The following is a 57671-nucleotide window of genomic DNA, read 5'->3' on the forward strand; positions in this document are numbered from 1 at the left end:
ACGTCTACGTCTAGCGAAGGTGTTATCAGAAGCATATCGAGCTTGATAAACGTCATTGATGCTATTTCTTTTAAGCTCACGATAGATCGTACTAGGATGTCTTTTAATGAGTTCAGCAAATTTTCTGGCTGAAAAGCCTTCTTTTCTTGACTCAAGCATTAATGCAGTACGATCTTCAAAGTTAAGATGATGGTATGACAATTTTATATACTCCATAAACCCTTTAAATTAATTAGGTGGTTTATGTCGCACTTCAAGTTTTACTCTGCCCAGCATTAAAAAAGAACTCAACTCAGACTCATGGAGCATTAGGTAATAGACAAGGTTGTGTCATAATAATTAAACCTATTTGAATATTAGAATAGAAAAAGATAATAGGAGCCCGTAAGGGTTCCTATTTCTCCTGAAATAATAAAATATTGGAGAAAAATTTTGGATAAAAATACTATACTTAAAATATGCCCATCATTTCAAGTTAGGTTTATTGGATCTGAGAAGTATTTATACAGAGCAAAAGACCGTTTGGCTTGGGAACCTGATATTATTAAAAATGAAATGTTTTGGGAGGTATGGGAATTTTTCTTGAAACCAAGAAGTGTTTTAGAAGCATTAGAGAGTATTAATCATGAAAATGATTATGTTATTAATGCAATAAAAGGATTGATAGATTGTGGAATACTAGAAGTAAATAATATAAAAGATGGATATGGGTATAATAAGTTTATTCTTTCAAAAAAACTAATTAATAATATGGAAAGTGTTTTCTTTCATATTAGTACCTCACGAATGAATTGGGTAAATTACTCTAAAAGTAAAGAAATTCAAGAGTTAGATCATAATGAAATGGATATCAAGGTAAGAGAAGAGCAACCGCCATCTAATTTTAAAAAGTATAGGAATTCGATACCAAAATATGATTTGGCTGAATTAATACCTTTAAAATTTTTTAAGAGTAAAATAAATAATAGTATTTTCTCAAAAGAAATTGAGGGGTTAAATAATAAAATATCATTAGATTTAATTAATCTTTTATTAAATTACTCCATAGCCAAAGTTGGTACAGTAGAGATGTATGCTACAGGAAAGCATATACTTAAACCTGTTCCTTCTGGAGGTGCTAGGCATACAACAGAGGCATATATAATTGTTAATGATGGAGTAGATGGTATAGATTTTGGAGCATATCATTTTAATGTAAATAATCATAGATTAGATAAAATAAATATTAGCTCATTTGATGTTAATAAACTAATAATAGCAAGTAATGTACTAGTGAGAGGAAAAGGAAAAAAACCGAAGGTGATAATTTTACATAGCTGTATATTTGAACGAAGTATGTTTCGATATAGAGAAGCAAGAAGTTACCGAGTAATGCATTTTGATTTGGGACATATTCATGCAAACGAAATAATAGTAGGTAGTATTTTGGGTTTAGATTGCACAGAAAGTTACTCTGTACCAGAAAATTTAATTGAATCAATCTTGTCTCTAAATCCATTAAAAGAATCAGTTATGTCATCTTTTATTATATATTGAGATTATATATGAACTATATTGTAGATATTCAACCAGCAATTCAATTAAAAAATAATAATGGCTCTTTAGTAATTTATGATTTAATTTCAAAGGAATCCTATGAGGTAGAAAATATAGAGATATTGCCTATATTTGCTACAATAACGGAATCTGTGCCATGTCCTATAAATGAGTTAAAAGAAATAATTCTTTCACAATATAATATATCAAAGGTAGAGGTGGATGATATATTATCAACATTTATTAGTTATGGTTTACTTGCTGAAGCTAGTACAATTGTACATAAAAAAGCTGGTGTGCAGGAGTGGGTTGATAATGGATGGATTGATGCTTTGGTTTTGCATCTTTCTTCAAGAAATTTAAATTATTCAGATGATCCAGCATATTTTAATGGTTTGGAAAATGAAAGTTTTGAACCAATAGAAAATAGTAAAATTAAAGAGATAGATGAGAAAAATGCAAGTAATTACTATTATTTGAATAGTGATTTAGATGATATTTCAGGAGAAGATATTCTTCACGGTATTATTGGTAGGAGATCATTCCAGCCATTTTATAAAAAAGAATTTAACCAAAACGATATAGATTCAATTTTATGGTTTTCAAATCAATATGCAAGAAAAAGAGGAACGAAAATATTTGAATCTAGTGATAGAGACTCGGTATATGATAGTGCTTTTTCAGCACTTCATACATATATAGTAATTTATAAAGATTTGTTAATTTTAGATCAAGTCTTATCTGCGGGTTGTTACTATTATGATTTAAATAAGCATGCACTTATACTAATAAGAGAAGGAAATTATAAAAAAGAGGTGGCCAAATTAGCAATTGGTCAAAAAAGAGCAGCAGGCGGTTTAGCTACTATTATAATAGCAGCAGATTTAGAAAAATATAGTACGGTATATAAACACGAGCGAAGTTACAGAAATTTATTAATAAATACAGCTCAACTTTGCCAGTTCTATTTAGTGCAAGCAACAATAAAAGGTTTTAATACATTTATAACACCCGCAATACTTGATGAAGAGATGGCAGATTTTTTAGATCTTTCTGATAATATTCCTTTATATATTGCAGCTATTGGGTGAATTATGACTAGAATAACTGATTTTATTAGATTTGCTTTCTTTTCTCAGAAAATTACAGAAAGTGAGTATTGTATATTTGAAGATGAAAGATATTTTTTACCAAGTACTATTGATAAAGTTGAAAAAATTATTGAAGAATCAACTTTAGAAAATATTAATAAAAATCTTTTTAATCGATATTCTTCAAGGCAATTAAAAAATAAAACGCCGACGATAAATGATGCAAAGAAGATATTAAATGCATCTTATGGTTTTTTAACGAAATCTAATAGAACTATTCCATCTGCGGGTGGTTATTATCCTTTAAAGCTTTTTTTATGTAAAATTGAAAATGGAAATATAATTAATATTTATGAATATTGTCCACAAAAATCCGATATTTTGTTTTTATACTCCTTGAATCAGCCTTTAAAAGAAACTATGGATGTTCATCATGTAGATTTTAAGAGTGTTTCATGGATGATTTTATGGAGCTGTAGATTAACAGCAATTGCTTCCCGCTATGGTTCAAAATCATATAGATTTGTTTGTATAGAAGTAGGACATAGTGCTCAAATGGCTATATTAGAATGTTTGTCACTTGGTTTTGAAAGTATAACAATAGGAGGGCTAAACGAATTATTTATAAGAGAAAGTATTTTGAAAAGTGGAAGGCGGAATTTACCCCAATATGCTATGTTATTTTAAAATGGTAATTTATTATGAAAAAAATAAATTTAGTTTCTTATAACCTTACAAAACTTACAATAGATAATGAGATATATAGTATTTTTGATGGTGTTGCAAATTTTGGAGGCAAGATTAATCTGAATTGTTGCTCTATTGATCTTGATACTGATTTAGCATACGAAAAGCTCTTGTCTGAAGCTGTTGAAAGAGTCGTTTTTTACAACTTACGAGATTTAAATATTTTTTCAACTACTACTGGTTTTTCTGCGCATTCAAATAAAATAAATTCTATTGAAAATAGTTGTTATGAGTTAAAAGAAAGATTTTATAATTATAAAATAAGAAATGATCCTAGATATCAACCTGTAATTATTATAAATAATATAAACTCAAAAACTTTTATTTATCAATTTGAGAAAGAATTATTTCATGCGATTACTCAGTTTGAATATAGGGGAGTTTCTGGTTGGGGGGCTTCAGTATCTCCTATTATTGATTTAGCTTATAAAAAATCAAGATTAGAAGCTATTATGATGAGTAATTCATATGAGGTATGTAATAGGCGTGGAAATGCAATTTCTTGTTTAGCTTCTACTTATAATATATTAGATGAAAATTATGAAATAATCGATCATGGTAGATGGACTATTATGGGAAGAGAAAGATATGTAACGCAGGCAATTATAAAGGAGTAATATATGAGAAGTACAAGAAGTTTTATTTTTTTATGTGCTAAACTATGGATGGTAGATTACAAATTAAATAGACGTGTTCAAATTCCTAATGGATACTCAAATTTTGTTAAAGATCTAAGAAATTTTTTTTTAGAATTTGATTTGAATACTAATTATATTCAATGGCATAAAAAAATTAGATATATAGATTATACTAATGAAGATTTTGTTAGAAAAGCTGATATGAATAATAATTTAATTTCACATAAAAATAATAAACAACCACGTTTAACTTTGGATTTTGATGATAATGTTTATATTAAATTAGAAGATATTAATTCTTTTGATAATGTTAATTCAAATTTAGATGTTATTTCTTTATTATTATATTTTTCTTGTAAGTCCAAACAAATTGTTAAATTTCACTTTGATGATGTGATGATTAAACCTAGTCCATCTATTGCAGCTAGACATGGCATTGAAATATTTGTTGTTTATAATAATAATTATTATTATTACAATTGTGTCGAACATACTTTAATACTTTATAAAGAAAATATATCTGAGGAATATTTTTTTGATAATATTATTGCTTTTAATATTTATATTAGACCTTCCGTATATATGTGGCGATATAAGTCCTCCTCTTATTTAACGGATATTTATTTTGATATTGGTCATATATTGGCTAATATAAGTTTAGTTAATTCTTTAAATAATGGTTTTACTGTAGCTTTTGAAACTTGTAATAAATATATTCCTGTTTTTGAAAAAGAAATTTATTATGCTTTAACTCTATTGATTAGGAGGTAGTTTAAATATTAATTTTATTTAATATTTTTTTGATTAGCCTGTTTTGAATCTTAAATGAATTTATATTGATAGGCTCTTGGTTTGTAGATATTATTGTTATTTGTTGACTTATATTTATTTGCCTATTGATTAAATAAATAAGAGGTTGAGAATAGAAATAAGTTTGTTTTTATTTGGTATGTATATAGAAGATTACTTTTATTTACCGAATTTTTAAAAGTTTTATTTTAAATGATTTTTGGAGGTAGATTATGATATTATATGATTTGATAGATTCAGAAAAAAAGCCATCTTTAACAAGCCAAATTAATAGCCTTTTACAGGCTGCATTTATTAAAGCAGGATTACCGACGGAGACGGCATTTTCAACTAAATCAATGATGACTGATATAGCAGATTTCCAATGTAATGGTGTCCTTCAAGTTGCAAAAAGCCTTAGAAAAAATCCATTTGACTTAGCTACAACTGTAGTCAATCATTTATTAATTTCTCCGGAATTTTCTAATGTTTCAGTTTCAGGTCCGGGATTTATTAATTTAAAATTATCTGATGAGATGTTAAATAGAAGTGCATCTAAACAATTAGAAGACCCGAATCTCAATGTATCCCTTGTTAACAATAAACGTTGTATTCTTATTGATTTTGGTGGTCCCAACGTTGCAAAACCTTTACATGTAGGACATTTACGCTCTCTCATAATTGGAGAGAGTGTACGACGTATTTTTGCCATTCAAGGATACAACATAATTTCGGATTTACATTTAGGAGACTGGGGGCTGCAAATGGGGATGCTAATCTCTGAAATTGAAATTAGATACCCCAATCTACGATGTTTTGATGAGCTAAATCCGTCTTTGTCAATTGACTCTTTGAAATGTATAGAGGAGTTGGATAGTTTATATCCTGAAGCATCTAAAGCTTGTCAAAATGATCCAGAACGGATGCAATTTGCTCGAAAAGTTACTGCTGCCTTACAAGCAGGTCATGTTGGTTATAGACTTCTATGGGAAAAATTGCGTTCGATATCGCTGAGTAAGCAGCTTAAAGATATGGAATTGCTTAATGCACATTTTGATTTATTTCTTGGAGAAAGTGATGTGCAGCCCCTTATTCCTGAAATGATCCAATCCTTACGAAGCAAAGGCATAGCCAAAGAGAGTCAAGGTGCTCTCATTATTGATGTTTCTGAGGAAACAGATAAAAAACCTATGCCACCGTTAATACTAGAAAAGTCGGATGGTTCTGCACTCTATGCGACTACTGATCTAGCTACAGTGTTAGATCGTTATATTAAATTCCAACCTGAAAGTATTTTATATGTAGTAGATCAAAGACAATCCTTACATTTTGAACAAGTTTTTCGCGCGGTTCGTGTTGCTGATTATGCTAAATCTACTAAATTAATTCATATTGGTTTTGGTACTGTAAATGGTGTTGATGGTAAACCTTATAAAACTCGAGATGGGGGAGTAGCACGTTTATCAGACCTGCTTGAAGAAGCGATACAGAAAGCGAAAAGTCGTATAGCCCTTAGATCTGAAACAACAGGTGAGGAAAGTGAATTACTAGCGCGTAAAGTTGGTCTGGCGGCGATAAAATTTGCAGATTTAGATAGTCACCGGCAATCAGGCTATATTTTTGATGCAGAGAGGCTTGTCTCTTTCGAAGGGCGAACTGGACCATATGTACAATATGCATGTGTACGTATAAGTTCTATTCTAAAAAAAGCTGAGGAATATGGTTGGAGTAAGGGAGATATTAATATTATTGAACCTGCTGAGCGTGAATTAGTAATAGAATGTGCGCGTTTTCCAGATTATATTCTTTCTGTCTCTTCCACTTATGCGCCAAATGAAATTACTAATTATGTGTTTAACTTAGCACAAGTTTTCCATCGATTTTATAAAGAATGTTCAGTTATGAATGCTAATAATGACGAAATACGTTCATCGCGAATTTCACTGTGTATGTTAGCACATGCTGTTTTATCGCGTGGCTTATGGCTACTAGGGATAGAGGTTCCAACTCGTATGTAAAATACTCAAGTAACAAAAAATGTAAAGAAATTGTGTGATTACCTATCGATTTTAATATATGACGATTGAGTATAGAAAATGGTTGTTTTGAGAACTTTTTGATCAGGTTTTTAGTTTAAAACTACCCGCTAAGACCCAATGCCAACATGGTTTTTAAAACTTATTGATGGCTTGATGTTCAATGCTTTAACCCCGAATAGTTTAGATGAAAGGGGGAGTGGTGAGGCGGGCTATTCTTAATCTTTTATTGAAACCTTGACCCTCTAAAAGATAAGTACTAGATATGCTTTATAATGGTCGAAGTGTAAGTAAATTGCACTAATAGCCTAAAAAAAAGCTCCCAAAGAAATGGACTTTTTTATTACACATTGCTTAAAAAATATACAGAAACCTTGCTAAAACGAGTTGGAACGCTACAAACGCGAATGATACTTTAAGTTTCACTCTTCCCAATAAGTGAGGTGAGCTATGAAATTGTTAGCTTTGATTAGTATGGGAGTTGCAGCGAGTTATTGGTATAAAACTATAAAAGATAGCAAGCCAACTCTTCTGAAACCTAATTTTGATGAAATAGTAAAAAACTTTGTATTAGCAGAATTTAAAGCCTAATGCATTTAATAATCTTAATTAACTAAAAAGCTCATCGGAAGATGGGCTTTTTTATTGTAGTGGTGTTTATTGAGACTAGAGCTTTTGATTTATAATTTAAATCCAAATAATTTTTACATCCAAGAAAAAATGAAATTATCTTCAATTATCTTTATCTTATTTTGTTTAAATTCTGGTTACTTACATGCTGAAAAGCTAGGAAGAGAGAGAATGATAATTTTTCTAGGATTGATAGAAAATTCCCGAACTGCTGAACAAAACTTACAAAACTATTTAAGCGGGATTCATTCGGTGGGGCAAGTTAGCTTTAAACATCAAATGAGAATAACTGATCTTTTATGCGATGTTGGAAAAGCACAAAAACCAATAATTGAATTTATGGAGTTAAATAGAGAAAGGTTTGGCTTAAAAGATCAGGATGTTATGACTGTTTTTCCACTTGATCGACAAAAATTACAAGAGGAATTAGAAGAATTAAAAGGTACTCCTTATGAATGTGGTAAGCAGAGTTATAAACATCTGTTGTGATAGCTTTAATAAATTTAATTGTTTTATGTTCTAAAGTTATATAGACGCCTTAAGTGACTTCTCATTTTTTAACTTATGATATATTGGCTTTAAATAAATAATTAGTATTTAGAAATATGAAAAAATATGTTTTTTGGGGGCTTGTGATGAGCCTGCTTTCAGCTTGCTCAAATAATGTATTAAATGCTGAAGCTCCTAAACAAGCTCAAGAACAGCAACAAAAGATAGAATCTAAGCCTCTAGTACCTAGCAAAAGTAAAGAATGGGATGCGTCTTTTGATTGTGATCCAGTTAAAGCTAAGAATCTCATAGGTAAAACTGATTTAACAGAAAAGCAGATCCTATCGATGACTAATGCAAGAGTCTATCGAAGTGCTTACATTGGGGAGCCAGTTACAGAAGAATTTCGCCCCGACAGAGTCACTATAGTAATCAACCCAGAAACTAAAAGAATAGTTGCTAGTATGTGTGGTTAACTTAGAAAATAAACAAAAAATAACGGATTATAATTTTTTGTTTTAGAAACTGTAATTTTCAAGCTTTTCCTTAAAAATATTATATTTACTTATAAAATATTAAGGGAAATCTTTAGGGGATTTGTTTTTCGCCTCAATTTTAGTTGGTTTTTATATAAACAATATATCGCTATATTTAAGTCTTATTTTTGACCAGAAGGTAAAAATGAAAAAAATATTAGCGTTAACAATTTTAATTTCATCATCTTGTACATTTGCTGCATCAAATGAAGGAATTGAGCAGGGCATCCGTAGTTATTCTTTATTGCATGGGGTTAACACAGCAGAAGCAAATAAAGCATTATTTTTAGAAGCTAACCGAGACTCTGCCTTAGATGCTATTGAAGAAGAATTTAAAGGACGTATCGCTGGTATTTATATTGAAAACTTGCCTACATATAAAATTGTGGTCAGAGTCAAAGGTTATGGCCAGAATGAAAAGAGAAATATAGTAGTAGGAAACGCAATTTCTAAAGGTGATCTGCCTATTGATATTCAATACGGGGCTAAAGAAAGTAGAGAAGAGGCTATAAGTCAGATAAATAAAGCACTAAAGCTTGTAAAAAATTATTTTTATACCATTCAAACAGTTAGCTACAATGAAAAAATGGGAATATAGTTGTTGAAGTTAAAGGAAAAAGCACTGTTAAAAATTTAAAGAAGGTTGATGAAATACAATCTCTTTGGAATAATCCAAATCTACCAATAGAAATTAAATTTGTTAATTGGTCTATTAAGCCATTATAGTTTGTATAATTAATTCTTCTAAGTAACGTTAAAATAACATGTTTATAGAATTTAAAGATTTGAAGAAAAAACGAAACATAGCTTTATTAATTGTAATTTTTCTTATTTTTAGTGGTGGGTATTTAGTTGTTAACAATAAGGGAAATATTCAAAGAGTTGAATCAGCGATATATACCGATAAAACTATAAGTGAGAAATTTGGAGAAATTAAAAGTTATAGTATTCGTAGTTTTGGATCGGACCATTATTCTAGTCCTAAGCGACCAGCTTACTCTTATAAGGTTGATATAACTGGTGAGAAAGCTGATGGGATAGTTGAAATTGATATGAGAAAAGATCAAGAACAGCTTAAATATCTATATACGATTAAAATTACGGATGTAAGTCCGCATAGTTTTCGTATACGAATAGGAAAACATTGATACATCTTAGTCTTTAAGATTTGTTATAAATCAAAAATTAATTCTGCCAATACGGTGTGTCTCCATAGATTTCTGAAAAATAATCTATCACTGCTCTAATATTGAGTGGCGGATGGCGGACATTTGGATAAATGGCTGCAATATGCTGGGGCTGTGATTTAATCGCGACTTCATATTCAGGTAAAAGCTTGATTAAGTCGCCTTGTTTTAAAGCCTCGCCAATCAACCAGTCCGGAAATAAAACAATCCCCATACCATGAAGCGCAGCTGTCATTAAACTCTCGGCATTGTTTGAAGAAAGTAAGGGGGTAATTGGATAATGTATCCATTCTTCATTGGGCTTTCTCACTAACCAACGGTTAGGACCTTCAAAACCTTTATAGACTAAGCATTTGTGTTGATTAAGTTCTGTTGGCTGATCAAGAACACCATATTCGGCAACATACTGAGGAGAGGCGGCCAAATGATACTTTTGTGTACCAAAAATACGTGCATGAAATGATGAGTCGGTCAGCGTTCCAATGCGAAATATTAAATCGGTGCTTTCGCGTAACGGATCTATAAATTCATCGGTTTGTATTAGTTCTATTAAGAGTCTTGGATAACGTTCTGATAAATCTGCCAACCACGGCGCAATATGCCGTTGACCAAAAAACACAGGGGCATTAATTCGGACGAGTCCGGATGGCTCTATAGTTTTATCTTGTAATGCCTTTTGTGCTTCATCAAATTGTTCGGTAATTCTTTTTGCATATTCAAAAAATAATTTGCCCGATTCGGTCGGTGTGATTGCTCGCGTATTACGGTAGAAAAGTTGCTGTCCCAATGCATCTTCAAGCTGTTGGATGGTTCGAGAAATCATAGATGCAGACACATCTTCTTTACGCGCTACATTCGAGAAGTTTTGTGCGTTATAAACACTAATAAAGAAGCGAAGCGTGCGGATATCAATCGAATTTGTTAAATCCATTTGTGCAATTTCTGCAAAAGTGATTCATGAATTATGCTGTTTTTCTGATGAATTGGCTACTTTAGTATTCGTTGCCTAGATACAGAAGAGGCAATGTAGATGCAAATTCTATTACTACTCCTAACGATTTTAGGGGGAATGGGGCTATCGGTCGAAGCAGGGCTTTTAGGGCCGTTAGGAAAGGAGGTGGGTGAGTTGTGGGCCACGTTTAGTATTTTTGGCGTGGGTGCAGCACTTACCTTTTTACTCATGCTGTTTTTTAGTCCACGTAATAGTCCTTCATTTTTTACGCTTCCTTCTTGGCAATTACTCGGTGGTGTTCTTGGCCCTGCTTACGTCATTATTTTGACCATTACCACTCCAATTATCGGTATTGCCATGACGATGATAGGCATTTTAGCGGGGCAGGTGTCTAAAAGTCTGATCATCGACCACTATGGTTTGTTGGGGACTCCACACCGAAAGGTAGACCGTAAACGAATTTTGGCACTCATCTTTATTGTTGTTGCACTTGTACTTGTCGCAAAAGCATAGGAGACGCGCATGACAATTTTAATGATTCTTCTCGCCGTCATTGGTGGTGCTTTACTGAGTGTGCAAGCTGCAATTAATGGTCAACTTGGAGCTAAGGTTGGTGTATTTCGTAGTGCTTTTTTGACTTTCTCGGTCGGTGCTCTAATTACTGCACTGCTTATTTTTTATTTTGAACCTAAACAAACTTTAACCTTGTTAGATGTTCCTAAATGGCAGTTGTTGGGTGCTATGTGTGGAGTGCCTTATATTGTCATTATGGTACTGGCTGTACAAAGAATTGGAGCTGCGGTTGCTACGGTGGCTGTAATTTTTGGGCAACTTTTGATGAGTATCTTGATTGATAACTTTGGCTGGTTTGGTAATGAAATGCTCCCTTTTTCACCGTATCGATTAGGTGCATTAATTTGCTTAGGGATTGCTTTATATTTTATCTATTCAAGTAGTAAAGACAAAAAGATAGAAGCGTAATACAAGCTTAAGATTGAAAATTAATATAGGTCTCATTGTTAGTGGTAAAGCCTACTAATAATGAGGCCATGCTTCATATTTTAAGTACTTTGATAAATGAAAGAAGTTGCTGTCGAGAGATAGAATTAAAATATAAGAAATATGGTAAAGTTAAAAACCTAATTCAATACATTAAAATTGATATCAAGCTATTGTAGGAAAAACATGGTTAAAATTAAACCTCACCCAGCAACAAGCGGAAATGCATCGGCTGATCGCCTTTTAACTTTGTTAACTGCTTTTAGAATAGGTGATAAATCTTTAACCCTAGCAGAACTCGCAGAACGAACAGAATTAAATAAAGCAACCATCATGCGCTTAATCGTTTCGCTAGAAGATTTTGGTTTTGTTAACCGTCTTTCGGATGGCAGATATACGCTTGCCAGCGAAGTTATGCGTTTAAATACAATTTATCAAGATGCTTTAGATCTAGAAAGACATGTGGTGCCGTGTTTACAGCAACTTGTTGATGAAACTGGTGAAACTGCTTCGTTTTACGTTAAACATGGGGCATATCGTCTTTGCCAATATAGAGTGAACTCTACCCATCGACTGCGTGTTCATATTCAGCCGGGCGAAGTTCGACCAATGGATGGAGCAGCAGGCGCTCAAGCATTGCGATCAACACACGAACAGGTTTTAGCAAGAACTGAACCTTTTTATTCAACAGGTGTAACGGAGCCACATGCTGCTTCAATGGCATTGCCAGTATTTGACGCTCAAAATGATGTAGTTGGAGCATTAGTCGTTTCGGGGCCATCAAGTCGTTTTACTGCGGAAATTGCAAAATCTGTGGGGGATTTTTTCTTCAAAATTGCAGATGATTTAACGAAAAGTTTAGGTGGTAAGAGTATTCGTAATTAATTCAAATATTGTAGATATAAAAAAGGGGCTAAATCGTTAGCCCCTTTTTATGTATGTTGTTTATGAAGTACTTTGTGGTTGGCTAAACAAAACAGCTTTCTTTCTAGACATAACGAAAACCATGATAGCCGACACGAGATTTAAAGCTGCAAGTGGAAGTAAGGCAATAGCGTGGCTTCCTGTTGCATCATGAATTGCGCCATAGATATTCACCATCATGCCGCCACCAATTAAATTAGCACATGCACCAATGGCTGCTAGACCTGCCGCCGTTGTACTCGGAGACATCCATGATGATGCTAAAGCCCAGAAAGGACCTTTCATAGAATAAGCACCAATTAATACGACACTGAGTAAAAAGATTGTGCCAATAAGTGAAGACGTGAACAAAGCAATTAATAAACCAAATGAGATCATCAATAGTGTGATTGCTGTATGCCAACGGCGTTCATTTTTACGATCTGAACTACGACCCCAAAAAATCATTGCAATAGAAGCTAAGCCATAAGGAATTGCATTTACTAAACCGATTTCTAAATTACTTAAACCAAATGATTTAATTAATTGTGGTGCCCAAACACTCATTGTACTTCCAGCAGCAGAAGCACCAGAATAAATAATGATCATAGACCAAATATATTTATTCCTTAAAAGTTGCCATAGTGAAATATGGCCAATTGGGGTTTTTTGTTGGCGTTCAAACTGTAATCTTTCAACTAACCAAGCTTTTTGTTCGCTATTGAGCCATTTTGCTTGTTCTGGTCGATCAGTGAGAACAAATAGGCAGGCGATACCCAGTAAAACAGCAGGAATACCTTCTAAAATAAATAGCCAATGCCATCCACGCATGCCTAACCAACCATCTAGGGATAATAAAAGCCCAGATAGTGGTGAACCGATAAAGTTGGCACCCGGAATCGCCACCATAAATATTGCAACCATTCTGGCTCTATAGTTAGCAGGCAACCAATAGGTTAAATATAAAATTACACCAGGGAAAAAGCCTGCTTCGGCAGCGCCGAGTAAGAACCGCATAATATATAATGATGTGGAGCTTTCAACGAATGCAGTTGCGGATGATATTACCCCCCACGTCACCATAATTCGGGCAATCCAAACTTTTGCTCCAAATTTTTGCATGGCGAGGTTGCTGGGTACTTCAAATAGAAAATATGCAAAGAAAAATAAGCTACTGGCAAAACCAAAAGCAGTAGCTGTTAGGCCAAGATCTTCATTCATTTGTAATGAAGCCATACCAATATTGCCACGATCAATAATAGCGATGACATAACAAAGTGTTAAAAATGGCAGTAATCGCCACGCCACCTTGCGCATCGTTTCGCGTTCAATCGCACTCGGTTGAGAGTATTCTGTAGACATAAAAAAATCCTTTTTTATATTCAGTATTTTAATTGTTCTCGCATCTAAAAGCTTAGAAACAATTGAGTTCCATGATTAGCTATTGAGTAACTTCCAGTTAGCGATAGCTCGTGGGTTTAGTAATTGGCCATCCCAAATACTCACAATCTGTTCAAGTGCTAAAAGACCGACGCGATTACGTGAATCTGTTGTGTTTGCTCCTATGTGAGGAGTCACAACCAAGTTAGGTAATTCCCATAGTGGATTATCTTTTTCTGGTGGTTCTGAAGAAAAGGTATCTAAACCTGCACCAGCAATTTTATTATTTTTTAGTGCATCAACTAATGCAGCTTGATCAATTAATTCACCACGTGCTGTATTGATTAAGATGCTTGAGCGTTTCATCTTTTCAAATTGGGCATGAGAAAATAAGTGTCTATTCTCAGCTGTGAGTGGGCAATGTAGGCTAATAATGTCACTGGTTTCTAAAAGTTTTTCAAAGTCGTGTTTCTGTTCTACATAATCGAGCTCTGGCAAATTTTGTAAAAACGGATCATATACTTTTACTTTCATGTTTAAGGGAGCCACTAACTTCATGAGTATGCTACCGATTGCCCCTAAACCAATTAAGCCCAACGTTTTGCCATAAAGCTCCACACCATTTGCACTTGCTTTGTCCCAATGACCTTCTCGAATACGTTGGTCTAACCATGTGACTTGTCGCGCAACATTAAACATGAGTGCAAAAGCGTGTTCGGCAACAGATTGTGCATTTGCACCTACTGCAATAGTGACAGGAATTTTTCGTTCAGCAGCAGCTTGAGTGTCGATTGTGTCAAACCCAACACCATGTTTTGCAATCACTTTTAAATTATCAGAAGCAAAAATCATATCTCTAGAAAGTTTGCCTGTTCGAACAAGGATTGCATCAGGTTGTTCATCATGGATGAGTTTTTCCATTTCATCTTTTGCCATGTAGGGTTCAGTTGGAATCAACTGAATATCATGGGACTGAGCATACAGTAACGCATCTGAAGTTAATGTTGGCCCCGTGATAAGAACTTTACGTTTCATTTTGACTTGCACTCCATTTAAGTATTTTGAGCAAAATACGTCCTTAATAATCCATATTATTAAAACGACATTTCAAAAAAATAGTCAATAGTAAAAACTGAATTTAAAAATTGAATAAATTTTAGTTTAAATTTAATTAAAAATGAAATGACATTTCAAAAAAATGCTGTCATATTAATTTGCACAAGAAAACTGATCTAAGGGAAAAGTTATGGCAATTGGTTTTAGAGTGCTAAAAAACGACAGAAAAGTTGAGCAAAAATGGATTGAGCAATATCGAGATCTACCAGTCGCTAATATCAGTGACTCAATGAATCGAATGACTTCAGGTGGGGCTCAATTAAGACCAATGCATAAAAAGGGATATCTTTGTGGGCCTGCTATTACAGTTAAGGCTCGTCCGGGTGACAACTTGATGTTGCACTATGCTATTGATATCGCCCAACCGGGAGACGTCATTGTGGTTGATGCTGGTGGCGATCTAACCAATGCATTAATTGGAGAGATGATGGTTGCGTATGCCATTAAGAAAGGTATAGCTGGCATCGTTATTAATGGCGCTATTCGTGATTCGGTTGTCATTGGAGAGGGTGATTTTCCACTTTTTGCAGCAGGAATTTCACATCGAGGACCTTATAAAGACGGACCTGGGGAAATTAATGTTCCTATCGCGATTAATGGAATGGTGGTTGAACCTGGAGACTTGATTTTAGGTGATGAAGATGGGCTTTTAAGCGTGCCTTATGCAGAAGTTGAAGAAGTTTATCTGAAAGCAAGCGCCAAACATGCCGCTGAACAAAAGCAATTAGAGCAAATCGCCGTAGGTGAAAATGATCGTAGTTGGGTGATTAACAGCTTAAAACAAAAAGGATGTGAATTACCGGAATAAGGTTATTCAAAACCATTCAAACACAAAGGGAACTAGCGAAGTCAATGATTGAGCTTCGTTAGCCTATCTAAAGTTAATTCAATAATCATTATTTTACTGATTGAAAAATAGGAAATTTCAATTCGGTCTATGTGATTTCGTCTAAAGGAAAAGGACATGAAATATAAAGGGATAATTTCTTTATCATTATTAATGAGTATGACTTTGCAGCAAGCCAAAGCTGAAAGCGAAGATAACTCAGCGCTAAATGAAAAAATAATTAAACTACAACAGCAAATAGATTATCTCATGGAGAGGCAGAATTTAAATCAAAATAGCGGATTGAATAAAGTACCTGAATTGAGTCAAAACAAAACATCAAACACTGACAAGCCTGTTTCGGCTGAACAGACTAAAATTAAATTTTATGGAAATATACGTGTTGATACTGCATATGATTTTGAAGGTTCAACGCGTTCAATTGCGAATAAGACAGGATCAATACCATTAGACAATTCAAACTCAACAAGCAAATCATTAAATGTTTCTGCCGCGACTTCACGTGTAGGGGTGGATATTGTTAAGCCCACCTCGAAAGGAGATTTGGTTGGAAAGCTAGAAGCCGACTTCATGGGAAGTGGTGGGGATAACGGTAATGGTTCGGTTCGGGTTAGACACGCTTATATTTCACTAGGAAATTGGTTAATTGGTCAGACGACTTCACCTTTTGTGAATAGTGATACAGCTCCAAGTTTGGTTGATTTTACAGGTGCGATGGGCACAGGAACTCAGCGTAATATCCAAATCCGTTATCAGCACATCGTTGATGCCAAACAAAAATTATTATTCGCTTTGGAAGGTGGTGATGTTGAAAATAAAAATGTAGAAGGTGGAAGCCGTTTTCCTGCATTAACCATGCGATATGAATTTAAAAATCCAGATTTTTTGGTTCAATTGCACGGCATGCTTCATGAAAATCGAGCAGTTTCTGACACGAATGAAGAGCAAACTAAACTTGCTTGGGGGGCTGGATTAGGCACAAAGTATAAGCTTTCTGAAAATGACTCAGTTGTGTTTAATTACTATCACATCGCTGGCGATAACCGTTACATGCTTTATTCAAAAGATAATGATGCCTTCTACTTTGATCAAAATCGAATGTATTTAAGTGAATTTGATTCTATTGAGTTAGGGTATCTGCGCAAATGGAATGAAAATTTACGCTCATCTTTATCCGCTGGTAGCCTTATCTATAAAGATTCAAATTTTTCAGTAAATAACCCTGATCAGAATAAAAGGCTAATCAATGCAAGCGTCAATTTATTTTGGACGCCTGTTGAGAAAGTCGATCTTGGCATTGAATACACCTATGGGAAGAGAGAAACATTTTCAGATTTAGAAGGGAAATTATCTCGAATCAACTTATTAGGTCGATACAATTTTTAATGTAATCACAGCCACTTTAATATCAGAAGTGGCTTTCTTTTATTTGAGATGGGCTAATATTGTGGAACAAATTAATTATGCCAATGCAAGATCACAATTTTCAAAGGTCATGGAAAGAGTGCTGTTAGGTTACGCCGTAAAAATTACACGAAAAGAGAAAGATGCAGTGGTTCTAATTAGTGAAAAAGCATACCTTGAATATAAAAATGCAATGTTTGAGCTCAATAAATTAAAAAACAAAGATTTTTAACCCTTAACGATCCGCTTCTCAAGCATTTCCATGAAAGTTTTTAATAGTTCAGCTTTACATTCAAATTAATTAAATAAAAGCTAGAGAATTTTGGATTGTTTGCAAAATATTTATTAAAATAATTGATTTTTAATATAATTTATATTGTAGAAAAGGTTAATAATGTTGTAGAAATTCTTCTATCTAAGATTATCTAGATACTAACAAGATCTTTACCAATTCTAATAGATATGGCTTAAATAGAGAAAGTTTTCTTAACTCTGATAAATTTCATTTTATATAAATATAAAGAAAAATTGAATAATATGTTTTTTTGTGTAAAATAAAGTTCTTATACGTACAATTCTGTATATGAGATGTTAACTAGAAATTTTATAACTTCTTCTATTATTCTTTTTGCGGGTTATCACCAATATGTCTATGCCATCGAAGACGTTTCTTTGCCCAGTCAGGTGCTACAAGATCAACGTTTAAAAGAGCTTAACCAGCAATTACAAGACCAGCTTGCCCAGCAAACTCCTTACCAAAACACCAAGCCCTTACAGGATTTTAAGCATCTGGTTGTTGAAGAAAGCCCATGCGTTGCGGTTAAAAAAATTAGTCTTATTCCTTTAACTGGTCATTCGGAATCTGACTTACAGCAATTTAACTTTGTGATTAAGGCCATAAAAAAACACCCACAGAATATTTTGGGTAAATGTATTGGTACCCAAAGTTTACATAACATTGTGAACTATGCCCAAAACGAACTTTTAAAAAAGGGTTTTATTACCAGTCAAATTGTCGTGAGTCCGCAAGACTTAAACCAGGGTAATTTAAACCTGAGTGTGCAAATTGGTCGCCTGAATAAAATCATAATTCAGGAAGGTAAAATTTCTTCATTACAGCTTAAGACAGGCTTGCCCTTTAAAGCGGGCGACATTGTGAATCTAAAAAAACTAGATCAGGGGCTAGAAAACCTAAAACGTGTCTACGCAGTAGATATGCAAATTACTCCCGCAACTGCTCAAGATAAAGAATTAACGGGCTATAGCGATTTAATACTCAAACTTCAACCCCTACAAAAAGTTAATTTCAATTTAAGTGTAGATGACTCTGGTAATCAGGACACTGGTACCTATATGGGAAATATCGGGATAGGTGTCAATAATCCATTTCATTTAAATGATATTTTATCGTTAAATGTGAGTCACTCATTAGATGATTTTCATGAAGACTTAAACCGAAGTTACTTTATTAGTTATCAGTTGCCTGTTGGTTATTATGATTTAGGTCTTAGCTATAATGACTATCAATATAAGCAAACAGTCTTAGGGGGGAATGGTCCACTGCTTTACCATGGCAACAGTCAGCAAGCCAACCTAAATTTATCTCGTGTGATTAGCCGTAGTGGACAACATAAAACCAGTGTCTATGGAAAGCTTTATCATAAGGAAAGCCAAAGTTTTATTGATGATATTGAAATTAATGTCTTACACCGAAGAACCTCAGGCTGGAATTTAGGGTTTCAGCACCGTCAATATTTAGGAAATGCAGTATTAGACGGCAGCATCGATTACCGTCGTGGGATGGGAGTAGGTGCCCGAACTGCACCAGAAGAAAACATTACCGATGTTTACGGAAACCATCTTCCTGTTGAAGGTTACTCCCGTGCACCACTTTTAAGTGCAGATCTGCGTTATATCACCCCATTTCTTTTGCTCGAAAAACCTGCCCAATATCGCCTTAACTGGCGTGGACAATATGCACCGAAAATTTTAGTACCGAATGACCGCTTTTATATTGGTGGTCGCTATAGCGTGCGTGGTTTTGATGGTGAGCTCATGCTTTCCGGAGATAACGGCCAGTATCTACAGCAAGAAATCAGCTTGAATGCACCAATTCCAAATACCCAGTTTTACATGGCGGTCGATCAGGGCTGGGTTAATGGGCGTAATAGCATACCGGGTCAGCGTTATTTACTCGGAAGTGTTTTAGGGCTACGTACCTATCAAAATAGTTTTTATCTGGATGCCTTTACAGGTCGAGGGCTAATTGCACCTGACAGCATAAAAAAAGACTGGGTTACCGGTTTTAGTATCAACCTTTCTTATTAATTTACTTTAGAAAAGACTTAATTCATGAACAAGAATAGTTATCGCATTATTTATAGCAAAGCACGTCAAATGTTTGTGGCGGTGGCCGAAAATGTACGAAGCCAAACCAAGGCATCAGGCCAAAGTGAAGCAAGTGCCCAGAGCAATATTGATAACACTGAATCTCAGGCATTTCATCAACTCTGGCAAGTGAAAGCATTAGTTGCCAGTATTAGCTTGTGGATGCCTTTAGCACCTGTCTATGCGGGTATTGTAGCGGACAGTGCGGCAAATGCTGCGAATAGAGCTGTGATTGGAGCTGGTAAGAACTCAGCTGGTACAGTCGTTCCTGTCGTTAATATTCAAACTCCAAAAAATGGGATATCCCATAATATTTATAAACAGTTTGATGTACTAGCTGAAGGTGCCGTCCTAAATAACAGTCGCCAAGGGGCTACGACAAAAACAGTAGGAAACGTTGCAGCCAATCCATTTTTAGCCACAGGCGAAGCGCGAGTTATTTTAAATGAAGTAAATTCATCAGCCGCTTCACGCTTTGAGGGTAACTTGGAAGTTGCAGGGCAAATGGCTGATGTGATTATTGCCAACCCATCCGGTATTAACATTAAAGGTGGTGGTTTTATTAATGCCAATAAGGCAATTTTTACCACAGGTAAACCTCAGTTAAATGCTGATGGTAGTATCAAACAGTTTACGATTGACCAAGGAAAAATTACGGTCTCAGCGAACCCCAATTCTAAATTTGGTTTGGGGGGGAATAATAACGATGCAAACTATGTGGATCTCTATGCCCGTGCACTAGAACTTAGTGCTGAACTACGTGCCAAAAATGATATTCAGGTGATTGCCGGGGCAAATAATGTCAGTGCAGATTTACAGGATGTTACTGCTAAAACAGGTACTGGAACCGCACCGACATTGGCGGTAGATGTTAAAGCGCTGGGTGGGATGTATGCCAACAACATCTATTTGATGGGAACTGAAAAAGGTTTGGGCGTGACTAACGCCGGGACTATTCAAGCAGTAAACAATCTGGTGATTACCAGTGCCGGAAAAATTGAACACAGTGGCACAATCAGTTCAACCAGTAAAACCCAAGGTTTAGTGAACATACAAACAACGGGTACGGGTGCAGCTGCCGACATCAACTCATCAGGCAGTATTAACAGTAATAGCATGTTAAATATCGATTCAGGTAATAACCTGAATGTAAATGCTAAAGAAATTATTATTAATGTCGGTAGCCTGGCTTCATCACCTTTAATCGTTAATGCCAAAGGTAATATCAATCTGGCTGCTGATACCCGCATTATGGATGATTCACAAGGAGGGGATGTCTATATTGATGCAGCAAATATCAATCTTGCAGCGGGATCGGAACTCAAAAGTAACCGTGGTACAGCAACCATACAAGTACAAAAAGACTTGGTCGCAGCCAAAGGCGCAAAACTGATTGCTGCCAAAGATTTAAATATTTTAAGTAACGGTAAGTTATCACTTACAGAGAACCATATACAGGCATCATTAGGTTCAATCAACCTACAAGCAAATTCGGCTAATACCCAAAACCTGATTGATCTTCAAGGTGGGACGATCTATGCGGGTAAAGATCTCAACCTGTATAGTTCAGGAGATCTAAATCTAAAGAATCTTGGTTTTTCACTTGAAAACGCTGCAACCAGAGTTAAAAACATTAAAGCCTACAGTGGACGTGATCTGGTCTGGAATAATGCTGACAAGGCACTTCCGCTTATTACAGGTCTGGTTCAGCTGGATGCAGCCAATAATTTAACTGTTACAGCAAAAGAAATTTCCAATAAAGACAGTATTCAACTACATGCCAATCAAATAGCACTCAATAGTGCACTGACTTCACAAAAAAATATTGATGTGAGTTCTGAAATTGCTGACCTTGTTTTAAGTCAGGCGCTCAAGGCTCAAGGTGATATTAATCTAACCGCACTTGCTGGTGGAGTTACTGCAAATAGCTTAAAGGCCACATCTTCGGCTGGAAAGATTTCTATACTCGCGAATAAAAATATAAATTTAAACTCGACCCAGACAAGCAAGGCGATGCCTTCAGCTGATAAAGATGAATTAACAACTGATCAGACGGTTATTAGTGGTTTAAAAGGGGTAACACTTGGCTCAATTGGTGATGGCACCGTTAACTTACAGTCAGTACAAGTTAATGCGAATCAGGGTGATATATTAGTTTCGAGTAATAATGGAATAAATTTAAAAGCTAATAATGATGTAGTTGTTACTGCAAATAAGGGCCAAGTTAAAACGGTAAATAATGTTCTAAAGGGGCAAACTGTTTCGATAGAAAATAGTAAATCCGATATTAAAGTCCAAAATACAGATCTAGGCTCTACGGTTGGTAAACTTGCGGTCAATAGTAGAGCAGGTATGAGTACAATTATCGATAGCGTATTAACGTCAAAAGGTAATACTGAACTCTATGCAAAAGATTTACTGACTTTACAGGGTGTGAATGCTACATCAGACCAGCATCTGGCGGTAAGCTCTGGCCGTACGGTTTATAGCAATGCGGAGTATACGCCAGCGACTAAATGGATTGCGGATAAAGTAACAAACTTAACATCTAAAGGGGTGACCTCTGTAACGGCTACAGGAAACCAAGTATTACAAAATACAAATTTAACCGGTGGAGCTGTTTTATTAGAGGCGGGTGGTTTTATTTTAGGTCAGACTGGATTGAACTTGAATGCGGTCGGAAGTGATTTACTCAAGAATCATACAAAGTTAAATAGTTTAAATGGTGACCTAACAATTCAAACCAATTCTAACTTAACGATTGACCCTAAAGTTTATAGTTTAAAAGCAGTAGGTGATATTGAACTTGTTTCTAAAACTGGCACTTTAACTTTAAAAGGCTATGGTGGAACTGCAGGGAATGGATCGGAACAAGTTGTTAAGCTGGATACAGCAAATGGGGGGATCAATTTAGAAGGTGCTAAGGTTGAGCTACAAGGTTCAAATTTAAAAGCTGCTAAAGATATTTCGATCGTCTCGACAAATGGTGACTTGGTGGTTGATGGAGTTAGAAATACAATTACTAATCAACATACTGATGAATATAAGGCAAAAATAATAAAGCTAGATGAAGAGATAAAAATATTACAAAAGTCGAGTGACTATGAGGCCATAATTGCATTCTTTATGAAAGAGGCTCTTAAAGTCTATGCAAGAATTAGTTCGGGAGAATTAATAGAAGGAAGCCCTGAAATGGACAGAGAGCTTCAAAAGGCTCTTCAAAAGACGACTAAGGAATTCCCAGAATACGTTTCAAAATATGGCCCGCTAAGAGACCAAAAAGATTTTTATTCAGAAATGATAAAACTATTTAACGTAGGTTATGTAAATGGAGAAGTACACTCTGGTTCAAAAATTATCAGCAACACAGGCAACATCCAGCTCGTATCTAATAAAGGTTTAAGTATAAGTGGTTCATCAATGGATGCGAAAGATGGAAAGGTCAATCTTGAAGCTGCTGGAGCCTTAGATGGTGAGGGATATAATATTCAAGGGAAATACAATAACCCTACTGAAAACAGTGTAAAAAAAGGTGTTATTAAAGGCAGTATTATTATTGATGCTAACCAAGACTCATATGAACAAGGAAGCCCTTCTGATAATGATTATCGTTGGTTTAGTCCAGTAAGTCCTACAACTATTAATGGAACTAAAGGCGTTTCTATAAAAGTTATAGGCAAGCAGAGTACAGATAATTTAATTTTACAAGGCGTCGCAATTACCTCAGAAAATGATGTAAATATTGAAGCTTATAAAAATATAATTTTTGATGTTGCAATTAATAATAGTTTTAATAAATCTCAGAAGACTGAGACCAAAAGTAAATGGTATGGCAAAAAGAAAACGATTACCACAACGCAGACTGATGAGAAAAGTGGTGGCTTATCCGTCGATATTGATGCAAAAAATATTAATATTAAGAGTCAAGCAAAGAATACGCCTGCTATGAGTGGTCAGAATCGTACTAGTATTGATATGTATTCAAGTCAACTAACCGCGATTGATGGAAAAATTAATATTCAGGCAGGAGGTGATCTAAACTTTTTAACTGCTGATGATGTATCACTCAATACAACAGATATCAGTAAAAAAAGTTCATTTCTTGGTGTCAAACTGAATAAGTCACATACCACGAATACGAGGAATGTGAAATCAGAATTACCTGCAGAATTAAATGCCGATTATATCGGAACCAAGTCTGGATTTGATACTCGTTTAAAAGGAACTGTATTCAACTATCTAGAAGGAGCAGAAATCCAAGCGGGTGGGACTATTACTTTGGAGAGCGCCTCGACTACTGTCACAGAAACTCTAAAAAAAGAGAGTAATAGTGTTGTTTGGCAATCAATGCAGGATAAAGGCTCTATCACTGAAACTGCTCAGTTACCGAGTTTTAATGGTCCAGTTTTACCTACTTTTATAGCGGCAGGTGGTTTGAGTGTGCAAGTTCCAATTAGTGAAAAAGACGTTAATAAAGTTGAATTGCGTAATGAAATTCTAAAATTGGCAAATCAGCCAGGTAATGCATATCTCAAAGAATTAGTTAACCGAAAAGATGTTGATTGGCAAACAGTACTATTAACTCAAAAGGATTGGGACTATAAATCACAAGGTTTAACAGGTGCTGGGGCAGCAATTATTGTCATCATTGTAACAATTGTTACGATGGGTTCGGGTACGGCAGCGGCAGCTGGTGCAGCAGGAGGGGCTGCTGCAAGCGGTACTACTGTTGGACTTGGCGCAAGCATGCTCGGTGCTGCTGGCGTTACTACAACAGCAGCAGGAGCAATCGTTCCCTCAGCTCTAGGTGCCATGGCAAATGCAGCAATCACCAGTCTGGCAGCTCAAGCAAGTGTAGGATTGATTAATAACGGCGGAGATATTGGTAAAACACTAAAAGATTTAGGAAGTAAAGATTCTATTAAGAATTTAGCAGCATCAGTAGTCACTGCTGGCTTAATGAGCCAAGTTGGTTCTGCTTTAAATTTAAAACCAGATAGTACTCTTCTACCAGACCGATTAGCTAATAATTTTGCATCATCAGTAGGATCAACTTTAGTACAAACTGCGATTAAAGGGGGAGATCTCGGAGATAATTTACAGGTTGCATTACTAGCAGGTTTAGCTGGAGCATTACAAGGCGAATTAGCTCAAAATCTCAAAGGTCTGGAAGATGTAAACTATATTTTACATAAAATTGCTCATGCAGCAGTTGGATGTGCAGCGGCAGCTGCTACAAAACAGAGCTGCGAAGCTGGAGCGATTGGTGCTGGTGTTGGCGAAATTATTGCACAAGAAATGCTTCATGGCCGAAATCCAACATTCGTTTCAGCAGAAGAGAAAGCTAAAATTGAAGCTTATAGTAAGTTAATTGCTGGTACAATTTCCGCTTATGCTGGGTATGATGTTAATACAGCTGCAAATAGTGCAACTATAGCAATTCAAAATAATGCTTTTAAGGATAAAGCATTATTAAAACTTGAAGCTACACGTAAATATTTGGATGATAAGTCTAAAGCTGCTTTAGATGGCTTAATTAATGCATATAAAAAAGGTGATATAGAAGCTGCTAAAAAATTTAAAAACCAATTAGATGATTCAGTAACAACTTGGGCTAATTCAAGTAGTAGTTATTTAAATATAGAAACAAAATCTGCCTTAGGTGAGATCGTTATTGTTGTTAGTGACTTAGTTATTCCTACTAATTATGTAGAAATTTTGCCAGTTGGTAAACTTTCAAAAGTCGCTAAAATATTAAAAATTGGTGAGGATGGAACTAAGTCTGCTGGGCGTTTAGCAGAAGAGCTTGCAGAGTTACAAAAAGTTGATATTAAATTTGGTAAGACATTACCTGGCGCTAAAGCACCTATCACTGTTACAGCTGAATCAAATATAGGTGGTAAGCATATGTTCGATACCAATCAAACTGCTAGACCAGAAGTTAATCGAACAAATACACCAACTCTTGCTGCTGGAAATGCAAAAATAGATCCAAGTAACCCTAATTTAACAATGAAAAATGCACATGCGGAAATTGCCTTAATTCAAAGAGCATACGATGCTGGTTTAACAAAAGGAGAAACTATGCAGGTGCTTGTTAGAGGAAAGGAAGTATGTGACCATTGTGGGCAAGTGATGAAAACTATGTATGAACGTTCTGGACTAGCCAAATTGATTATTCATGATACAACAAGTGGTAGCACTACTACTTATTATAAAGTTATTGATGCTAAAACTAATATTGCTACAACTAAAATTGTAGTATCGCCAATTTTTGGTCATTAATGTTATTTTATAGAGGTTGCTAATGATTTTATATGTTTGTAGTTATGTTTTAAGAAATCCTTTTTTTTCTGAGAAGCGAATTGATATAAAAGAAATGGGGTGGGAAAAATTATCAAATATAGTCAAAAATGTTTTTTCATTTGGAGGTAGTGTCATTATTCATAAAACGGATGCTGATTGTTCTGAAGAATATGGACGGTTAGCATATAGCGATATAGATAGTTATAGTATGGTTTGTGATTCTAAATACGGTTATTTGTTTGGATGTAGTATTAGTGAAAATGAGAATTATCCGGAAGGTACTTATTTGCGTCTTGTGAATAAAAATGCTAAAAATCCTGATGAGATTTACATTTTTGAACCCCATGAAGATGAATGGAAAGCAAAGTATGTTAATCAAGATCTAGAATTATTATTAAATCTTTTTAAAGATATTTATCAACATGGTGAATTGTCATTAGATTCAAAAGCAAGTTTTGAGTAGTAGCTTTTAATAAAAAAAATTTAACTAATAAATTATTTTATAAAAAACCAGTTGCAAGGATAACTGGTTTTTATAATTTATTATAGTTTTTAATATAATCTAAAATAATTAGTTTAAATTTACTATTTTATTATCTAATTAATTGTCAATAAATTTTAACCCGCAACAATCCGCTTCTCAAGCATTTCCATGAAAGTTTTTAAAATATTATTGTGGTTTTTACCCTTATGAGTAATTAAGCATATAGGGGTACTGTAATACATTTTCTCCTTTGAAACAGCTTGCATAAAACCATCTTCAACCCATTTTTTTGCGTAATGGTCGGGTAAAAAACCCAAGAATTTTCCAGTTAAAATCAGAAATGCGATGCCTTCACGGTCACTTGCTGTCGCTTTACAGTCTAAAAGCTGATGCAACTTTGCCGCTTCTGGTGTAATAGCATAATTAGGGAGAACCGCTTGCCATGTTTTCAACTCATCTAGATTCATATTGCTGCACTGGCTAAACAACGGATGATTTTTGCCACAGTACAAAAATGAACTTTCACTATATAAATCGAAATAGTCTAGACCAGACAAAGGCGTAACAAGTGGAATAACACCTGCATGTAAACGGTTATCGAGCACACGGCATTCAATATCTGACAAAGTACTCATACTAATATTAATAATAACCTCAGCATGTTCCTCTGCAAGTTGTGTCAAGGTATTGGTGATATAGCCTCTAGGCATCGTCACAAGATTGTTAATAATGCCGATATTAAACTCACCCTTAAGACGATTATGCATTTGGTTAACTTTGGAGCGGAAGTCTTCAATGGCTGCCGTAAGCACTTCTATATATTCTAAAATTTCCCGTCCTTCATCGGTCAGGGCAAATCCGGCACGGCCTCGCTGACATAGCCGAATGCCTAAACGATTTTCTAAATCACTCATATGCAAACTGATGGCAGAACGGCTAATGCCAAGAATGCTTTCTGCAGATGTAAAACTATGACAGTCGCAAACCGTTTTAAATATTTTAAGTAATTTAATATCAAAATCAGTGACTTGATTTAATTTTTTGGGTTTCATTTAGTTTTGTTTTTTTAAATCTAAACTCAAGATAATTTGAATTTATCAAACTTATCACGCTATGTACACTCAAACCATAATTTGAAAATAAACAGGAATGGTTATGTTTGATACGGATAAATTCAGTGACTCAGAGCATACTCTGGATGCGGTTCAAACTAATAATAATATGCACATAAATTATCAGGCACACTGGATGCCTTTCTCTGCAAATCGGAACTTTGCTAAAGATCCGCGCATGATTGTGGGCGCAAAAGGATCATACCTAATTGATGATTCGGGCCGTGAAATTTACGACTCACTCTCAGGCCTATGGACTTGTGGTGCTGGTCATACCTTGCCTGAAATTCAACAGGCGGTAAGTGCACAATTAGGTCAGCTTGACTACTCACCAGCTTTTCAGTTTGGTCATCCGTTGTCTTTTAAGTTGGCAGATAAAATTGTTCAGCATATGCCTGAAAAACTACAACACGTTTTCTTTACCAACTCGGGTTCAGAGTCGGCAGATACCGCTATTAAAATGGCACGTGCCTATTGGCGCATTAAAGGTAAACCAAGCAAGACTAAATTGATTGGTCGTGCCCGTGGCTATCATGGTGTAAACGTTGCGGGAACAAGCTTAGGCGGTATTGGTGGCAACCGTAAAATGTTTGGTCAGCTTATGGATGTAGACCATTTACCGCATACCTTGCAACCAAATTTAACTTTTACCAAAGGCTGTGCAGAAACAGGTGGGGTAGAACTTGCCAATGAAATGCTTAAGTTAATTGAGCTACATGATGCTTCAAATATTGCAGCCGTAATTGTGGAGCCTATTTCTGGTTCGGCGGGTTGTATTGTACCGCCAACGAGCTATTTACAACGTTTAAGAGAGATCTGTGATCAGCATGACATCTTGTTAATTTTTGATGAGGTGATTACAGGTTTTGGCCGTTTAGGAACTTGGACGGGAGCAGAGTACTTTGGGGTAACACCAGATATTTTGAACTTTGCGAAACAGGTGACTAATGGTGCCATTCCTTTAGGTGGAGTGGTGGCAAGCCATGAAATTTACTCTGCCTTTATGCAACAAGACTTACCGGAACATGCCATTGAATTTACTCACGGTTATACCTATTCGGCGCATCCGGTTGCTTGTGCGGCTGCTTTAGCTGCGCTTGATGTTTTAGAAAAGAAAAACCGGTTGGCTCAATCTGCGGCGTTAGCACCAACTTTTGAAAAAATGCTGCATGGCTTAAAAGGCGCACCGCACATTTTAGATATTCGTAATTGTGGTTTGATTGGTGCGTTGCAGTTAGCTCCGCGTGATGGCGATGCCACCATCCGAGGTTTTGAGCTTGGTATGAAACTTTGGAAAGAAGGGTTCTATGTTCGCTTTGGAGGCGACACGCTTCAGTTCGGCCCAATGTTTAACAGTACAGAAGCAGATATTGACCGCTTAATGAATGCCGTGGGCGATGCGCTTTATCAAGTGAATTAAGGCTTATAGACATTTTAAGAGCATCGGTAGCGTCTATAGATGTTCTTTAAAAACTAAATGAAAAATACAGTTTGATCTGAAAATTAATTGTAGTAAGGAGTAACAACAATGACAAATGGCCTAGAAGATTTTAGCTATGAGGAAGTTTCAACTGAAAATAGTACGCATAGTGAACAAGCCAAAAAAGTGCTAGGGCATTTCATTCAAGGAAGAATTGTATCTAAAACGGTAAGAAAACAGCCAGTTTACAATCCTGCGACGGGTGAAATTAGTAAAGAAGTCGAAATTGCAGATGCTCAAACGGTAAATGAAGCAGTTCAGGTAGCCGAGCAAGCATTTCCTGCATGGCGCGATACACCAGTCATTAAACGTGCGCGTGTCATGTTTAAGTTCAAACAACTATTAGAACAAAATGCTGAAAAGATTTGCGCTTTGATTGGGCAAGAGCACGGTAAAATTTCTCATGATGCTCAAGGTGAGTTGCAACGTGGTATTGAAAATGTTGAATATGCTTGCGGCGCACCAGAGCTTTTAAAAGGGGAATATTCAAAAAATGTCGGTCCAGATATTGACTCATGGAGCGAGTTCCAACCGTTAGGTGTTGTGGCTGGTATTACACCGTTTAACTTCCCAGCTATGGTGGCGTTGTGGATGTTCCCAATGGCACTGGTTTGCGGTAATTGTTTTATTTTAAAACCTTCTGAAAAAGCGCCTTCTGTGGTTTTATACCTTGCAGAATTATTAAAGCAGGCGGGTTTACCTGACGGCGTGTTTAACGTGGTGAATGGTGACAAAGAAGCGGTAGATGCCTTATTGCATCATCCTCGTATTCAGGCGGTTAGCTTTGTGGGTTCAACACCAATTGCTGAATATATTTACCGTACTGCAACATCCACGGGCAAACGTTGCCAAGCATTAGGTGGGGCAAAAAACCACGCGATTATTATGCCTGATGCCGATATTGATAACGTAGTAACTTCATTGTTAGGCGCAGCTTTTGGTTCTTCAGGTGAACGTTGTATGGCATTGTCAGTAGCAGTAGCCATTGGTGATGAAGTTGCCGATGTAGTCATTGATAAGCTGACTCAAGAAATGAAAAAATTGAAGTTCGGCAACTATGCAGATGCAAGCAACGACTTTGGGCCACTTATTACCCAAGCACATAAAGACAAGGTACAAGCCTATATTCAAAGTGCAGAACAACAAGGCGCAAAAATTGTGGTAGATGGTCGTGATGCAAAACCGACAGGTTACGAAAAAGGTTTCTTTGTTGGACCAACTTTAATTGATCAAGTCACGCCGAACATGACCAGCTACCAGCAAGAGATTTTTGGTCCTGTGTTGCAAGTTATGCGTGTGAATACTATGCAAGAAGCCATGCAACTCATTAATGAACACGAATATGGTAACGGTACTTGTATCTATACCCGTGATGGGGAAGCAGCACGTTATTTTAGCAGTCATATTCAAGTTGGTATGGTGGGTATAAATGTGCCCTTACCGGTACCTGTTGCTTACCATAGCTTTGGTGGTTGGAAGCGTTCATTATTCGGTGATTTACATGCTTATGGTCCAGATGGTGTCCGTTTTTACACACGCCGTAAAACTATTACGCAACGTTGGCCATCTGCTCAGGTCCGTGAAGCAAAACAATTTTCAATGCCAACTTTAAATTAATTATTGCAACAAGGGGAAAACATTAAGTTTTCCCTTTTTCATTACCGTAGGATTTTAAACATGTAATAGATTGTTTTTATAGATATATTTTTAAGGATTGAAATATGAATAATGATACAACAAAAAAATTAGGCGAAGGACTTTCAAATCGCCATATCACAATGATTAGTATTGGCGGTGTTATTGGTGCAGGTTTATTTGTCGGTTCATCTTCTGCAATTGCCAAGGCAGGCCCAGCGGTGATTCTTGCATACCTGATTACCAGCATTATGGTATTTCTGGTCATGCGAATGTTAGGTGAGATGGCCGTTTTAGAACCAGACACTGGTTCATTTTCTACATATGCTCGTAAAGCGATTGGCCCTTGGGCAGGCTTTACCATTGGTTGGTTATATTGGTGGTTTTGGGTGCTTGCGATTCCAGTAGAAGCGATTGCAGGTGCTGAAATTTTACATTCATGGTTTCCGAACGTTTCAGTTTCTATCTATGCGTTCTGTTTTATTGTGTTCTTAAGCTTGGCCAACTTTTTTAGTACCAAAAGTTTTGGTGAGTTTGAGTTCTGGTTTTCTCTAGTTAAAGTAGTGGCCATTATTGGTTTCATTATTATTGGTATTTTGGCAATTTCAGGTATTTGGCCTTTAGCTAAAAATGTTAGCGGCGTTGCCAATTTATATAACAACGCTGGTTTTATGCCGCATGGTATGGGAGGCATTTTATCGGCAATTTTAATTACGGCATTTTCATTCTTTGGAGTAGAAATTGTCTCAATTGCAGCAGCGGAATCATCAAATCCTAAACAGAAAATCAGACGCGCTACCAATTTAGTGTTGTACCGTATTATCCTTTTCTTTGTGGTCTCAATGTTTATTGCTGTTTCACTTGTCGATTGGCATTCACCAGATTTACAGAAGTATGGGACATTCCAATACGTTTTAATGAGCTTGAACGTACCGGGTACTAAACTCATCATTGATACGGTTGTATTTATTGCTGTTGCGAGTTGTATGAATGCTGCGATTTATACGTCCTCTCGTATGCTATTTCGTTTGGGCACTCGTAGTGAAGCGCCACAAGCAGTAACTAAAATCAATTATGCGGGTGTACCTGCAATTGCAGTGTTTTCTTCAACTTTTATTGGTTTAGTGTGTTGTGTCATTAACTATGTATTCCCCGGAAAAGTATTTGGCTTATTGCTTTCAAGCACAGGGTCAATTGCTTTACTGGTGTACTTAGTTATTGCATTCTCACAACTACGTTTAAGACATAAGTTAGAAGCAGCTGGAGCGGAAATTCCATTTAAAATGTGGTTATTCCCATGGCTGACTTGGTTTGTCATTATTATTATTTTAAGTGTATTGGCTTACATGTTCTTCTCGCCAGCATATAGTTATGAAACCACTTTATCTTTAGGGGTAACTTCGCTTGTGGTTGTTTGTGGGTTGTTCGTCACGCGAAAGCGTAAAGCAACCAGAGCGGTTGCCATGAATTTAGATTAATTAAAAAAGAGACCATAAATGGTCTCTTTTTTTCTCATATTCCAAGATCTAGACGAACTATTTAGTCGTATCAATAGAGACTAAAACCGATAAACCTGGGCGTAATAATTTAACGTCTTTTTGATTTTCAATAAGCTTAATTCGTAAAGGAAGGCGCTGAACAATCTTGGTAAAGTTACCTGTTGCATTGGTCGCCGAGATTGGAGAAAAAAATGCGCCAGTTGAAGGAGAGAAGCTATCTACCACACCTTTTAATTCAACATTATAAGCATCTACATAGACATTAACTGGTTGTCCGATCTTGATCTTTTTTAACTCAATTTCACGGAAGTTGGCTTCTACATAAACCTGATCTAAAGGAACAACCACCATGAGTGGATTACCAGCACTCACAAAGTTACCTACATTAGCTGACTTTTGACCAATCATGCCATCAATAGGTGCACGAACCTCTGTATAGCTCAAATTCAGTTTTGCTTTATCAAGCGCCGCTTGGGCTTGTTTAAGGGCTGCTTGTTTGGCTTGTACCTGAATCTTGTATTGGTTGAGCTGATACTGTGCATCAATCACTTTTTCTTTACTGCTGTCTAAGTCAGCATATTGTTCAGTCAAAGTAGTCTTAGATTGCTGTGTAATTAATCTAGACTCCGCTCCAAGTGCCTGTAATTGCTCATAACGAGCCGTATTATCTTTGGTGAGTTTAATTCCAGCTTCTACTTTTCTCAGCTGTGCTTCAGTTTCTCGAATGATAGTGGGTTGTCTATCCACTGCGAGCATTGCTTCACTCAGGTCAGCTTGCGCTTTTGCATAATTAGATTCAGCCTCAGCCAAAGCAGCTTGATAATCACGTGCATCAATCCGCGCTAAAAGTTGGCCTTTTTTTACGGTCTGGTGATCTTTAATGTAAATTTCCTCAATATTGCCCGATACTTTTGGGGCAATTGTTGAGTACTCTACATCTACACGTGCATCGTCTGTTTCAACAACCGAAGAGGGTAAAAATATAAGTTTTAAAACCCATAAAATAGATGCTAAGACAATAATAAACGCAATAGCCATAACCCAATGCTTTTTGAGAAATTGCACCTTGGTTAACTTGGGTGGTTCGGTATGGGTGGTGTCTTGGGCTTCGAGAGTACTCATAAAGATTTTCCTGAGTTATGACTATTCATTAACTTAATGAGAGCAATACGTGGCGGATAAGTTCGAACTGGCAAAATCAACATCACGATGAACAAAATAGCGGTAAGGCCAGCTAAGATGAGATATTGATCGCTAATAACTAAAACTGATTGTTGCGCTTGAATCGCAGAATTTAGGGCAGATAAACCACCTGAAATACGATCTGCACCATTTGCGGTGAGCACAGGTGGAGTAAGTGGGTTAATAACAGGGCCTTGAATATTTTGGAAAACATGTTGGGCTGTATTTTCAATCAGCCGGGTTGAATGGTATTCGCCGCGAACTCGGTTGACCCAGTCCAAAATACAAACACCCAGTACACCGCTAATAGCACGCGGGGTATTAATCATAGGGGATGCATAAATTGCCATAGTTGGGTGAACACTGTTTGTCCCCATCATTAAGAGCGAGAGCACGACACAGGTTTGCCCCAGACATGAGATTGCATGCCAAAAATAAAATTGATCTTGGTTCCATGTGGTATCAAGTTGGCTTGCACCTAGGCAACCAGCAATCACCAGAAGTAAGCCAAACCCGTGTACATATCGGCTATCCACCCAAGCTTGATTTAAAAGTTTCACAACAATAGGAATATAGATAAATTGCAATGCCGCAATTTGTAAGCCAATCCACATGGTCTGAGTGGGTTTATAGCCATGTACAGCACTTAAGTAATTGAGTGGTAATGTGCTTGTGGACATACCAATAATGACAAAGCAAAAGAGTGCGAAAACAGCATAAGCAAAATTTCGGATTTCGAGCATTTGCGGTTTAATCAATGGTGACGGATAACGCCATTCATGTATGAAAAACCAAGGTAAAGTTATTGCACTAATTAAGGCTAATACACAAATTAATTGAGAATGGAACCAATCTAAATGGTTGCCATGCAATAACATGGTGCTCAGGCTGGCTAAGCTAATAATCGCTAAAATGGCACCCATCCAATCGTAAGTTTTTATTCTTGAATAATTCAATGGATCTTGGGGAATACCAAAATAAACCAGTGCAGCGCTTAGCGCACAAAACGGAATAGTTTGGAAAAATATCATTTTCCATCCAATTACATCTAAGTAAAAAGCTGAGAGTGCAGCACTTAAGTTGGGAAAGAACGTCGCAGTTAATGCATAGCAGGCTAATCCCCATAGCCGAATGTCAGGTCCTAAAAATCTAAGCGCACAGGCCATGAGCAAAGGAATCGTTAAACCATTGGCGAGCCCTTGTAAACCACGTAATAGATAAAAGATTTCGATATTTGGACTAAAAGGAATTAAAACGCTAGAAAAAAGGCAAAGTCCTATAGCAAAAAGAAGAACTCTGCGCATAGAAAAAATGACTGCCCAACTCGTAGACAGGATCATTCCAATAATCATCGCACTTGCGTAAATACTATTAACCCAATAACCCGAGTCGACACTAATGCCCATTGCACCTCGAATGTCGACTAAAGTAATGCTGGTAATTCGGTTATTAAATTCAACAGTCATTGCAGCAAATATTGCACCTGCTAAACCGATGAGTGGCTTTGTATTCATCTTTTACCTTAAATCTTAAACATCAATTCATTGCACGGAGTAGATATTTACTGTACTGTACCGATCGGTACTCTACTCTTTAATTAAATTTCCGTCAATTCTCGATTTTGAACTTTTCGATGAGTTACACTTAGAACGAAATCGCTAAAATTTTTATAAGGTCAATATGTCTGGTTTAACGAAAGCTCATGAAAAAGATCAAAAAATTCTGGATGCAGCAACAAAGTTTTTTTTGATCCACGGCTTTAGTGGAACAACGACCGACATGATTCAAAAGGAAGCGGGGGTTTCAAAAGCTACCATGTATGGTTGCTATAAGAATAAAGAAGCGATGTTTGCAGCGGTGATTGAACGTCAATGTACCAACATGCAAAAACAAATTATTTTAGTTGAAACAAAAGCCGACAATTTACGCTCAGCACTAACTGAAATTGGGAAGACCTATCTGTGTTTTATATTATCGCATTCAGGCTTGGCTTTTTTTAGGGTCTGTATTGCAGAAGCGGTAAGGTTCCCAGAGTTATCTGAAAAATTCTTTGAATTGGGTCCACAGCGTCTAGCAAATATCATTGCAGGATATCTAGAAAAATCCGTTAAACAGGGCGAAATTGAATTAAGTTCTTCTTCAGAAGTTGCTGCGAATATATTTTTATCGCTATTAAGAAGTGATGCTCATCTAAAATGTTTGACACATCCTGATTATTTAATATCAGAGAATGAAATTAGTACTTGGGTTGAATACGCTGTTGATTTATTTTTAAAAAATATTAAGTATTGTCAGAGTTAGTTTCTTTATTCGATGATCTAAAAAAAAATACTTTAAAAATTATTTTATTCTCGAGTGATTTAAAGCTTAGTAAAATCTTTGCTTTAAAATTTTTAGTTAAAAAAGGAGTTGAGTTGAAACCGAACTCCTTTTTAGCAAGATTTACGATTTAGACGGAATATATTTACGCATAGCAAAGATAAACAGCGTAAATAAAATACTAAAACCAAAAACAGGTAAGCTTAGCCCTAACACGATTCCCACCAATATTAACCATATTTTTTGTGAGCCAGTTGCACGGTTCCAAATTAATAGACTTTGACCAACAAAGTGAGTTGTCATGAGTTTTAAATTCGAGTTTTTAAACGCAGCACTATATCCGTAAATAATCATAATACAGAGTGCGAAAGCATAAAGAGCCAGTACTAATTGATTTATCCAGCCAAATAAAACCCCAATATGCGCATCAACTCCCCAACGAGTGAGTTTTGCCACTAGTGAATAATCTTTAAAAGCAAGTTGATCGATGACTTTGTGTTGTTCCATATCAATTGCGATACTGTCTGCTTGAGTTGGCCATTTGCGCTGAATTTCGGCCACAGTCCAGGCTTGATTTCCACTGGTTGGTGGTTTGATTTGTATTTGTGTTGCATCAATGCCATGTGCTCTGGCGATTGAAAGAGCAGTATCGTACTCAGTAGAGACAATATTTAAATTAAGATTTTCACTATGAGGCATTTCGTGATGTTCATGGTGCATCACTGTAGGTAAATTATCTGTTTGAAGAGAAGTTGCTAATGTTGGTGTTTGCCAGTTAAGCCACTGACGAGCAACTCGAATATTATCTCCAGCCCACTCAGACCATGTAAGACCTGTAACGGCGATTATTAATAAGAGAGGAAATAAAGTTAAACCAAGCGTACTATGCCATCTTAGTAATTTATTTTTTTGTGTCTGTCTGATTTTAAGATTTTGACGCCGTTTCCACCAATTATATAGCCCAGTTAAAGTCAAAATAGCTAACCAGCTTGCTGCCAGTTCACTATAAAAGCGGCCCCATTTTCCTAGTAATAAATTACTATGTAACTGGTCGAGCGTAGTTCGAAACGGTAGAACCCCGCTCGTACCATAAACCGCTAGATGACCTTGAGCTTTAAGTGTAAAAGGATCAATAAAAACGGCTTCACTTATAAAATCGTGGATAGGGTCTGAAAATATTACACGAGTTGTTTGATCAGAGCTTGGAGCTGGTCTAACTTCAATCACCTGTGCAGACTTAGGCATTACTTGCTTTGCGGCTTCAATTTGCTGGCTCAGCTTATGTGGTGTTTGATTCAGTGGCTCAATATATAGAACATCTTTATAAATGGCTTGTTCAAATTGTGGTGTAATTGCATAGAGTAAACCAGTGATTGCTGCGAACAAGATAAATGGTGCAATAAAAATACCGGCATAAATATGAATTAAACGGTAAAGACTACGCCAGAAAGATGATTGGATCAGAATCGGAAGATAATGTCTATCAGATTTTTGGCTGGATTATAACGAGTTATTTATTTTAATGTTGATTGAGCTGTAGCCATTATTAAATTATTTGATTAGCCACCTTGTAAACTTTTGGCCTAATAATTAAATAGTTTTTATTACTTGGTAAATTTGGCGTTTTTTTTGCTTACTCTTTAATATCTTAGCTATTACATTTAATTTGACCGCTGTATTAACCATGATTCAAACCGTCTTGCTCCCTTATGGTGTTTTTTTTACATGAAAAATGCACCAAATAGACACGTCTTTTTATTTTGCACTGTATTCGTGCAAGGCATGCCGTAATGAAGTTATTCGCTTCATTACTCACTTTACTCATTCTATGTGGATGTTCTTCATCTGAACAAAGTGGTAAAGCGCAAGAAAAGTTAGCAGCCCATTCAATATGTGTCTTTGATAGTACAAATACAAAAGTCTGTGTAGCCAAACCCGCCCAAAGAATTGTTTCTTTGTTTGAGTCGGGTTTAGATGGCTTATATATGCTAGGGCAAGGTCATAAAGTGATTGGCATACCAGCCGAAGTGTACATCCAGCCTTTATTATTTAATGCCTATTCAAAAATAGATAAGCGTATCGCCAATAAGCAGCTTGCGACGCCTTCACAAGGGGCAAATGCAACCAATATTGAAAGTCTTGTGTTGTTAAAACCTGATCTGGTGATTGTAGGAAGCGGGCAGACTCAAACGATTGAACTGTTGCGGCAGTTTGGCATTGCTGTATATGTCATGGAGTCCAGTACCTACCAACAAGTAAAAGAAGAACTTTCTGAAATTGCTATTCTGAGCGGGGCCCAAAAGCGAGCTCAGGAAATTTTAAATTTTTCTGATGAAATTGTGGCGGAGGTTGCAGCCAAAACGGCACGTCAGCCAAATAAACAATCGATTTACTATGCTTGGTCTGGTGGACGAATTTTTTCTACCTCGGGACGTCAGTCGATTACCAATGATTTTATTGAGCTAGCGGGTGCTTACAACATTGTTCAGACCAATACGAATCAACCCAATGTAAACCCCGAGACTTTAATTGAATGGAATCCTGACAATATTGTGCTTTGGAATACAAACCCAAAACTGATTTATGAACGAAAAGAATTACAAGGCTTAAGTGCCGTACAAAACTGTAAGGTATTTAATTTGAGTCCTGCATTTATATATAACCCACACACCATCAAAATTATTATTACGGCGATTTATTTGAATCATAGTATTTATCCCGAAAACTCCGATTTATCTGTAAGTGCTTTACAACAGCGTATTTTAACTAAGTTGTATGGTGAGCAACTTGCCAAAGCGTTGGTGCAATAAATATGGAAAAGCTGAAATATTATTGGTTTTACCCCTTACCGTTCGTGATGATTTTTATCTCGTTGCTCATAGGCCCAACGCAGACATTGAGTGCATGGGACTATTTGCGGTGGGTTGTACAAGCAGTTTTTGGTACACCATATTTTGATGCGGAACAATTTGGACTGATGCAAAACATTCTGGTCAATGTCAGATTACCCAGAATTTTACTGACTTTTATGGTGGGAGCTGCATTAGCAACTGCGGGTAATGGCTTGCAGGCCTTGTTTCGTAATCCCTTGGTCGACTCGTATGTACTTGGTATTTCATCTGGTGCCGCGTTTGGTGCAGCTTTGGCACTTTCTTTAAGTTGGCTTTCGCCCAATCTCTCTGCTTTTATTTTTGGCGTTTGTGCTGTTGCCTTAACGTATTTATTTGCGCATCAAAAACATGAAAGCCAGACGTCTTTAGTGATGGTAATTTTATCGGGTATGATTGTTTCGGGGCTGTTTTTGGCAGGTCTTACGGTTATTCAATACTTAAGTGATCCATTTAAATTACAAGCGATTGTGCAATGGACCATGGGCAACTTACATCAGGCGTCTTGGCAAAAGGTTCAATATGCCGTGCTGCCTATTTGTATTGGTCTTGCTGGATTATTTGCGATGCGTTGGCGCCTAAACCTAATGGCACTCGGTGCTGAAGAAGCGCAGGCCGTGGGTGTTAACCCAAGGTGGGAACAACTTCTTTTAATTGCGCTAGTGACTGTATGTACCTCAACTTCTGTGGCTGCGGCAGGTATTATTAGTCTATATGGGCTCTTTATGCCGCATATTGTGAGAATGTTGGTTGGACCAGATCATCGCTACAGCATTCCTGCCAATATGGTATTGGGCGGTAGTTTTCTACTCATGATTGATAACTTTTCTCGGGTTTTACTGACGTTTGAAATACCAATTGGTATTTTTACCATGTTACTTGGCGCGCCATTTTTCTTATTATTAATGAAAACACAGAGGACTCATTGGGCATGATTCAAATTGATCAGTTAAATTATGCCTATGGGCACAAACAGGTTCTCAAAAACATTCATCTGGAATTTCCTGAAAATCAGTTTTCAGTGATTTTAGGGCGTAATGGTTGCGGAAAATCGACACTTTTTAAATTGATGGCGGGCCTAGAACCTGTAAAAGATGGCTTGATTCGTTACTCTGGAAAACTACTATCGGACTTTAAAGGGAAAGATCGGGCTGCATTGCTCGGCTTTTTACCGCAGTTTCATAAAACCGTATTCCCATTTTTGGTTAAAGATGTAGTGATTACCGGACGTGCTGCTTTTAGCCGATATCGTCCTTCAAAATCAGACTGGGAACGTGTAGACCAAGCTTTGCTTGATTTAGACATTGAGCATTTACGTGACCGACCTTATACCGAGCTATCGGGTGGCGAAAGACAATTGGTCATGATTGCCCGTATTTTAGTGCAAGCCCCAAAAGTTATTTTGCTCGATGAACCAACCAACCATCTCGATGTTTATTATCAGTCTTATTTAATGAAAAAATTGCGTCAGTTGTCGCGGCAAGATTTTACGGTGATTGCGATTATGCATGATCCCAATTTAGCTTTTTTATTTGCAGATCATCTGTTTTTTATGCGCCAACACGAAGTGGCTAAACCTGAGTCAAAAACACGAATAACCGATCCGAAGTTTTTAAAAAGTGTCTACGATGTTGAGTTCCATGAAGCCATGATTCAAGACAAAACGATTGTGATACCTGATCATTCTTGGTTATGAATATGTTGAATTATCAGGTAGTGGGAAAAATAGACTATGATTCTGCGGTAGAGTTTGCGCTTTATACAAGGCAGCTCTTATTTCCAGAAATTTATCATGGGCACATTCCCAGAGATTTAAAAAATTTTGAACAATTTTATGTCCATGACCGATTGGGTTGTTTCATTACAGTAAAAGACCAAAACCGCATTATTGGCACGATTGCATATCGGGCTTATGACCATCGCTTTGATTTAGATTTGCCGCTTAATACGGTTGAGGTGGTTAAATTATTTGTATTGCCTGAATATCGCCGTAATGGCATCGCAACTCAGCTATGCAACATGTTGTTTAGCCATGCCAAAAACCATGCTATTACTAGTTTCTATTTGCATACTCATCCATTTTTACCGGCGGCTGAAGAGTTTTGGCGGCTTCAAGGCTTTGACGTTATTAAACGGGAATGGATCGATACCTATGACACCATTCATATGAGTAAATCTTTATAGTTTGTTAGAAGAATTTATTTCAAAACTACCTGATTTATGGCGTGCAAAGTTGTATCCGCTACTTTAAATAATAGTTCTACTCGTCATGCTTTTAGTAAATTAATTTTTTATTTCAATTGTTTAAAGAATAATTTTCTTAAATAACAAATCTCTAAATGCTCTAAAACTGTAAATTTTATTTCTTAAATGGCTTTGAAAAAGTTTAAAAATTAGACTTGCAATATATAGTGGCTTTATGCCACTATATATTCATCGAAGGTCATCAGACAAAAAGAGAATGATATGGCTATCCAGCTTTTAGATGCGGCAAGAAATGAAATTCCAGTGAAATTCACGCAGTTTTCTGGTGGCGAGCGTCATGTTCAAATTGATGAGAAAACATTGAACTCACTATCTGGCAACGTATTGGTTCGCGCCAAAATGACCTCAAGTCATGATGTGATGGACTATTTGTTACTTGAAAATATATTGCTAAATCAAGGCTTAACCATTGACTTAGAAATTCCATATTTTCCATACGCCCGTCAGGACCGTATTTGTGCAGTAGGCCAAGCGTTCTCACTTGATGTGATGACCAAGTTACTCAACATCAATGCTGACAAAAAAGCGGGCAAACAAGGCAAGGTGACTGTTTGGGACTGCCATAGTGAAGTAACAACAGCATTACTTGCTGCCAATACTTCTTTTAGTGAAGTTGTAAACATCAGTTCAGTCGACATTATCGCAAAGAGTGAAGCGCTGAGCACATTGTTAAAAGATGAAAAAACAGTACTGATTTGCCCAGACAAAGGTGCAAAAGCACGCACACAAATGGTTGCAAGTGCTTTTAATGGCGAGCGCAAACAACCAATCACTATTGTTCAGTGCGATAAAAAACGTGATCCAGTGACTGGAAAAATTTTAGGTACGCATGTACATGCGACTGATTTATCGGGTCTAACAGCGGTCATTACCGATGATATTTGTGACGGCGGTGCAACCTTTATTGGTATTGCCAAAGAACTGCGTCGTCTCAATTGCACTAAGGTCGTTCTATATGTGACCCACGGTATTTTTAGTAAAGGAATAGAGGTTTTTGATGGGCTGCTTGACCAGCTATTTACCTCGGACAGCTTTTCACAACAACCATCAGACAAAATTTCAGTAATTGCTTTTGCAGCAGAATAAAGAGAACAAAGATGACGATTAAACTTAATCCATTAAACGCTATCGATTTTTATAAAGCCGATCACAGACGTCAGTATCCAGCAGGTACAGAGTACGTATACGCAAACTTTACGCCGCGTTCATCTCGGCTCGCCAAGATGTTACCTGACTTCGACGATAAAGTTGTGTTCTTTGGACTTCAGGGTTTTATCAAACACTTTTTAATCGATACATGGAATGAAGGCTTTTTCAAACAACCTAAAGACAAGGTAGTGGCAGCATATAAACGCCGTATGGATAGCTCATTAGGTGAAGGTGCTGTACCTGTTGATCACATTGAAGCGTTACACGACTTGGGTTATTTACCATTGCGCATTAAAGCATTGCCAGAAGGTAGCCGCGTCAATATGCGTGTACCTGTACTTACCGTGATTAACACTGACCCGCGTTTCTTTTGGTTAACTAACTATATTGAAACCGTATTAAGTGCTGAGCTTTGGAAAAGCTGTACTACGGCCACAATTGCCTATGAATACAAACGCTTATTAACACAATATGCCGTAAAAACTGGCGCACCACTCGATTTTGTGCCTGTGCAAGGACACGATTTTAGTAGCCGTGGCATGAGTGGAGTTTATGATGCTGCTCAGTCTGGTGTGGGTCACTTAACCAGTTTTATTGGAACAGACTCGGTTGCTTCAATCGACTATGCCGAAGAATATTACAATGCAACAGGTGTTGTTGGGGTATCTGTACCAGCGACCGAACACAGTGTGATGTGTATGGGTACAGAAGACAGTGAGCTAGAAACATTTAAGCGTTTAATCTGTGAGCTTTATCCGTCGGGTGTTGTCAGTATTGTGTCTGATACTTGGGACTTTTGGCGAGTGATTACCGAGTTTACAGTGGCTTTAAAATCTGAAATTTTGGCAAGACAACCGAATGCTTTAGGTTTGGCTAAATTAGTTTTCCGTCCTGACTCTGGTGATCCTGTCAAAATTATTTGTGGTGACCCAGACGCCGAAGTCGGCAGCCCAGCTTATAAAGGCGCGGTTGAATGTTTATGGGAAGTGTTTGGCGGTACAACCACAGACCAAGGCTATAAAGTATTGAATGAGCGTGTCGGTTTAATTTACGGTGACTCAATTACCCTAGATCGCGCACAGCGTATTTTAGAAGGACTTGAAGCCAAAGGCTTTGCTTCAAACAACTTGGTGTTTGGTATAGGTAGCTTTACCTATAACTACTTAACTCGCGACACCTTTGGGTTTGCTGTTAAAGCGACTTGGGGGCAGGTAAATGGTGTAGGGCGAGAGCTGTTTAAAGATCCAATTACTGACTCAGGTGTGAAAAAATCTGCGAAAGGTCTTTTACGCATCGAAGGAAGTTTAAATGGCTTTACCTTGTTTGATGAGCAAACAGCCGAACAAGAACAAGGTGGAGCGCTAAAAACAGTCTTTGAAAATGGTAAACTTCAATATGAGTGTACTTTGGATCAAATACGTGAGCGTTTATCCATCGCATAACTGAGTTTAGATGAGCCGTTGCATGAGTATCGGCTCATCATTTTCATTGAGAGACTGAACGTGACTATTCAAACTGAACAAGAATTCCTTGCCAGTTATGATCGCCGAGATTATGACGCACCTTTACTCACTGTCGATATGGCTATTTTCTCGGTATTTAATGGTCAGTTGCAGGTATTACTCATTAAGCGGCCCAACTTTCCAGCTAAAGACCAATGGGCTTTACCGGGTGGTTTTGCCGATTTAAAGCACGATCAAGATTTGATGGCTACTGCATATCGTAAGCTGGTCGAAAAAACAGGAATTAGTTCACCTTATTTGGAACAAGTTGCCTCTGTGGGCAATGCCAAACGTGACCCGCGTGGCTGGGCAGTAACCATTTTGTATTTTGCATTAATCGATTTTAATGCCTATCAACACCAAGCTTTGGCTGAATACAGTGAATGGGTGCCTGTAGCAAAAGCAAAAGATTTAGCATTGGCGTTTGATCATAATGAATTGCTCAGCTTAGCTTTAGAGCGTTTAACCAGTAAAACTCGCTATACCGCATTGCCAGCTAGTCTCATGCCCGAGTTATTTACACTGACCGAGCTACAGACTATTTATGAAATTATTCTTGGACAATCCTTAGATAAAAAAGCGTTTAGACGCCGTATGATAGAAGCAGGCGCAGTTGAAGAAACCAACCACAGTAAAATTGTAGGCAAACGACCAGCTCAGCTTTACCGCTATGCACTCGATTCTTTTGATTTTATATTTCCTCGTTCACTCGAATTACCTAGAAATAAAGAGGGTGAAGGCAAGCAAAACAATGAGCTTTCTGACTAGCGCATCTTAATGCACTTTTGATTTATAATGCCGCGCTTATGATTGATGTCATGTTTTGATCAGCGCTTTGCCTATGTCACACATTTCTCCCTGCTTCCAGCAAAACCAGTTTTTTGTGTTGGTGGAATACCTCACTTCACTACATGAAATTTATCCTGTAAGACATGAGTTTGCAGGGTATCCGGCTGCAATGACATTGGCAGATCGTGTACATTCAGATCATGATATTGCGCCGCTTGAAGCCAGTAAAAGTTATCCTGACATAATTGATAAAGTCTTACACTTTTCAGGTAAGGCCCGAGACATACAAGACTTCGAGCTCTTTTTAGAACAAGCCAAGTCTGCCAATATTCAAAACTTGTTATTGCTTACAGGCGATAAACTTAAAGAGCATCATAATGGTCGAGATGGTCAGCCTCGTAGTCGTTACCTAGAGTCGGTAAACGCCGTAATGGCAGCTAAGCAACATGGTGGTTTTCGTATTGGCGTTGCCTTTAATCCGTTTAAATATGTCGAAGCTGAGCGTGATGCACAGTATTTAAAACTGCATAAGAAGATTAAAGCAGGTGCTGACTTTATCATTACCCAATTGGGCTATGACATTGAAGCCTTAAAACAAGCCAAATCATTTTTAACCAAGCATGATTATTCGCAGCAAATACTGGCTTGCGTCATGCCACTGACTTTAGGCCGTGCTAACTACATGGTAAAGCATAAAGTGGCAGGTATTGTGATTACTCCACACATGCTAAAAGTCTTGGCAGAGGAAAAACAGGCAGGGCATACAGACCGTGTTTATTTGCGCTGCGCTTTACAGATTTTAATATGTAAACACTTAGGATTTGCGGGTATTCATTTATCTGCTTGTCATAAGCCAGAAGAGCAAATGCTGCTTGAAAGTTACATCGAGCAATACAGACATCTTAACCTTAAGGCCTTAGAAGAGCTTTGGAGTTCACTTTGGCAAGTCAAGACAGGCAAAGAGTTTATCCCTGAAATTACGCGTTTTTCACGTCAGCCAACGTCTAAACAATTAATTAAATATCGCCAATTGCATGTTATGCATGAAGCAATGTTTGGATCAAAAATTGCTAAAGGCGTTGGACGGTTTATTTTTAAAGCGTCCTTTTGGGAAAACTCTTTAGTAGCTAAAGTATTAATTAAAACAGAAGTGCTGAGTAAACATAGCCTAGTCGGTTGTGAAAGCTGTGGTCAGTGTCGCCTAAGCGATACTTTATATATTTGCCCTGAAACGTGTCCAAAAGGTTTAGCCAATGGGCCCTGTGGCGGAACAACTTTAGACCGCTGTGAATTTGGTGACCGTGAATGTATTCACTCAGTCAAAGCAAGACTTGCAAAAGCAGTTGCACAAACTGAAATACTAAAAGAGAAATTGATTCCAACGGTACCACTTGAAACGAGAGGGACCAGTTCTTGGAAAAACTGGTATTTAGCAACAGAAGCTTAAGTTCTGTACTAACCCGTGATTTGAATTTGTTAAAAAATCAATGATAGGCTAAAGCACGGCAATAATTTAAAAATAACAATCGATTGCCTTAATTATGTCCAATCAAAGTGATCACCTAGGAGTATACTTAAAGCAAATCTTTTGCGTTAAAGGAAAGGCTGTCTCAATGAAAAAATTGGTTGCTGTACTTACTGTAATTGTTGTTTTAACTGGATGCGTTTACGACCCTGTTAATTACAACAAAATACACGACCAAGAGTTCCAAGATCACCTCAGGCAAAACGGTTAGTAATAAAAAGCCCACTCAATGAGTGGGTTTTCATTTGGAATAACTTTAGAAGAAATTTTTAAGGGTTTATATAAGTAAAAGATCACTTAAACCACTATTTTTAAAGGTTTGTTCGGCTTTTAAAAAAGGGTTTGAAATTATTTTATCTGGAAAATATAAGTCATTTTAGTCATCAGGATGACTTATTTATCAAAAATATCGTTTATTTATTTTATGGATATTGTTATTTTTGAAAAATATAATATTTATAACTTATATATATTTTATATTTATAAGTATAACAACTTTGATTGTTAACTCATTTTTAAATTAAATATTGTTTTAATTAATAATACTTAATGATTACATAATAAAACTTATTTTTAATGTTAGTGAAATAAATCACTCTATTCAAACATATATCTCTATTTGTTACTATTCTTATAAATTATTTATTAACAAATACTTATCTTTGTTTTTTTGAGATTTTTTTAACCAAAAATCTCCACAAATTAGAATTACATAATTTTTTAATATAGTTTATATAATATGTTTTATTGACATAAATAGAAAAAATATCTGGCAAATAGGTCAATGATATTTAATTCACTTAAGAACCATAATTTGCACCAAATTTTACGCTGTCACGATTCATTGAATAAAACCAAGTGAAAAGTTACGTAAAAAAGAAACCAATAATTTTATTGGCTTAAATAAAAAATCGAATATTACAAATAAGCGGAATGAATATGGATAACGTAGCTCAGCTAGAAACTGATACTAATTTCCAAAGTCGAAAGAAAATAACTTGGGGTGTTTTTAGTGTCCTGCTGTTATTTTTAGTTGCTGGTATTTTATATTATTTTTTTATATATCGATTCTATCAATCTACGGATAATGCTTATGTGCAAGCCGATGTCACGTGGGTGATGCCAAAGATTTCGGGCGAAGTGATGGAATTATTAATTAATGATAATCAGGTAGTAAAAAAAGGGGAAACTTTAGCAGTATTAGATCACCGCGATTATCAAGCTCGTTATGATCAAGCTCGTTCAGTAGTTAGCTTGAAAGAAGCTGCACTGGGTGTACAACAACAAAATGAAAAGTCTGCCAAGTCTTCAATTATTGAAGCTCATAGTGGCGTAGTGGCAGCACAAGCTGATTTAACTCGTTTAAGAAAAGAGTTTGAGCGTTATCAAGATTTATTAAAAGATGGGGTGATTACCCGACAAAACTTTGAAGGGGTACAGTCTCAATATTTAACGGCGCAAGCTCAACTCAGCAAAGCGCAAGCCGCCGTAAATGCGGCAGAAGCTCAGTTGGGGAGTTTACAAGCGAGTCGAGCGCAGCTTCTAGCAGATATTCAAAGTGCCAATGCAAACTTAAACCTGTATCAGGTCGATTTGGCTTCATCAAAGGTGGTCAGCCCTGTAAACGGTAAGATCGGTAGCCTTGCAATCCAGAAAGGTTCACGTGTTTCTCCGCAAACCCGCTTAATGGCGATCATTCCTGAAAATAGTTTGTATGTACAAGCAAACTTCAAAGAAACCCAAATTGAAAAAATGCATATTGGGCAGAAAGTTGAATTAAAACTTGATGCTTACCCAAGCCTGACCTATAGCGGAAAAATTGAGAGCTTTTCACCAGCTTCAGGCGCGACTTTCTCACTTATGCCACCAGACAATGCCACAGGCAACTTTAACAAGGTTGTTCAGCGTATTCCTGTACGTATTGCCATAGATTCAAGCCCACATATTGATTTGATAAAACCTGGAATGTCGGTGAGTGCCACCGTTGACCTAAGAACTTAATAATAAAATTTTAGGTAATAACCAATGAATAAGCACCTTGAGGCCGAGTGGAGATTCCCAGCAAAAACTGCATGGGCAATTTTTGCTGCCATGATTTTTGGTAACTTCATGGCGATTCTTGATATTCAGATTGTGGCGAGTTCTCTAAACGAAGTTCAAGCTGGCATGAGCGCAAGTCGTTACGAAGTCACTTGGGTGCAAACGGTTTATTTAATTGCCGAGATTATTGCAATTCCAATGTCGAGTATTGTCTCGCGGGTGCTTTCAACACGGGTGTATTACACCATCTGTGCAATTGGTTTTACGGTCAGTTCGTTACTTTGTGCCTTGGCATGGAACTTAGAAATTTTACTGGTGTTCCGTGGCATTCAAGGCTTTATGGGCGGCGGCATGATTCCGACTTCCATGACTGCCTTGTACTTACTTTTTCCAGAACCAAAACGTTCATTGCCATTGGTTATGTTTGGCATGATCAGTACTTTAGGGCCTGCGATTGGCCCCACCATTGGCGGTTGGCTCACTAATAACTTTTCGTGGCACTGGATGTTCCTGATTAATATTATTCCGGGCATCATCATTGCTACAGTCATTTACTCAGGCCCCAATATCGATCGTGCCAACTATTCACTCATCAAAAGTATGGACTGGTTCAGTCTAGTCGGTATGGCGATGTTTTTGGGTGGACTTGAATATTTCCTTGATGAAGGCGCACGACATGACTGGCTTGCAGACACAGGTGTTCGTATTGCTTTCATGATCTGCGTTGTGGGCGGCATGATTTTCTTTTCTAGAAGTTTTACCCAGCCTAAACCTTTGCTCGATTTATCCGTATTTAAAAATAAAAACTTTACCTTAAGTGCAATCACAACGTTTGTGATTGGCATGGCGCTCTATGGCTTGGGTTACATGATTCCCGTATTTCTTGGGCAAGTCCGTGAAATGAATAGTAGCCAAATTGGTCACGTCATGATGGTGACAGGCATTGTCATGTTCTGCTTTGCGCCATTTCTTGCATGGCTTATTCCCAATTTCGATACCCGAAAAACCGTATTTGTTGGAATGATTCTGGCGGGCTTTGGTGTTTGGCTCAATTCACATTTGAGCATTCATAGCGATTACGACTTTATGTTTTGGCCGCAAATTTACCGTGGTATTGGTCTCATGATTTGCCTGATTGTGGTGTCGCATTTAGCCATGAGTACTTTGCCGCTGAGTAAAGTGGCTGATGCCAGCGGTATTTATAACCTGATGCGTAATATCGGCGGTGCGGTTGGACTAGCTCTCATTAACTCATCTTTAGACTGGCTAACTGCGCTACATGTCACCCAGATTAATCAGTCGATGACACCGCAAAACTGGATATTTACAGAACGACTCGACCAACTCACGGCGCAATATCAAGAAGTTGGCTCAAATGCCCAGCAAATCGCGCTCAGTGTGATTTACCGCGACATTCATTTTCAGGCTCTGACATCGAGCTTTAATGATCTATTACGCATGCTCGCAATCATTATGTTTGTGACCGCATTTTTAACTATCTTTATGGATCGGGGGAAGAAAATGAATATGTAGATATTTAAAAATAAAGGCAGCTTTCAAAGAATGAAAAACAATAGGGCATATCAAAACGTATCCCTTCATAGAAAAAGAACATTGATCTGAGTTTTCTAAAAATCGGTTGATGAGATCGGGGAACTCACAAATTAGAGGTGGAAGGTTAAAGGATTATGATTAATACAACGTATAAACTAATTTCAAAATTGAACCTGAAAAACACGACTTATGGTCAATATTTTGAAAAAGAGCAAATCGATACTGAGCGATTAAAAGTGATGTATTCCATTTACGAACAGTATTATGAAAATACGAGATTTTCTATTTTCGTAGATGATTTCCAAAATAAAAGCGGTGCGATCTTAATTTTTGACTCTGAAACAGATGAGATTGTCGGTTTCTCGACTGTGGTGGTGCAGCATTTCTACTTAAACGGTAAGGACTACACCGTGTTGTTTAGCGGTGACACGGTTATTTTGAAGAAGTTCTGGGGCACGCGTAGCTTACAAAGTACCATGCTCAAGCTCATGATTAAGCTTCGAATCAAATATCCATTTAACGAACTCTATTGGCTCCTCATTTCTAAAGGTTATAAAACCTACTTACTGCTCGCCAATAACTACTATGTCTATTACCCAAATATTAAAGACGAAAACCAGCATCTTTCGGAAGTCGTTGAGCACTACTGTGAAAAATTCTTTGGGGAGTACTACGACCGTGAAGCTGGCCTTTTAAATTTTGGCGATGACTATCAACCATTAAAAGGTGAAGTCGCACCAATTACTGCCGAAATGAGAGAGAAAAACCCAAATATTCATTTCTTTGAGCAAAAAAATCCGACATGGAAAGCTGGCACAGAACTACCGTGTATTGGCCGTCTTGGATGGAAAGACATAGCCCGTTTCCCCGTAAAGCTGATGACTAAACCGACCAGTAAAGGAAAGTTTGAAGCATGCGTAACCCATAAAACAAAACGTAGAGAGGCCATCCAATGAAAACTAATGAATGGCTAACTTTGGGTTCGCATCTGATTTTAAAAAAATGGTGTGATGCATCTGACCGTAATTTTCAAAAACAATTTAATGCCTTAGAGACCACGCAACGTCAAATTTTGCATTCGATATTACAGACTTCGACCTTTGCTAAAGATAAGAAAGTTCAAAACTATGAGCAGTTTGTAAAAGTATTTCCTGCAACACGTTACGGTGCATGGCGAGAAGACATTCAGCGTTACCGTGAACAAAAGCTTTCACTATCTAGCAGTAAGTTAGTTCGTTTCCAGCCGACCAGTGGTTCGAGTGAGCAAATCAAGTTTATTCCATACACCAAGTTATTTTTAGATGAACTTGACCATGCAATTGCGCCGTGGATGGCGAGTTTATACCGTAAATGCCCACAGTTGAGTTCGGGCACACACTACTGGTCGGTGTCGTGGTTACCTGAAAGCCAGCGTGAAGTTTTAAAAGACAAAAACCTAAATGATGATAGTGCGCTACTTGGTGTAGGCAAGCGAATTTTATCTAAGTTTACTCAAGCGGTTCCAAGTAATGTTGCCTTTGCAGCAAATGCTGACGATGCACTGTTTGCCACCATTTGCTACTTGGTGGCGAACCGTAACTTAGCCATGATTTCGGTGTGGAGTCCAACTTTCGCGCTGCAATTGCTGGAACGTTTGGAGTTGCTACAACAAGACGTGATTGAGGTTTTACAAAGTGGTTCATGGGGTAACCGTCAGGCTTCATTAAAAGAAGTGACTGCACCGCGTAGCTCTGAAAGTGCTCAAGCCTTAATTGCAAGTTCAAACGGCACACAGATCGACTTTAAAAAGCTCTGGCCAAAGTTAAGTCTGGTTTCGAGTTGGGACACCGCAGGTTCAAAAGCTTGGGCGGAGAAATTAAAAGAGAAATTGCCCAGTGTTCAGTTTGAAGGTAAAGGACTATGGGCGACGGAAGGTGTAGTGACTATTCCCTATAATGACCAATACCCATTGGCCTACCAAAGTCACTTCTATGAATTTGAATATTTAGAAGGCGATAAACAAGGGCAAATCATTCCGTCGTGGCAGCTTAAACAAGGTGATGTGGTCAGCCCGCTCATTACTTCGGGTAATGGCTTACTTCGCTACTGTTTGGATGATTGCTTACTCGTTACTGGCTTTATAGAGCAAATTCCGTGTTTTGAGTTCCAAGGCCGTCGTTTTGGGGTAGATCTGGTCGGTGAAAAACTCGCACCTGAAACCGCTCAGCAATTATTGTCACAGTTAAATGAAACCGAATCGAAAGCGATTTCTTTACTCGCAATTGATACGCAGCAACAGGTTAAACCATTTTATTGCGTGCTTTTTGAAGGTGAAATTCATCACAGCATTAGCAATGAATATATCGATAGTATTTTGCGTCAAAACTTCCACTACGAACTTGCACGAAACTTGGGGCAGCTCGACCAGCCTCAAATTCGCCAAGCCAATAATGGCTGGAATGCCTATAAAAAACTGGTCATGTTTGATGGCATTATCGAAGGTAATATCAAGCCTGAGCCACTCAAAAAAGTCACCCTCAATAGTTTGGAACAACTATGAAAGGGATGAAGCCATTTAACTCTCGGTTTTTAACACTTCGACACGCCTTGTGTCTAGGCGTGTTGTTGGTGTCGAACACACATGCCATGACTTTAGACGAGGCTTTATATGCCAGTTTAAGGCATGAAAGTCAGCTTGAAGTGAGCCGTTTAAGTGTGAATCAGTCCACCGCTATGCTTGAGCAAGCTAAACAGCGTGATGGACTTAAAGTCAATTTAGTCGGCCAACTGGACTATGAAAGAATAGATACGCCTTCACACGTCCTATTTCCAACCGAAGGAAACCGTAAAGGACAAAGTTTGCAATTGCAGGCAGATTATCCGATTTATACCTCTGGTCGACACCGTTTAGGAATAGATATTGCCGAAAGTCAGCTTTCTGCACAAAACCAAGGTTTATCAGATCAACGGTCGGAAACCATTTTAAATACCGTAATGGTCTATACCGACGTATTAAAAAAGAAAGCCATTTTAGAACTCAGACAAAAGACTATGGCAAACCTGCAACGGTCTTTATATGAGTCGAAGCGCCGTTTTGACGTGGGTATGATTACCCGTGCAGACTTGGCTCAGGTTTTGGCGCAAGTCGCACAAGGCCAAGCCGATATTACACAAGCTCAATCTAACTTAACTGTAAGTGAAGCCCAGTTTTATCAAGTGACAGGTGTAACGCCTGATAACCTTGTCGCCATTAAACAGCTACCCGCTATTCCCGCGAGCTTAGATGAAATTTTGGCGCAAACCAAAAACCATCCAGCTTTAATGCGCAGTAAATACGAAAAGCAAGCTGCCGAAAAACAATATGCTTTAACTAAACGGGAACTCTGGCCAACAGTCATGCTGACCAGTCGTGCCGGAAAGCAAGATGAAGCGAGTTATATTGGTTCGGAAAGTAATAACTATATGGTCGGGGTACAACTTAATGTACCGCTCTATGATGATGGTTTAAATCGCGCCAATGTCAAAAAAGCACAGGCAGATATCGATCTGGCTCATCAGAAAATACGAAGTCTTGAACTAGACTTAAATAAGCGTACCCGTACGACCTATGCGCAGCTTCAAACCATTCGACAAAATAAAGAAGCATTGGCAAATGCCATAGAGGCTGCGTCTATTGCCTTTGTCTACACACGTAAAGAGTTTGATGTTGGCACCAAAACGACATTTGATTTGCTTAATACAGAGCAAAAGCTACTCGATGTACAAACCCAAAAAACCGTAAATGACCAAGACGAAGTGGTGTTTGTCTATCAGCTACTCGACCAAATGGGACGTTTAAACAGTTTGGTTCCCGTCCAGACCGCACAATAGGTGAATAATGAATAAAACAAATCCACCACTTGGTGACAGCACTCTCATTACCCGTGAAGCAACTTTGGCAGATGACGAAGCTTTGCGAGATTTAATCGCTGTACCCATGACCACCAAAGGCATACAAATTAGCTTTCAGCGCGAACCGAGCTATTTTAGAGCGTCCGACATTGTCTATCGACATAAATTACATGTCGTGATTGAAGACACTGAAAGCCAAAAGAAGCTCGCTTGTTATAGCAATGGTTACCGCCCGTGTTATGTCGATCGGAACATTCAAAACTTACGCTATGCGGGTGATTTGCGGGTAGATCACAACTACCGTGGTAAATCACTGGTGAAGGTTTTGGCTAAGCATGTAAAACAGACCATGCATGAACCGAACTATAGCCAAATGATTATTTTTGATGATAACCATGCCGCACGTGCAGCTATACAAACGGGTAAAACGGGAATGCCCGATTATTATGATGAAGGACTCATCGAAACACTAAGTCTGACTGACTTAGGCACAAAAAGAAAAATCACGGCTTTTTTAAAGCAAGTTGATAAACAGATTGATCTTCAAGAGATCCATAGTTGTGTCGCCGAAGCTCAGCACGTAGAGGCTATGAACCAGTTTATTGCCGACATGGCAGAGTTTTATAACTTTATTCCTGCCTATAACTTTGAAGAACTGGCTCAAGAGCATCAGTATTTTTTAGGGATAAAACTCTCAGACTTTTCACTTTATTTTAAGGGTGAAAAACTGGTGGGCATGTTTGGTTTGTGGGATCAACACAGTATTAAGCAAACCAAAATTTTACATTACAGCTCAGTCATTGGAATTTTTAGACCTGTTTATAACTTATTAACTCCGTTAACTAAGGGCATGCGCTTGCCTAAACTCGGTGACTCGATTCAGTACCATGTGTTACATACGCTTATGTGCCATCCAGAAGATTTGGCTTTGCATCATAAAATGCTCGAAGATGCCTATAACAAATCAAAACAGCAGGGCGTTGGTGTGGTGAGCTTTACGCTTTCCCATAAAGACCCGCGCTATCAGTTAAACCAGTTTTATAAAGGCGAACGCTTAACAGGAATGCATGGTTTTATTAGTTATGAAGGCGACCCAAGACCACATTTTGATAAAAACTTGATTCCATATTTAGAGGTTGGACGTATTTAATTTAAAGCTTGAAGTGATACTTTGAATGAAGCCCACGAGAGTGGGTTTTGTCATTTTGAATATGAGTGATGAAGTTGAAGGTCAGTTTATAAAAGAAAATATAGCAATAATTTATAATATAATTATTTAATTTTTAATGGAAAAGTATTTTAATTTTTATTGATGCGTAGTCACTAAACGTACATATAGCGCAACTACTATACAAATCGAAATTTAAGAACATGGTAGTTAAGTGATGAAAAAAAGTTTATTGGGCGGTCTTATTCTGTCTTTGTGTACAACTCCAGCTTTTGCGTTAAATATTTTATTGGTTAACGATGACGGTCTAACCAGTAATGTCAAAACACTCTATGATGAATTAAAAGCAAATGGTCATAACGTGCTTGTGTCTGTGCCGTGTTCACCACAAAGTGGTCGTGGTGGCGCAATCGTAATGTACAGCTCAACGACGATTACCGCGGATAACGATAAGCAAATTGCGGCCGAAAACGGTTGTCACAACGGCGCTGCACCAATTGGTGCACCTGCTGCTGGAATCTTTACCAAAGCGGGTTATACCAATGGCGACTGGAACTACGCGCATGGTACACCAGTCATGGCAACAGTTTATGGACTAGATGTGGTTGCGCCCAAACGCTGGGGTAAAGCGCCAGACTTAGTTTTATCTGGCCCGAATGAAGGTCAAAATGTCGGAAAAGTCGTTGTGCACTCTGGCACGATTGGCAATGTACAGTTTTCGGCAGGCCGCGGCATTCCATCAATTGCCTTAAGTGCAGATACCAACACGGTAGATGACAAAACTTTAAACAACCCTAACTCCGCAATTGTGGCAAAACAAACCGTAGTGTTATTAAAAGAATTACAAGCCAAGGCAGGCAAGGGCCAATTGTTGCCAAAAGGCATTACCTTAAATGTGAATTTCCCTAAAAATTTAACAACCAGCACACCTTTTGCTTTTTCAAAAATTGGGACGTATGACTTATATAAACTGAAATTCCAAGTGACCAAAGACAATAAAGGCAATAACCAATTTGGTTTAGGTATTGATGCGGCACCATCGGCTCCAACCGCTGCGCAAATGTCGGATGAAAGCGCCGTCATGCAAAGCAAAATTGCTGTGACTGCAATGCAAGTTGCTTACGATCAGCGACCAGCAGCTCAAGAATGGCTCAAAATTCGTTTAAAAAGCCTATTTAACAAGTAAGGGAGAAAGACCATGAAACGTTGTTTGTTGGTTTTACTTCTTGGGCTTGGATTGGCGGCTTGTAATGACAATGATCATGATGACCAAGTCTCAACTGAAAAACCTGCACTGGCTCCGAGCTTAGATGTCGGAACTTATATTATTAGTACCGAAACTGATCAAGAGTTGCCTATGGCGGGCAAATACTATTCTGGCGCTGACGGTTCTAAATTATTGGTTTTAGATGATGACGAAAACCGTGCCAAAATTGTGATGAGCTATGACGCAAAAAACAAAGCTTGGCAGAGCAATCAGTCTAACCAAGCGATGACCGTTGAATTGGCACATTATGAAAAAATTGATGATCAGAAAATTACGCTGAATCAATTGGTCGGCAATTACGATTTATCGTTTCCAGATGGAACAACGGTAAATGCCGAGGTCAATGCACAAGGCAAAATTGTCTCGAAAGACTCAAATTGTGTATTTACAGGTGTTATTACTGAAAGTGCATTAGCGAATACTGCAAACTATCAACTGACCGATAATAAGTGTGATGCGCTAAAAAATAATTCGAAAGGTTATGTTGTGGTAGATGAAGACTTAGAGCCTATGAGTTTTAGACTGGTATCTGACACGGTTGCCTCAAAAGATATTTGGGCATTTGCACAATCTTAAAAATAAAAAGGCAACGGATTCATTTCGTTGTCTTTTACCCCAACCTATCTTGCGCCGTTGAAACAGCTAACATGGTTTGAAGATAATAATCTACACGTGATTGATTATTTTCCTTATGTGAGTTATGCGCATTAAAGGCTGCATCATGAAGTTTTACGACTCGAGCGATCGGATTCAAACCACAACGAATTAAATATTCTTCGCGTGTTTCCGTTTCCCGTTTAGTTAATGCATCAACGGCATCACGGACTTCTTTTCCGAATAAACTTTCGATTTTGTCTAGCGTAAGGGGTGTGTCTTCAACGCTATCGTGGAGAAGGGCGGTAATAATATAAACTTCTGAAAATTGGTGCTCAATTAATGAGTTGACCACACCTTTAATATGGTAATCAAAGTAATCATGAGGACCATACTTTTGACCTTGATGCGATTCTTTTGATAATTTCTCTGCTAATTCAACTTTATTTTGAGTCATTTTTTGCTCTTATTACTTTAAGTATATGACACGGCCTAATTTGTGAGATGGGACGCTTAAGTCATAATTTTATACTGGATAGCGACTCTTAAAAACATCCCTTAATAACAGTAGTGTCTCTTTTTATTTATTCATTTTTAGTTGAGTTAGGACAATTCAGACTTTAAGTTTTTGAAATTTTAAACTTTAACTTAATGATATAAGGGTAGATTAAAAATATTACTTAAGAATTTCCTTAATTATGTAATTAAATGAAAAACAATAATTATTTAAATAATTTCTAGCCAATTTCACATTGACACCTTAAATATTGAAGATTAACATTTGGCTTCTGGCCTACATTGCCAGGCAGTTTTGACAGACTGCTATAGGACCGCATCGGGATTATTCCTTCCGAGGAATAGTTTTGTGTGTACTTCTCGTTCCCTCCCGTAGCGGTAGGACGGGAGAGGGACACCTTTGTGTGTGCTGGAGTCCTACCAGTCTGTCAACCCTCTTTCGTTCTGCCACCATAATTCTAATGCTTTGGCAGAACTCCATATATAAGGAGTTGGCTTTGTACATTCATCATTTCTTGGCAGCCATTGCCAAAAGCTATAACAACACAGCTTAAAACATTTAACGCAGCTTGATCGCCGTAAGGTTTTTTCAGGCTTTAGCTCGTTATTACTCAAAACTCAGACAATTAAAACTTGAGATGTGCTGCGCACAGTCTTCATGGCTTTGCTATGCCTTTTTTCTCCCAAAAGACAGCGGTTTTTATATCTCATTTACATACAACAATAATTTTATAACGGTAAAAATATGCCAAAAATAGTTCTCCCAACACGTGCAGTACAAGTCGTAAATAAATCAATTGAATTATTTCACTATAACGGGTTTCATCTGGTCGGCATCGACAGACTTGTGAAAGAGTGT

51 protein-coding genes (1 of these 51 cut by a window edge) are annotated in these 57671 nt (G+C 37.3%); 42 read left to right on the forward strand and 9 right to left on the reverse strand.

The window, feature by feature from the left end; translation table 11 throughout:
* Positions 1-216: helix-turn-helix domain-containing protein (locus HMPREF0013_RS0105045; protein WP_025464084.1), on the reverse strand; the 216-nt coding region annotated here is incomplete at its 3' end.
* A gap of 216 nt (positions 217-432) precedes the next feature.
* Here HMPREF0013_RS0105045 and HMPREF0013_RS06620 point away from each other — a divergent pair.
* From HMPREF0013_RS06620 to HMPREF0013_RS06665, 11 genes are all read left to right on the forward strand, one after another.
* Positions 433-1536, forward strand: a complete 1104-nt coding sequence (locus tag HMPREF0013_RS06620; RefSeq protein WP_000360277.1) for a SagB/ThcOx family dehydrogenase — start codon at positions 433-435, stop codon at positions 1534-1536.
* Between the two features lie 8 nt (positions 1537-1544).
* Positions 1545-2627 carry a SagB/ThcOx family dehydrogenase gene (locus HMPREF0013_RS06625; protein ID WP_001106817.1) on the forward strand — a complete coding sequence of 361 codons (1083 nt, stop codon included), beginning with the start codon at positions 1545-1547 and terminating at the stop codon, positions 2625-2627.
* 3 nt (positions 2628-2630) lie between these two features.
* Positions 2631-3314, forward strand: a complete 684-nt coding sequence (locus HMPREF0013_RS06630; RefSeq protein ID WP_000196954.1) for a nitroreductase family protein — start codon at positions 2631-2633, stop codon at positions 3312-3314.
* Positions 3315-3328: 14 nt separating this feature from the next.
* Complete coding sequence (locus HMPREF0013_RS06635; protein WP_000723569.1) at positions 3329-3991, forward strand: hypothetical protein; 663 nt, start codon at positions 3329-3331, stop codon at positions 3989-3991.
* A 3-nt stretch (positions 3992-3994) separates the two neighbouring features.
* Positions 3995-4783, forward strand: coding sequence for a hypothetical protein (locus HMPREF0013_RS06640; RefSeq protein ID WP_001258001.1), 789 nt, complete (start codon positions 3995-3997; stop codon positions 4781-4783).
* Positions 4784-5034: 251 nt separating this feature from the next.
* Positions 5035-6819, forward strand: a complete 1785-nt coding sequence (argS, locus tag HMPREF0013_RS06645; RefSeq protein ID WP_000604968.1) for an arginine--tRNA ligase — start codon at positions 5035-5037, stop codon at positions 6817-6819.
* A 468-nt stretch (positions 6820-7287) separates the two neighbouring features.
* Entirely contained in the window at positions 7288-7428 is a 141-nt protein-coding gene (locus HMPREF0013_RS0105050) for a hypothetical protein (RefSeq protein ID WP_000770264.1), read from the forward strand.
* 69 nt (positions 7429-7497) lie between these two features.
* A complete protein-coding gene (locus HMPREF0013_RS06650) occupies positions 7498-7956 on the forward strand; it encodes a hypothetical protein (RefSeq protein ID WP_225247868.1) in 459 nt (152 codons plus the stop codon).
* 116 nt (positions 7957-8072) lie between these two features.
* Positions 8073-8432 carry a hypothetical protein gene (locus HMPREF0013_RS06655; RefSeq protein WP_002113654.1) on the forward strand — a complete coding sequence of 120 codons (360 nt, stop codon included), beginning with the start codon at positions 8073-8075 and terminating at the stop codon, positions 8430-8432.
* A 205-nt stretch (positions 8433-8637) separates the two neighbouring features.
* Positions 8638-9090 (forward strand): hypothetical protein, encoded by a 453-nt coding sequence (locus tag HMPREF0013_RS06660; RefSeq protein ID WP_002113854.1) that lies wholly within the window; start codon positions 8638-8640, stop codon positions 9088-9090.
* Between the two features lie 166 nt (positions 9091-9256).
* The gene (locus HMPREF0013_RS06665; protein WP_005074246.1) at positions 9257-9640 is read left to right on the forward strand and encodes a hypothetical protein; all 384 of its coding nucleotides are present in this window, start codon (positions 9257-9259) and stop codon (positions 9638-9640) included.
* 37 nt (positions 9641-9677) lie between these two features.
* Here the strand turns inward: HMPREF0013_RS06665 and HMPREF0013_RS06670 are convergent, their stop codons facing one another.
* Complete coding sequence (locus tag HMPREF0013_RS06670; RefSeq protein WP_002113638.1) at positions 9678-10610, reverse strand: LysR family transcriptional regulator; 933 nt, start codon at positions 10608-10610, stop codon at positions 9678-9680.
* A 99-nt stretch (positions 10611-10709) separates the two neighbouring features.
* Between HMPREF0013_RS06670 and HMPREF0013_RS06675 the strand changes: the two genes are divergently transcribed.
* From HMPREF0013_RS06675 to HMPREF0013_RS06685, 3 genes are all read left to right on the forward strand, one after another.
* On the forward strand, positions 10710-11144 hold the full coding sequence (locus HMPREF0013_RS06675) for a DMT family transporter (protein ID WP_002113861.1): 435 nt from the start codon (positions 10710-10712) through the stop codon (positions 11142-11144).
* A gap of 9 nt (positions 11145-11153) precedes the next feature.
* Entirely contained in the window at positions 11154-11612 is a 459-nt protein-coding gene (locus HMPREF0013_RS06680; protein ID WP_002113572.1) for a DMT family transporter, read from the forward strand.
* 204 nt (positions 11613-11816) lie between these two features.
* Positions 11817-12515 carry an IclR family transcriptional regulator gene (locus tag HMPREF0013_RS06685; RefSeq protein WP_002113797.1) on the forward strand — a complete coding sequence of 233 codons (699 nt, stop codon included), beginning with the start codon at positions 11817-11819 and terminating at the stop codon, positions 12513-12515.
* Between the two features lie 60 nt (positions 12516-12575).
* Here the strand turns inward: HMPREF0013_RS06685 and HMPREF0013_RS06690 are convergent, their stop codons facing one another.
* On the reverse strand, positions 12576-13895 hold the full coding sequence (locus tag HMPREF0013_RS06690; RefSeq protein WP_002113894.1) for an MFS transporter: 1320 nt from the start codon (positions 13893-13895) through the stop codon (positions 12576-12578).
* A gap of 75 nt (positions 13896-13970) precedes the next feature.
* Positions 13971-14960, reverse strand: coding sequence for a hydroxyacid dehydrogenase (locus tag HMPREF0013_RS06695; protein WP_078210336.1), 990 nt, complete (start codon positions 14958-14960; stop codon positions 13971-13973).
* Between the two features lie 199 nt (positions 14961-15159).
* Here HMPREF0013_RS06695 and HMPREF0013_RS06700 point away from each other — a divergent pair, with 199 nt between their 5' ends.
* The 6 genes from HMPREF0013_RS06700 to HMPREF0013_RS06725 all read left to right on the forward strand — a co-directional run bounded on the left by HMPREF0013_RS06700 (position 15160) and on the right by HMPREF0013_RS06725 (position 26437).
* A complete protein-coding gene (locus tag HMPREF0013_RS06700) occupies positions 15160-15837 on the forward strand; it encodes an RraA family protein (RefSeq protein WP_002113857.1) in 678 nt (225 codons plus the stop codon).
* A 156-nt stretch (positions 15838-15993) separates the two neighbouring features.
* Positions 15994-17262, forward strand: a complete 1269-nt coding sequence (locus tag HMPREF0013_RS06705; RefSeq protein ID WP_002113602.1) for a DcaP family trimeric outer membrane transporter — start codon at positions 15994-15996, stop codon at positions 17260-17262.
* A 61-nt stretch (positions 17263-17323) separates the two neighbouring features.
* Entirely contained in the window at positions 17324-17512 is a 189-nt protein-coding gene (locus tag HMPREF0013_RS06710) for a type II toxin-antitoxin system Phd/YefM family antitoxin (RefSeq protein ID WP_000435195.1), read from the forward strand.
* A gap of 356 nt (positions 17513-17868) precedes the next feature.
* Positions 17869-19608, forward strand: a complete 1740-nt coding sequence (locus HMPREF0013_RS06715) for a ShlB/FhaC/HecB family hemolysin secretion/activation protein (protein ID WP_002113930.1) — start codon at positions 17869-17871, stop codon at positions 19606-19608.
* Positions 19609-19632: 24 nt separating this feature from the next.
* Positions 19633-25953, forward strand: coding sequence for a DUF637 domain-containing protein (locus HMPREF0013_RS06720; RefSeq protein WP_005802165.1), 6321 nt, complete (start codon positions 19633-19635; stop codon positions 25951-25953).
* Between the two features lie 22 nt (positions 25954-25975).
* Positions 25976-26437 (forward strand): hypothetical protein, encoded by a 462-nt coding sequence (locus HMPREF0013_RS06725; RefSeq protein ID WP_005075919.1) that lies wholly within the window; start codon positions 25976-25978, stop codon positions 26435-26437.
* 155 nt (positions 26438-26592) lie between these two features.
* Here HMPREF0013_RS06725 and HMPREF0013_RS06730 read toward each other — a convergent pair whose 3' ends face one another.
* Positions 26593-27510: a LysR family transcriptional regulator gene (locus HMPREF0013_RS06730; RefSeq protein ID WP_002113672.1), complete on the reverse strand. Its 918-nt coding sequence runs from the start codon at positions 27508-27510 to the stop codon at positions 26593-26595.
* 97 nt (positions 27511-27607) lie between these two features.
* On the opposite strand from HMPREF0013_RS06730, the gene HMPREF0013_RS06735 reads away from it, so the two are divergent.
* The 3 genes from HMPREF0013_RS06735 (at position 27608) to HMPREF0013_RS06745 (ending at position 32163) form a co-directional block, all read left to right on the forward strand.
* On the forward strand, positions 27608-28990 hold the full coding sequence (locus HMPREF0013_RS06735; protein WP_078210337.1) for an aspartate aminotransferase family protein: 1383 nt from the start codon (positions 27608-27610) through the stop codon (positions 28988-28990).
* A 108-nt stretch (positions 28991-29098) separates the two neighbouring features.
* Complete coding sequence (locus tag HMPREF0013_RS06740; protein WP_002113721.1) at positions 29099-30667, forward strand: CoA-acylating methylmalonate-semialdehyde dehydrogenase; 1569 nt, start codon at positions 29099-29101, stop codon at positions 30665-30667.
* Between the two features lie 104 nt (positions 30668-30771).
* Positions 30772-32163: an amino acid permease gene (locus HMPREF0013_RS06745; protein WP_002113524.1), complete on the forward strand. Its 1392-nt coding sequence runs from the start codon at positions 30772-30774 to the stop codon at positions 32161-32163.
* A 57-nt stretch (positions 32164-32220) separates the two neighbouring features.
* On the opposite strand, the gene HMPREF0013_RS06750 is transcribed toward HMPREF0013_RS06745, so the two are convergent.
* Both HMPREF0013_RS06750 and HMPREF0013_RS06755 read right to left on the reverse strand, forming a co-directional pair.
* Positions 32221-33306: an HlyD family secretion protein gene (locus HMPREF0013_RS06750; RefSeq protein ID WP_002113815.1), complete on the reverse strand. Its 1086-nt coding sequence runs from the start codon at positions 33304-33306 to the stop codon at positions 32221-32223.
* The gene (locus HMPREF0013_RS06755) at positions 33303-34880 is read right to left on the reverse strand and encodes an MFS transporter (protein ID WP_005802173.1); all 1578 of its coding nucleotides are present in this window, start codon (positions 34878-34880) and stop codon (positions 33303-33305) included. Before HMPREF0013_RS06755 ends, HMPREF0013_RS06750 begins: the two co-directional genes overlap by 4 nt.
* Positions 34881-35046: 166 nt before the next feature.
* Here HMPREF0013_RS06755 and HMPREF0013_RS06760 point away from each other — a divergent pair, with 166 nt between their 5' ends.
* Positions 35047-35667, forward strand: a complete 621-nt coding sequence (locus tag HMPREF0013_RS06760; protein WP_002113753.1) for a TetR/AcrR family transcriptional regulator — start codon at positions 35047-35049, stop codon at positions 35665-35667.
* Positions 35668-35808: 141 nt separating this feature from the next.
* Here the strand turns inward: HMPREF0013_RS06760 and HMPREF0013_RS06765 are convergent, their stop codons facing one another.
* Positions 35809-37152 carry a PepSY-associated TM helix domain-containing protein gene (locus HMPREF0013_RS06765; protein ID WP_019767776.1) on the reverse strand — a complete coding sequence of 448 codons (1344 nt, stop codon included), beginning with the start codon at positions 37150-37152 and terminating at the stop codon, positions 35809-35811.
* 323 nt (positions 37153-37475) lie between these two features.
* On the opposite strand from HMPREF0013_RS06765, the gene HMPREF0013_RS06770 reads away from it, so the two are divergent.
* The 17 genes from HMPREF0013_RS06770 (at position 37476) to HMPREF0013_RS06850 (ending at position 56278) form a co-directional block, all read left to right on the forward strand.
* The gene (locus HMPREF0013_RS06770; protein WP_002113766.1) at positions 37476-38495 is read left to right on the forward strand and encodes an ABC transporter substrate-binding protein; all 1020 of its coding nucleotides are present in this window, start codon (positions 37476-37478) and stop codon (positions 38493-38495) included.
* Positions 38496-38497: 2 nt separating this feature from the next.
* Positions 38498-39508 (forward strand): FecCD family ABC transporter permease, encoded by a 1011-nt coding sequence (locus HMPREF0013_RS06775; RefSeq protein ID WP_002113573.1) that lies wholly within the window; start codon positions 38498-38500, stop codon positions 39506-39508.
* The gene (locus tag HMPREF0013_RS06780; RefSeq protein WP_002113824.1) at positions 39505-40269 is read left to right on the forward strand and encodes an ABC transporter ATP-binding protein; all 765 of its coding nucleotides are present in this window, start codon (positions 39505-39507) and stop codon (positions 40267-40269) included. The genes HMPREF0013_RS06775 and HMPREF0013_RS06780 overlap by 4 nt, the downstream gene beginning before the upstream one ends.
* Positions 40266-40757: a GNAT family N-acetyltransferase gene (locus tag HMPREF0013_RS06785; protein WP_031944134.1), complete on the forward strand. Its 492-nt coding sequence runs from the start codon at positions 40266-40268 to the stop codon at positions 40755-40757. The genes HMPREF0013_RS06780 and HMPREF0013_RS06785 overlap by 4 nt, the downstream gene beginning before the upstream one ends.
* A gap of 282 nt (positions 40758-41039) precedes the next feature.
* Positions 41040-41924 (forward strand): phosphoribosyltransferase family protein, encoded by an 885-nt coding sequence (locus HMPREF0013_RS06790; RefSeq protein ID WP_002113624.1) that lies wholly within the window; start codon positions 41040-41042, stop codon positions 41922-41924.
* A gap of 11 nt (positions 41925-41935) precedes the next feature.
* Positions 41936-43429, forward strand: a complete 1494-nt coding sequence (locus tag HMPREF0013_RS06795) for a nicotinate phosphoribosyltransferase (RefSeq protein ID WP_002113840.1) — start codon at positions 41936-41938, stop codon at positions 43427-43429.
* A gap of 60 nt (positions 43430-43489) precedes the next feature.
* Complete coding sequence (locus HMPREF0013_RS06800; protein ID WP_002113660.1) at positions 43490-44257, forward strand: NUDIX hydrolase; 768 nt, start codon at positions 43490-43492, stop codon at positions 44255-44257.
* Between the two features lie 73 nt (positions 44258-44330).
* Positions 44331-45725 carry a methylenetetrahydrofolate reductase C-terminal domain-containing protein gene (locus HMPREF0013_RS06805; RefSeq protein WP_025464087.1) on the forward strand — a complete coding sequence of 465 codons (1395 nt, stop codon included), beginning with the start codon at positions 44331-44333 and terminating at the stop codon, positions 45723-45725.
* 166 nt (positions 45726-45891) lie between these two features.
* On the forward strand, positions 45892-46014 hold the full coding sequence (locus tag HMPREF0013_RS25400) for a hypothetical protein (RefSeq protein ID WP_000737387.1): 123 nt from the start codon (positions 45892-45894) through the stop codon (positions 46012-46014).
* A gap of 728 nt (positions 46015-46742) precedes the next feature.
* On the forward strand, positions 46743-47804 hold the full coding sequence (locus HMPREF0013_RS06815) for an HlyD family secretion protein (RefSeq protein WP_002113588.1): 1062 nt from the start codon (positions 46743-46745) through the stop codon (positions 47802-47804).
* A 24-nt stretch (positions 47805-47828) separates the two neighbouring features.
* The gene (locus HMPREF0013_RS06820; RefSeq protein WP_002113612.1) at positions 47829-49376 is read left to right on the forward strand and encodes a DHA2 family efflux MFS transporter permease subunit; all 1548 of its coding nucleotides are present in this window, start codon (positions 47829-47831) and stop codon (positions 49374-49376) included.
* A gap of 188 nt (positions 49377-49564) precedes the next feature.
* The gene (locus HMPREF0013_RS06825; protein WP_170248859.1) at positions 49565-50353 is read left to right on the forward strand and encodes a hypothetical protein; all 789 of its coding nucleotides are present in this window, start codon (positions 49565-49567) and stop codon (positions 50351-50353) included.
* Positions 50350-51936 (forward strand): GH3 family domain-containing protein, encoded by a 1587-nt coding sequence (locus HMPREF0013_RS06830; RefSeq protein WP_002113605.1) that lies wholly within the window; start codon positions 50350-50352, stop codon positions 51934-51936. Before HMPREF0013_RS06825 ends, HMPREF0013_RS06830 begins: the two co-directional genes overlap by 4 nt.
* Complete coding sequence (locus HMPREF0013_RS06835) at positions 51933-53246, forward strand: TolC family protein (protein WP_002113547.1); 1314 nt, start codon at positions 51933-51935, stop codon at positions 53244-53246. The genes HMPREF0013_RS06830 and HMPREF0013_RS06835 overlap by 4 nt, the downstream gene beginning before the upstream one ends.
* A 7-nt stretch (positions 53247-53253) precedes the next feature.
* Complete coding sequence (locus HMPREF0013_RS06840; protein ID WP_002113689.1) at positions 53254-54417, forward strand: hypothetical protein; 1164 nt, start codon at positions 53254-53256, stop codon at positions 54415-54417.
* A 232-nt stretch (positions 54418-54649) separates the two neighbouring features.
* Positions 54650-55621: a 5'/3'-nucleotidase SurE gene (locus HMPREF0013_RS06845; RefSeq protein WP_080549270.1), complete on the forward strand. Its 972-nt coding sequence runs from the start codon at positions 54650-54652 to the stop codon at positions 55619-55621.
* A gap of 12 nt (positions 55622-55633) precedes the next feature.
* A complete protein-coding gene (locus tag HMPREF0013_RS06850) occupies positions 55634-56278 on the forward strand; it encodes a hypothetical protein (RefSeq protein WP_002113665.1) in 645 nt (214 codons plus the stop codon).
* 34 nt (positions 56279-56312) lie between these two features.
* On the opposite strand, the gene HMPREF0013_RS06855 is transcribed toward HMPREF0013_RS06850, so the two are convergent.
* Positions 56313-56753, reverse strand: a complete 441-nt coding sequence (locus HMPREF0013_RS06855; RefSeq protein WP_002113589.1) for an HD domain-containing protein — start codon at positions 56751-56753, stop codon at positions 56313-56315.
* 804 nt (positions 56754-57557) lie between these two features.
* Here HMPREF0013_RS06855 and HMPREF0013_RS06860 point away from each other — a divergent pair.
* Positions 57558-57671 carry the 5' end (the start) of a TetR/AcrR family transcriptional regulator gene (locus HMPREF0013_RS06860; protein ID WP_002113874.1) on the forward strand. The gene runs 435 nt beyond the window's last position, so 114 of the gene's 549 nt are visible here — the first part of the coding sequence; the start codon lies at positions 57558-57560; its stop codon lies beyond the right edge, outside the window.

It is taken from the genome of Acinetobacter sp. SH024, from assembly GCF_000163635.1.
Taxonomy (GTDB): Bacteria; Pseudomonadota; Gammaproteobacteria; order Pseudomonadales; family Moraxellaceae; genus Acinetobacter; species Acinetobacter pittii.

Excerpts from the sequence above, each read along its gene's own strand:
- HMPREF0013_RS06835 (WP_002113547.1), top strand. The coding sequence starts at position 51,933 with ATGAAAGGGATGAAGCCATTTAACTCTCGGTTTTTAACACTTCGACAC.
- HMPREF0013_RS06850 (WP_002113665.1), top strand. The coding sequence starts at position 55,634 with ATGAAACGTTGTTTGTTGGTTTTACTTCTTGGGCTTGGATTGGCGGCT.
- HMPREF0013_RS06795 (WP_002113840.1), top strand. The coding sequence starts at position 41,936 with ATGACGATTAAACTTAATCCATTAAACGCTATCGATTTTTATAAAGCC.
- HMPREF0013_RS06705 (WP_002113602.1), top strand. The coding sequence starts at position 15,994 with ATGAAATATAAAGGGATAATTTCTTTATCATTATTAATGAGTATGACT.
- HMPREF0013_RS06635 (WP_000723569.1), top strand. The coding sequence starts at position 3,329 with ATGAAAAAAATAAATTTAGTTTCTTATAACCTTACAAAACTTACAATA.
- HMPREF0013_RS06830 (WP_002113605.1), top strand. The coding sequence starts at position 50,350 with ATGAAAACTAATGAATGGCTAACTTTGGGTTCGCATCTGATTTTAAAA.
- HMPREF0013_RS06730 (WP_002113672.1), bottom strand. The coding sequence starts at position 27,510 with ATGAAACCCAAAAAATTAAATCAAGTCACTGATTTTGATATTAAATTA.
- HMPREF0013_RS06670 (WP_002113638.1), bottom strand. The coding sequence starts at position 10,610 with ATGGATTTAACAAATTCGATTGATATCCGCACGCTTCGCTTCTTTATT.
- HMPREF0013_RS06855 (WP_002113589.1), bottom strand. The coding sequence starts at position 56,753 with ATGACTCAAAATAAAGTTGAATTAGCAGAGAAATTATCAAAAGAATCG.
- HMPREF0013_RS06785 (WP_031944134.1), top strand. The coding sequence starts at position 40,266 with ATGAATATGTTGAATTATCAGGTAGTGGGAAAAATAGACTATGATTCT.
- HMPREF0013_RS06715 (WP_002113930.1), top strand. The coding sequence starts at position 17,869 with ATGTTAACTAGAAATTTTATAACTTCTTCTATTATTCTTTTTGCGGGT.
- HMPREF0013_RS06625 (WP_001106817.1), top strand. The coding sequence starts at position 1,545 with ATGAACTATATTGTAGATATTCAACCAGCAATTCAATTAAAAAATAAT.
- HMPREF0013_RS06815 (WP_002113588.1), top strand. The coding sequence starts at position 46,743 with ATGGATAACGTAGCTCAGCTAGAAACTGATACTAATTTCCAAAGTCGA.
- HMPREF0013_RS06805 (WP_025464087.1), top strand. The coding sequence starts at position 44,331 with ATGTCACACATTTCTCCCTGCTTCCAGCAAAACCAGTTTTTTGTGTTG.
- HMPREF0013_RS06780 (WP_002113824.1), top strand. The coding sequence starts at position 39,505 with ATGATTCAAATTGATCAGTTAAATTATGCCTATGGGCACAAACAGGTT.
- HMPREF0013_RS06740 (WP_002113721.1), top strand. The coding sequence starts at position 29,099 with ATGACAAATGGCCTAGAAGATTTTAGCTATGAGGAAGTTTCAACTGAA.
- HMPREF0013_RS06745 (WP_002113524.1), top strand. The coding sequence starts at position 30,772 with ATGAATAATGATACAACAAAAAAATTAGGCGAAGGACTTTCAAATCGC.
- HMPREF0013_RS06630 (WP_000196954.1), top strand. The coding sequence starts at position 2,631 with ATGACTAGAATAACTGATTTTATTAGATTTGCTTTCTTTTCTCAGAAA.
- HMPREF0013_RS06685 (WP_002113797.1), top strand. The coding sequence starts at position 11,817 with ATGGTTAAAATTAAACCTCACCCAGCAACAAGCGGAAATGCATCGGCT.
- HMPREF0013_RS06790 (WP_002113624.1), top strand. The coding sequence starts at position 41,040 with ATGGCTATCCAGCTTTTAGATGCGGCAAGAAATGAAATTCCAGTGAAA.
- HMPREF0013_RS06640 (WP_001258001.1), top strand. The coding sequence starts at position 3,995 with ATGAGAAGTACAAGAAGTTTTATTTTTTTATGTGCTAAACTATGGATG.
- HMPREF0013_RS06820 (WP_002113612.1), top strand. The coding sequence starts at position 47,829 with ATGAATAAGCACCTTGAGGCCGAGTGGAGATTCCCAGCAAAAACTGCA.
- HMPREF0013_RS0105050 (WP_000770264.1), top strand. The coding sequence starts at position 7,288 with ATGAAATTGTTAGCTTTGATTAGTATGGGAGTTGCAGCGAGTTATTGG.
- HMPREF0013_RS06725 (WP_005075919.1), top strand. The coding sequence starts at position 25,976 with ATGATTTTATATGTTTGTAGTTATGTTTTAAGAAATCCTTTTTTTTCT.
- HMPREF0013_RS25400 (WP_000737387.1), top strand. The coding sequence starts at position 45,892 with ATGAAAAAATTGGTTGCTGTACTTACTGTAATTGTTGTTTTAACTGGA.
- HMPREF0013_RS06770 (WP_002113766.1), top strand. The coding sequence starts at position 37,476 with ATGAAGTTATTCGCTTCATTACTCACTTTACTCATTCTATGTGGATGT.
- HMPREF0013_RS06660 (WP_002113854.1), top strand. The coding sequence starts at position 8,638 with ATGAAAAAAATATTAGCGTTAACAATTTTAATTTCATCATCTTGTACA.
- HMPREF0013_RS06690 (WP_002113894.1), bottom strand. The coding sequence starts at position 13,895 with ATGTCTACAGAATACTCTCAACCGAGTGCGATTGAACGCGAAACGATG.
- HMPREF0013_RS06750 (WP_002113815.1), bottom strand. The coding sequence starts at position 33,306 with ATGAGTACTCTCGAAGCCCAAGACACCACCCATACCGAACCACCCAAG.
- argS (WP_000604968.1), top strand. The coding sequence starts at position 5,035 with ATGATATTATATGATTTGATAGATTCAGAAAAAAAGCCATCTTTAACA.
- HMPREF0013_RS06840 (WP_002113689.1), top strand. The coding sequence starts at position 53,254 with ATGAATAAAACAAATCCACCACTTGGTGACAGCACTCTCATTACCCGT.
- HMPREF0013_RS06665 (WP_005074246.1), top strand. The coding sequence starts at position 9,257 with ATGTTTATAGAATTTAAAGATTTGAAGAAAAAACGAAACATAGCTTTA.
- HMPREF0013_RS06755 (WP_005802173.1), bottom strand. The coding sequence starts at position 34,880 with ATGAATACAAAGCCACTCATCGGTTTAGCAGGTGCAATATTTGCTGCA.
- HMPREF0013_RS06720 (WP_005802165.1), top strand. The coding sequence starts at position 19,633 with ATGAACAAGAATAGTTATCGCATTATTTATAGCAAAGCACGTCAAATG.
- HMPREF0013_RS06680 (WP_002113572.1), top strand. The coding sequence starts at position 11,154 with ATGACAATTTTAATGATTCTTCTCGCCGTCATTGGTGGTGCTTTACTG.
- HMPREF0013_RS06655 (WP_002113654.1), top strand. The coding sequence starts at position 8,073 with ATGAAAAAATATGTTTTTTGGGGGCTTGTGATGAGCCTGCTTTCAGCT.
- HMPREF0013_RS06735 (WP_078210337.1), top strand. The coding sequence starts at position 27,608 with ATGGTTATGTTTGATACGGATAAATTCAGTGACTCAGAGCATACTCTG.
- HMPREF0013_RS06760 (WP_002113753.1), top strand. The coding sequence starts at position 35,047 with ATGTCTGGTTTAACGAAAGCTCATGAAAAAGATCAAAAAATTCTGGAT.
- HMPREF0013_RS06775 (WP_002113573.1), top strand. The coding sequence starts at position 38,498 with ATGGAAAAGCTGAAATATTATTGGTTTTACCCCTTACCGTTCGTGATG.
- HMPREF0013_RS06700 (WP_002113857.1), top strand. The coding sequence starts at position 15,160 with ATGGCAATTGGTTTTAGAGTGCTAAAAAACGACAGAAAAGTTGAGCAA.
- HMPREF0013_RS06675 (WP_002113861.1), top strand. The coding sequence starts at position 10,710 with ATGCAAATTCTATTACTACTCCTAACGATTTTAGGGGGAATGGGGCTA.